Source organism: Aromatoleum toluvorans (genome assembly GCF_012910905.1).
GTDB classification, from domain to species: Bacteria; Pseudomonadota; Gammaproteobacteria; order Burkholderiales; family Rhodocyclaceae; genus Aromatoleum; species Aromatoleum toluvorans.
The window spans coordinates 344,230-387,972 of sequence record NZ_WTVN01000001.1; the positions used below are offsets into that span (position 1 = coordinate 344,230).

Genomic DNA, 43,743 nt, shown 5'->3' on the forward strand with positions numbered 1-43,743 from the left:
CATCCATCCCGCGCCACCCGGGCCTGTATGCGGTGGAAGGATTCGGCGCGCGCGGACTCGTCTGGGCCGCGCTCGCGGCCGAACTGCTGGCGAGCGAGCTTGCCGGCGACGCCCTGCCACTCGAACGCGCCCTCGTCGACGCCCTCGACCCCGCCCGTTATCTCCTCCGCCCCCCGCGCCGCGCCGTCGCGGAGGAATGAGGTGCGGCCGGCGGTGGAAACATCGCGTTACAGGCGGATTTCGGCTTCGTGGTATCTGTGGAGACACTTCTCCCGGTATGATCTTCTGCGTCGAGAACGGCCATCCACGCCAGTCTTACCCATGACGAAGAGGTGGATATCGATGCTTTGCGAATAAACCCGGGAACGCGTCGGGAGCATGGGCCTCACGGCTCGGGAAAACGCCTCGGCGGGCGAAATCGACGGGGACGTCCCTGCTCTGCTATCTAAAATGGAACAAAGAAGCTTGGACTCCACTCTCCCTTTCGACCTTGACGCACCTGCATCGTCGCCTGCCGGCTCGGCAGGCACGAGAAGAAGGTGTGTGCCCGCCACGTCATCCGTTCCGCAGTGAGGTCTTATGCCCCGGGAGCTGGTGGATTATCGAGACAGTGAAGAAGCCCTGCGTGCCAGCGAAGCGCGGCTGCACGAGGCGCAGGCTGTCGGCCGCATGGGCGACTGGGAGCTGGATCGCGATACCGGTTCGATGAGTTGGTCCCCGCAGCTTTTCCGCCTGTTCGAGCGTTCGAGCGCCCTGGGGACGCCTGACCTGAACGAGGCGCTCGGCTATTACTCGCTCGAATCCGTGGAGCTCACGCGGGCGGCATTCTGGGCAGCCATCGATACCGGGAACCGCCGCGAGCTGGAGCAGACGGTGCTGCTGCCGTCGGGAGCGGAACGCTACCATGCCACGACCATCGTTCCCGTGAAGGACGGCAGCGGCAGGGTGTGCAAGCTGTACGGGACGACGCAGGACATCACCGAACGCAAGCTCGCGGAACAGGAACTGCGCCGCAAGACGTACGAGATCGAGGATCTGTATCAGAACGCGCCCTGCGGTTACTACTCGCTCGACGCGAACGGGCTGATCATCCGGATCAACGACACGCAGCTGCGCTGGCAGGGGTACGAGCGGGAGGAGGTCGTCGGCCGCATGCACGCCGCCGAGCTCTTCAGTCCCGCCAGTCGCGCCTTGTTCGGGCAGGTTTTCCGCACGTTCAAGAGAATGGGCGTCCTGCACAACATGGACATGGAACTGCTGCGCAAGGATGGCTCGATTCTGAATGTGCTCATGAGCTCGACGGCGATTTTCGATGCGCAGGGGAATTTCGTCGCCAGCCGCACGGTGCTGTCGGACAATACCGACCGCAAGCAGCTCGAACTCGAACGCACGGCCCACGCGACCCGCCTCGCGGATCTTTCGCGGCACATGGTCGACGTGCAGGAGAACGAACGCCGCAAGTTCGCCTCGGCGCTGCACGACCATACCAGCCCCAACCTGGCGGCCCTGCAGCTGACGCTGACCAACCTGGCGCGGGCACTGCCGCCTGCTGCGCTCCCGGGACTCCAGCCCCTGCTCGACGATGCGCAGGCACTGCTCCTCGACACGACCAGCGGCATCCGCGACATCTGCACCAATCTGCGCCCGGCGACGCTCGATTACGCCGGGTTGATCCCTGCCGTGCAGGACTATGCACAGCAGTTCAGGCTCCGCACCGGTATCGAAGTGCACCTCGATACCGCCGACTTCACCATGCAGTTGCCCTCGAACGTCCAGTCGCTGCTCTTCCGCATCGCGCAGGAAGCCCTGACGAATTGCGCGAAGCACGCGCGCGCGCGGAACATCCGCATCCATCTGTCGAACCGCGACACCCGCCTGGTGATGCGGATCGCCGACGACGGCGTCGGCTTCGATCCGCATCACCTGGGCGAGGCGGGCACGACGTCGCCGGGAATCGGTCTGATCACGATGAGGGAGCGGGCGGAATTTGCGGGCGGACGGTTCTCGCTGCGCTCGCACCCGCAATCGGGAACCGAAATCAAGGTGACGTTCGACGTCGGCAGGAGCGGGGTTCTGAGGCCGGCCCGCCGGGCCAGCGATTTCGCGAACGGCACCACGCTACCCACGGGAACGCAATGACTAACGCCAAGGTACATATCGCCCTCGCCGACGATCACCGGATGTTCCTCCATGCCCTGCGCGCGCTGCTGGAGAAGGAGCCCGGCATCGACGTCGTCGGTGTCGCGGGCACCGGCGAGGAGTTGCTGGCGATCGCCGCACACAAGCCGGTCGACATCGCCTGCATGGACATCGGAATGCCGGCGATGAACGGCATCGAGACGACGCGGCGCCTGCTCGCGCTGCGGCCGAACATCAAGGTGATCGGCGTGTCGGCATTCTCCGACCGCCAGTTCGTGCTCGACCTGCTCAACGCCGGCGCGCGCGGCTACGTGACCAAGGCCGAAGCGGGCGAAGAGCTGTTGCGCGCAATCCATACGGTGCAGCTCGGCAAGACCTACCTGTGCCCCGACGTCGCCGCGACGGTGACGAATGCGCTGCTGGACAATGTGCCGCGCGACATCGCCACGCCGCGCATCACCGCGCGCGAACGCCAGGTGCTGCAGCTGATTGCGGAAGGGCACACCTCGGTACGCATCGCCGAGCGCCTGCACCTCGCCGCCTCGACGGTCGAGGTGCACCGCCGCAACATCATGCGCAAGCTCGATCTGCACAGCGTCGCGGAGTTGACGAAATATGCGATCCGCAACGGCATCACGACGATTTCCGGATGAGCCGGGGCCCCGCGCCAGAATACCGGTAAACACGTACGTAAAACACGCAGAACGATGTATGTCAGACGCAATGTTTGCAACGTAGCATTCGAGTTCCCCCACGCACCCTGCGCCCAGACGACAGAGATCCGACCGCGCGTGACCACACATAGCTGAGGAGAGCTCGACATGAACAACTACGTATCCGCACAAAAGCTGGCAAAGGCCACGAACGGCAACATCGAGGCCTTCCAGTCCTTCGCCGAAATCATCTTCAGTGCGACCGAACGCCTGGTCGCCCTCAACATCAACGCAGCCCGCACGGCCTGCACCTGCGCCTCCCAGAGTGCCGCCCCGGTGGTCGAAGGGGATCTGCGCGGACAGTTCGCTTCCCGCATGAACGCCCAGGGCAAATCGCTCGAGCAAGCCGCGGAATACTTCCGCTGCGTCAACGAACTGTTCCTCGAGACGCAGGGCGATATCGCAGCCTTCGGTACCCGGCAACTCAACGAGCTCACGAGCGGTTTCGGCGAGTTCATGGAGCAGGTCGCCCAGTCCGCGCCCGCCGGCAGCAGCGATTTCGTCGATGCGCTCAAGACGGCGATGACCAACGCCAGCACGGCGTATGAAAACTTCGTCAAGACCAGCCGCGACGTTGCCGAAACCAACCTCGCAGCCGCGAGCAGCGCACTTCAGCCGATGCTGGCTGCGAAGAGCCGCAAGGCGGCCTGACCATAGGGGCGCCTCAGCGCCATCGAGCTGTCGCAAGGGGGCGGAAACGCCCCCTTTTCTTTTCTTCCGCCCTGGAACCGCAGTCAGCCCGGCCATAGCCCCTGCTGCTCGAGCTTCAGCGACTCGATGCGCATGCAGGCTCGTGCGGCGGGACATTGCATTCGACGACCTCGGGCGAGCCGGGATATCCGGACGCGCGTTCGCCGCCCGCTTTGCTTGACTTCAAATCGTTTTACTTCCATTCTTGCGGCATTCCGCGGTCACTTCGGCAGAATGCCCATGAAGACTCTCGACAGCCGGACTGCGCTGGCGCTTCTGGCGGGTTGCCTCGCTTCTGCCCAGGTCGGCAAGGTGCCGCCCGCCCTCGCAGCGATTCGCGAACAGCTCGGGGTGGGCCTCATCCACGCAGGCTGGATCGCAACGGCCATCAACGCCGCAGCTGCAATGCTCGGCGTGATCGTCGGCCTCGCGCTCGCGCGCCTGGGAGCCGAGCGCGGGCTGCTGGCGGGGTTGCTGCTGATGGGTACCGGTTCCGCGCTGGGAGCCGCCGCTCCGGACGGCATGACGCTGATCGCATCACGCGCGTGCGAGGGCGCGGGCTTCGTGCTGGTCGTCGTCGCGGCGCCTTCCCTCCTCGCCGCCGCCGCGGCCGATGACCCCGCGCGCAGGCGGCGTCTGCTGACCCTGTGGAGCTGCTACATGCCGACCGGCATGGGGCTGATGATGGCCGTGGCGCCGCTGCTCCTGCAGCGCTACGGGTGGCGCGGGCTGTGGACGGCGAATGCCGTGGCAGTCGCGGCCTGCCTCCTCGCGGCCGTGCTGCTGCACCGACGCCTCGCCGAACGCGCCGGCCCGCGCCCGCCGCCGCTGCAGATGTTCACACGTGCGCGTCTCACCCAGCCGGCCTTCTGGCTGATGGGCGTGTGCTTCGGGAGCTATGCCGCAACATGGTTCATGATCGCAACCTGGCTGCCCTCGTTTGCGGTCGAGCACATGGGTTACACGGCCGAACACGCGACCTGGCTCACCGCCGTGGCGGTCGGCGGCAACATTCTCGGCAACCTGACCACCGGGCCCTTGCTCGCAAGAGGCGTTCCGCGCTGGACGCTGCTCGTGGGCGTCATGGTGATGATGGGCGGGCTGGGCTGGTTCGTGTTCACGGCGGGCTACGATCCGGTGCTGCGGTCGGTCGCGGCGGTCGTCGCCTGCAGCGCCGGCGGCCTTCTGCCCGCAGCCGTCATGGGCGGCATTCCCCTGCATGCGCACTCGCCGGCGGACATCGCGATCGGCAACGGCATCCTGATGCAGTGTTCGAACCTCGGGACTTTCGTCGGCGTACCGGCAATTGCCGCGCTCGCGACCGCCCTCGGGGGATGGGATGGCGGCCGCTGGCTGATTCCCCTGCTCGCGGGCGTCGGCGTGGCCGCGGCCTGGACATTCCGCGGAATCGAACGCCGGCACGATGCGAATTCGCTCACCGGGTCGCCTGCGGCGACACTGGTCGAGCAGACTTAGAACCGTACCCTACGCCGGGGCGCTGCAGTCGACCGCTTCGCGGTGCCCGAATCCGGCCGAGTTGTCGATGAAATACAGGCGCTCGGGCTCGAAGCGGTACCAGCGCACCTTTGCGAACGCCTTCACGATGGCCGCGGGGGCCTGCGCGAGCTTGCCGACGACCGGGAATTTCGCGCCGTAGAGTTCGCGCGCCCGCCTTTCCTCCTCGCCGGCGATCTCGACGGCCCGCCCTTCGGCCTGGATGCCCTTGATCTGCGGCCAGTCTGCGCAATCCTCCTGGATCGTGACGGCGATCCGGGCGTCGTGCGCAATGTTGCGGCTGTGGCGCGTGGTCGGCGCGGAGAGGAAGTACAGCCGCAAGCCGTCGTTCACGTAGAAGACCGCGGCGGCCCACACCCCGTCCTCGCCAAGCGACGCGATGGTCATCGCATGCTGCGCCTGCAGGTAGGCGAGCACTTTCGCCCGCGCTTCGCTCATGCCGACCCCAGGCCGCGCGTTTCCCGCTGCGTTTCGCCGGCGGCGCCGTCGCGCGGGGCGGGCTCCTCGTGCAGGCGCTTCAGGCGATAGGCGAGCTGCGGGCGCGTGATGCCGAGCATGCGTGCCGCCCACGAGAGGTTGCCGCGAGCCTTGTCCATCGCGGCTTCGAGCAGCATCGCCTCGACCTCGTCGAGGGTCATCGCGCCGTCGCACACGGCCTCGCACAGCGCGCGGCCGGCGTTGGGGCCGTTGATGTCGAGCTTGCCGTCGGAGTCGAGGCCCAGTTCCTGCACCTCGTCGTCGCTGCGCGACAGGAAGAGGTGCTCGATCTCGATGCGGCCGCCGTTGGGCGCGAGGATCACGCCGCGTTCGATGGTGTTCTGCAGTTCACGGATGTTGCCCGGCCACGCGTAGCCCACGAGCGCCTTCTTCGCCTTGTCGGTGAAGCCGAGCAGCTTCTTGCCGTTGATCGCGGCGTACTTCTCGAGGAAGTGCTTGGCGAGCGGCGAGATGTCGTCGCGGCGTTCGCGCAGCGCGGGGATGTCGATCTGGAAGGCGTTGAGGCGGTAGTAGAGGTCGGCGCGGAAGCGCCCTTCCTTCACGAGCTGCGCGAGACCGGCGTTGGTCGCGGCAACGAGGCGGACGTTGATCTTGCGCACCTTGTCGTCGCCGAGCCGTTCGACTTCCCCTTCCTGCAACACGCGCAGCAACTTGCTCTGCGCCGTGAGCGGCAGGTCGCCGATCTCGTCGAGGAAGAGCGTACCGCCGTCGGCGCGCTCGAAGCGACCCGGGCGCGAGACCTGCGCGCCGGTGTAGGCCCCCTTCTCGACGCCGAAAAGTTCCGACTCGACGAGATCGTGCGGGATCGCCGCGCAGTTGATCGAGACCAGCGGCTTGTCGCGGCGGTTGCTCATCTCGTGCAGCGCACGCGCGAAGAGTTCCTTGCCGACCCCGGTCTCGCCCAGCAGCAGCACGGTGATCTGGCCGGCGGCGGCCTGCTTCAGGAGCTCCAGCGCGCGACGGAAGTCGTGCGAATTGCCGATCATGTCGGCCGGCAGATTCTCCTTCTCGGCGATCGTCGAGCGCAGCTGCACGACCTGGGTCTGCAGGTCGATGAGCTGGTCGGCGATGGGATCGGGCGCGAAGTAGCGCATGTGCTCGTCGGCGTCCTCCCATTCCTCGATCGGCTTGCCGACGATGCGACAGCTCTCGTTGCCCATGCCGGCGCATTCGACTTCCTTGTACAGGATCTGGCGCCCCATGAAGGCCGAGGAGTAGCCGCAGGCGTAACCGATCTGCGTCCAGCACACGGGCTCGTTGTGGATGCCGAACTGTCGCCGGTGCGACTGCCCCTCCCAGGAGTTGATCCAGCGGAATTCACAATGGAAAGTCCCTGCCTCGCGATCGACTTCGACACGGATCGGGATCACGCCGACGATGCCTTCAAGCGAGTGCAGTTGCGGGCCGGTCATGAAGGCGTCGACCTCGCTGAGTTCGGGCATGCGCGTGCGCACGAGTTCGGCGTCGCGCACCCCGGAGGCGTAGCCCATGCGCAGCAGCAGGCCGCGCGCCCGGGTCATCCCGAGCGTGTCGATCAGTTCCTTGCGCAGCGAGGCCTGGGCCTCGGCGTGCACGAGCAGCATGCGGTGCTCGTGCAGCCAGATCTGGCCGGTTTCGGCGCAGAAATGGACTCGCGAGCGCAGGTCGTCCGCCGCGACGCGCGCCTTGGAATGGGCCCTGGTCATTGCCTGGTCCTCATGCTGTCTCCTCCTAGACCGCTCGTTCTACGCGCCGTCCCTGACCGCCGTATTGACCCAAATCAAACGATTTGAAGTCGCGCTTTTTGCTTGCAATTTCCCGCACTCGGGAGCCGGTTCACCAAATGATCAAACGGCCCGTCGACGCCCCCAAAAGCTTCATCAAATGATCAAGCGCGGGCATTGCACGTGACCGCGCATCCCGTGCGTGGCAAGCGTTTTCGCCGGTCTCTGAAAGATTTTTTCCGCAGCTGCGTCATGCGCTCGACGGCCTTGTGCCGCGGTCTCCGCCGCGCCGCACAGCACCCTCCTGGCATGCAACGTTGCTGCATTGCGTCAGCGTCTGCTGGCACAGCGGTTGCGATGGATGTTCCGCAACCGGTCGCAAAACGAGTCCGGCCAAATCCAAAAAACGACACAGCACGAGGGGACACAAACATGAAGTTTCCTGTTCCACACGACGTGAAGGGCAAGACGATCCCGGGGACCGAAGGCTGGGAGCGGATGTATCCGTACCAGTACCAGTTCGTGACCGACGACGCCGAACGCAATCAGTACGAAAAGGAGACGTTCTGGTTCTACGACGGGCTGCATTACCCGGAACCGCTCTACCCCTTCGACACGATCTGGGATGAGGCCTGGTACCTCGCGCTGTCGCAGTTCAACAACCGCATCTTCCAGGTGCCGCCGGTGCGCGGCGTCGACCACCGCATCATCAACGGCTACGTCTATATCTCGCCGGTGCCGGTGAAGAACCCGGACGAGATCGGCCAGCGCGTGCCCAACTTCATGGAGCGCGCCGGTTACTACTACAAGAACTGGGACGAACTCGAGGCGAAGTGGAAGACCAAGATGGAGGGCACGATCGCCGAGCTGGAGGCGCTGCAGATCCCGCGCCTGCCGGAGGTCGAGGACCTGAAGGTGGTGACCGACGGCGTCGGCGAGTCGACGGCCTACCACCTGCTGAAAAACTACGACGACCTCATCAACCTCGGCATCCGCTGCTGGCAGTACCACTTCGAGTTCCTGAACCTGGGCTACGCCGCCTACGTGTTCTTCATGGACTTCACGCAGAAGCTGTTCCCGAGCATCCCGCTGCAGCGCGTGACGCAGATGATCTCGGGCATCGACGTGATCATGTACAAGTCCGACGACGAGCTGAAGGCGCTGGCGAAGAAGGCCGTTGCGCTGGAAGTCGATGACGTCGTGACGGCGCACCGCGAATGGGCCGACGTGAAGGCGGCGCTCGCCGGCCGGCGTCATGGCGACGAGTGGCTCGCGGCCTTCGAGAAGGCGCGCTATCCGTGGTTCAACATCTCGTCCGGCACGGGCTGGTTCCACACCGACCGCAGCTGGAACGACAACCTGAACCTGCCGCTCGACGGCATCCAGACCTACATCAACAAGCTGCGTGATGGCCAGGAGATCGACCGTCCGATGGAGGCCGTGCGCGCCGAGCGCGACCGCGTCACCGCTGAGTACCGCGACCTGATCGACAACGACGAGGACCGCAAGCAGTTCGACGAGCTGCTGGGCTGCGCCCGGACGGTTTTCCCCTATGTCGAGAACCACCTGTTCTACGTCGAGCATTGGTTCCACTCGGTGTTCTGGAACAAGATGCGCGAAGTCGCAGCGATCATGCAGGAACACGGCCTCATCGCCGAGATCGAGGACATCTGGCTGCTGCGCCGCGACGAGATCAAGCAGGCGCTGTGGGACATCGTTACCGCCTGGGCAACGGGCGTGACGCCGCGCGGCACGAAGACCTGGCCGGCCGAAATCGAGTGGCGCAAGGGCGTGATGCAGAAGTTCCGCGAGTTCGCGCCGCCGCCGGCAATCGGCATCGCGCCGGAAGTGATCCAGGAGCCCTTCACGATCGTGCTGTGGGGCGTGACGAACAGCTCGCTGTCGGCGTGGGCCTCGGTGCAGGAAGTCGCCGACCCCGACAGCATCACCGAGCTGAAGGGCTTCCCGGCGAGCCCTGGCATGGTCGAAGGCACGGCGCGCGTGTGCCGCAGCGCGGAGGAGATCCGCGACCTGAAGGAAGGCGAAATCCTTGTCGCGCCGACGACCTCGCCGTCGTGGGCGCCCGCGTTCGCGAAGATCAGGGCCTGCATCACCGACGTCGGCGGCGTGATGAGCCACGCGGCGATCGTGTGCCGCGAATACGGCATGCCGGCGGTCGTCGGCACGGGCCATTCCACACGGGTGATCAAGACCGGCATGACGCTGCGCGTCGATGGCTCGTCCGGCTTGGTGACCATTGTCCAGTGAAGAGGGAAACAGCATGGGAAGCGCTCTGATGGCTGAAGAAGTGCGCCTCGCCTCCGGCATCGACAGCCGGGGGCCCAAGGTGTGCATGTTCGAGGAATGCAACAAGGACTCCGTCGCACTCGTCGGCGGCAAGTGTTCGTCGCTCGGCGAGCTGATCAATGCCGGCGTGCGGGTGCCGCCGGGCTTCGCGGTAACGACAGCGGGCTACGCGCAGTTCATGCGCGAGGCGGGCATCCAGGACGAGGTCGATGCCCTGCTGCAGGTGCTGGACCACGACGACATGGACCGCCTCGAAGAGGCATCGCGCCAGATCCGCGAGATGATCGAGTCGCGGCCGATCTCGATCGAGCTGGAGGACCTGATCGCCGAGGCCTACCGCAAGCTGTCCGTGCGCTGCTACCTGCCGGCCGTGCCGGTCGCGGTGCGCTCCAGCGCGACGGCCGAGGACCTGCCGGGCGCGAGCTTCGCCGGCCAGCAGGACACCTACCTGTGGATCCGCGGCATCGACGAGGTCATCCACCACATCCGCCGCTGCTTCTCCAGCCTGTACACGGCGCGCGCCATCGCCTACCGCATCCGCATGGGCTTCCCGCACGAGCAGGTGGCAATCAGCGTGGGCGTGCAGAAGATGGCGAACGCCTACACGGCGGGGGTGATGTTCACGCTGCATCCCTCGACCGGCGACCGCTCGGTGATCGTGATCGACTCGAACTTCGGCTTCGGCGAGTCGGTGGTGTCGGGCGAGGTGACGCCGGACAACTTCGTGGTGAACAAGGTCACGCTGGACATCATCGAGCGGACGATTTCCACGAAGGAGATCTGCTACACGGCCGACCTCAAGCTGCAGCGCTCGGTCGCGATGGAGGTGCCGGCCGAGCGCCAGAACATCCAGTCGCTGATCGACGACGAGATCACCGAACTCGCGTGGATGGCCAAGAAGATCGAGAAGCACTACGGCCGTCCGATGGACATCGAGTGGGCGATCGACAAGAACCTGCCGGTCGGCGGCAACGTGTTCGTGCTGCAGGCCCGCCCCGAGACGATCTGGAGCAACAAGCAGAAGGCGCCGGCGACGACCGGGGCAACGTCGGCGATGGACTACATCGTCTCGAACCTGCTCGTGGGGAAACGGCTGACGTAGGGCGGATGAGCCGAAGGCCGAATCTGCCAAATGAGCCGCCGAATGTGGGCCTCAATGGCTCGACCAGCATACGGCGGGAGGCGCTTCGCTTTTCCGCCCTACGAAATGCCAAGGAGATTTCTGATGATCGTACGCAACTGGATGCAAGCCAACCCCGCCGTGCTCGGCAGCGACACGCTGCTGTCGGAAGCAAAGCGGATCCTGTCCGAAACCAACCTGCATGCGCTGCCCGTCGTCGATGACGGTCGGCTGCGCGGGCTCGTCACGCGGGCCGGCTGCCTGCGCGCGGCGCACGCGGCGATCCGCAGCCAGAGCCCGGACGAGCTGAACTACTTCTCGAACCACGTGAAGGTGAAGGACGTGATGGTGCGCAACCCCGCCACCATCGACGCCAACGACACGATGGAGCGCTGCCTGCAGGTCGGCCAGCAGGCGGGCGTCGGACAGCTGCCGGTGATGGACGACGGCCATGTCGTCGGGATGATCTCGGCGATCGAGATGTTCTCGCTCGCTGCGCACTTCCTCGGCGCGTGGGAGCGTCGCAGCGGCGTGACGCTCGCGCCGACGCGCATCGGCCCGGGGACGATCGGCCGCATCGCCGACATCGTCGAGGGCACCGGCGCCGAGGTGCATGCGATCTACCCGATCAGCCTGGGCCCCAAGGGCGTCGCGAGCGGCGACCAGGAGCGCAAGGTCATCGTCCGCTTCCATCACGCCGACACCGTCGAGGTCACCCGCGCGCTCGCGGCCGCGGGCTACGAAGTCATCGAATCGGTACAGGCAATGCACTGATTCCCATCACACAACAACCCCAACTTTCCCGCCAAGGAGACATCCGAATGGACCTGAGGTACTTCATCAACCAGTGCGCCGAAGCCCACGAACTGAAGCGCGTCACGACCGAGGTCGACTGGAATCTGGAGCTTTCGCACGTCTCGAAGCTCACCGAGGAGAAGAAAGGCCCGGCGCTGCTGTTCGAGAGCGTGAAGGGCTACGACACACCCGTCTTCACCGGCGCCTTCGCGACCACTAAGCGGCTCGCGATCATGCTCGGCCTGCCGCACGACCTGACGCTGTGCCAGTCGGCGCAGCAGTGGATGAAGAAGACGATCACGTCCGAAGGCCTGATCAAGGCCAAGGAAGTGAAGGACGGACCGGTGCTGGAAAACGTACTCACCGGCGATAAGGTCGATCTCAACATGTTCCCGGTGCCGAAGTTCTTCCCGCTCGACGGCGGACGCTACATCGGCACGATGGTGTCGGTGGTGCTGAAGGACCCGGAAACGGGCGAGGTGAACCTCGGCACCTACCGCATGCAGATGCTCGACGACAAGCGCTGCGGCGTGCAGATCCTGCCGGGCAAGCGCGGCGAGCGGATCATGAAGAAGTACGCCAAGATGGGCAAGAAGATGCCCGCGGCGGCAATCATCGGCTGCGATCCGCTGATCTTCATGGCCGGCACGCTGATGCACAAGGGCGCGTCCGACTACGACATCACCGGCACGGTGCGCGGCCAGCAAGCGGAATTCCTGATGGCGCCGCTGACGGGACTGCCGGTGCCGGCGGGCGCAGAGATCGTGCTCGAAGGCGAGATCGACCCGAACAACTTCCTGCCCGAAGGCCCGTTCGCGGAATACACCGGCTATTACACCGACGAGCTGCACAAGCCGATCCCGAAGCCGGTGCTCGAAGTGCAGCAGATCCTGCACCGCAACAACCCGATCCTGTGGGCAACCGGCCAGGGCCGTCCGGTGACCGACGTGCATATGCTGCTCGCCTTCACGCGCACGGCGACCCTATGGACCGAGCTCGAGCAGATGCGCATCCCGGGCGTGCAGTCGGTGTGCGTGCTGCCGGAGTCGGCGGGCCGCTTCTGGACCGTGGTGTCGGTGAAGCAAGCCTACCCGGGGCATTCGCGCCAGGTGGCCGATGCGGTGATCGGCAGCAACACCGGCAACTACGGCATGAAGGGCGTCATCACGGTCGACGAGGACATCCAGGCCGACGACCTGCAGCGCGTGTTCTGGGCACTGTCCTGCCGCTACGACCCGATGCGCGGCACGGAACTGATCAAGCGCGGCCGCTCGACGCCGCTCGATCCTGCGCTCGACCCCGACTCCGACAAGCTCATGACGTCACGCATCCTGATGGACGCCTGCATTCCGTACGAATGGAAGCAGAAGCCGGTGGAGGCGCGCATGGACGAGGAGACGCTGGCGAAGATCAAGGCGCGCTGGCACGAGTACGGAATCGGGATCTAAGGAGGAGTCGGAGACATGGAAAAGGCCAAGAACATCAAGCTGGTGATCCTCGACGTCGACGGCGTCATGACCGACGGGCGCATCGTGATCAACGACGAGGGCGTCGAGTCGCGCAACTTCGACATCAAGGACGGCATGGGCGTCGTGGTGCTGCAGCTGTGCGGGGTCGAGGTCGCGATCATCACGTCGAAGAAGTCCGGCGCGGTGCGCCATCGCGCCGAGGAGCTGAAGATCAAGCGCTTCCACGAGGGCATCAAGAAGAAGACCGAGCCCTACGCGCAGATGCTGGAGGAGATGAACATCTCCGACGCCGAGGTCTGCTACGTCGGCGACGACCTGGTGGACCTGTCGATGATGAAGCGCGTCGGTTTGCCGGTCGCGGTGGGCGATGCGGTGCCGGACGTCAAGGAAGCGGCGGCCTACGTGACGACGGCGCGCGGCGGGCACGGCGCGGTACGCGAGGTCGCGGAGCTGATCCTGAAAGCGCAGGGCAAGTGGGACGCGATGCTCTCGAAGATCCACTGATTCACACCGCAGCGAACGGCATATCCAATACCGAGGAGACAGACGTGGGAAAGATTTCGGCACCCCGCAACAACCGTGAATTCGTCGAGGCGTGCGTCAAGTCCGGCGACGCGGTGCGCATCAAGCAGGAAGTGGATTGGGACAACGAAGCCGGTGCGATCGTGCGCCGCTGCTGCGAACTCGGCGAAGCCGCGCCCTTCATGGAAAGCATCAAGGACTACCCCGGCTTCAGCTACTTCGGCGCGCCCTTGTCGACGTACCGGCGCATGGCGATCGCGCTGGGCATGGACCCGGCGTCGACCCTGCCGCAGATCGGCGCGGAATACCTCAAGCGCACCAACAGCGAGCCGATCGCGCCGGTCATCGTCGACAGGCGCGACGCGCCGTGCAAGGAGAACATCCTGCTCGGCGACGACGTCGACCTGTGCAAGCTGCCGGTGCCGCTGGTGCATGACGGCGACGGCGGGCGCTACGTCGGCACGTGGCACGGTGTCATCACCAAGCATCCGGTGCGCGGCGATGTGAACTGGGGCATGTACCGCCAGATGATGTGGGACGGCCGCACGATGAGCGGCGCGGTGTTCCCGTTTTCGGACCTCGGCAAGACGCTGACCGACTACTACCTGCCGCGCGGCGAAGGCTGCCCGTTCGCGACCGCGATCGGCCTGTCGCCGCTCGCCGCGATGGCCGCGTGCGCGCCCTCGCCGATCCCCGAGCCCGAGTTGTGCGGCATGTTGTCGGGGGAAGCGGTGCGCCTCGTGAAGTGCGAGACGAACGACCTCGAAGTGCCGGCCGATGCCGAAATCATCATCGAGGGCATGATCCTGCCCGACTACAAGGTCGAGGAAGGCCCGTTCGGCGAATACACCGGCTACCGCACCAGCCCGCGCGACTTCCGCGTGACTTTCCGCGTCGACGCGATCACCTATCGCAACAACGCGACGATGACGATCTCGAACATGGGCGTGCCGCAGGACGAAGGCCAGCTGCTGCGCTCGTTCTCGCTGGGGCTGGAGCTGGAGAAGCTCTTGAAGAGCCAGGGCATCCCGGTGACCGGCGTGTACATGCACCCGCGCTCGACGCACCACATGATGATCGTCGGCGTGAAGCCGACCTACGCCGGCATCGCGATGCAGATCGCGCAGCTCGCCTTCGGCTCCAAGCTCGGGCCGTGGTTCCACATGGTGATGGTGGTCGACGACCAGACCGACATCTTCAACTGGGACGAGGTCTATCACGCGTTCTGCACGCGCTGCAATCCGGAGCGCGGCATCCACGTCTTCAAGAACACGACCGGCACGGCGCTCTACCCGCACGCCACGCCGCACGACCGCAAGTACTCGATCGGCTCGCAGGTGCTGTTCGACTGCCTGTGGCCGGTCGATTGGGACAAGACCAACGACGTGCCGACGCTCGTCAGCTTCAAGAACGTCTATCCCAAGAACATCCAGGAGAAGGTCCTCAACAGCTGGGCCGATTACGGCTTCCGCGGCGCGAAGAAATAAGGAGCGGTCATGGCAAACAAGTGGGAAGTGTTCGTGATGGACCTCGCGGAACTGGCCGAGGGCAAGGAGCTGGAGCTGACGATCCGCACGCTCAACGACGGACTGCACAAGTACACCTACCAGCGCGCCAAGGTGGAAGTGTCGAGCAAGCTCGACCAGTTCGCCGACAGCCTGCAGGTGCGGCTGGGACGCGGGCAACTGAGTGACCGGAAGTTCTCGATCCGCGTGATCGAGCGAGTGGAGCGCCTGCCGGAGCGGTATCGGTAAGCGGTGCGAACCGGGCAGGCCACGTGCCCGCCCGGCCCGATTCCCTCATTGAACGGAACAGCGAAACAATGGCCTACCCCGACCTGCGCAGCTTCCTCGGCGACCTCGGTGACGATCTGCTGCATGTGCGCGACGAGTTCGACCCGAAGTTCGAGATCGCCGCCGTGCTGCGCAGCCTCCCTGCGGACGCACCGGCGACGCTGTTCGAGAACGTGCGCGGCTACCCCGGTGCGCGCGTGGCCGGCAACCTGTTCGGTGCCCGCCGCCGTGTAGCACGCGCGTTCGGCACGACCGAGGAACGCCTCGCGCAGACCTGGCTGGACAACAAGCAGCGGGCAATTGCCCCGGTGTTTGCGAAGAACGCGCCGGCTCAGGAAGTCGTGCATGAATCCCCGGACGAGCTGCTCTCGCTGCTGCCCGTCCTGACGCACCACGAGAAGGACGGCGGCCCCTTCATCACAACCGGCGTGCTTCTCTGCACCGACCCCGCGACCGGGCGGCGCGGCATGGGCATCCACCGCATGATGGTGAAGGGCGGCAAACGGCTCGGCGTGCTGCTCGCGAATCCGCCGCTGTCGCAGTTCCATGCGAATGCGGAAGCGGCGGGACGTCCGCTGGAAGTCGCGATCGCGCTCGGACTGGAGCCCGCGACGCTGCTCGCGTCCGTCGTGCGCAGCGGCCCGCAGGGGCCGGACAAGATGTCCGTCGCCGGCGGGCTGCGCGGCGAACCGGTCGAGCTGGTGCGCGCACGCAGCGTGGACGTCGAAGTCCCGGCGCGCGCCGAGATCGTCATCGAAGGCCGCATCCTGCCAGGCGTGCGCGAGGAGGAAGGCCCGTTCGGCGAGAACACCGGCTACTACTTCACCAACGTCAGCCCGGTGATCGAAGTCACCGCGGTCACGCACCGCGACAACTTCATCTACCCCGGCCTGTGCCCGTGGTCGGGCGACGTCGACACCCTGCTCTCGCTCGCCGCCGGCACCGAGCTGCTCGGCCAGCTGCAGACGATGGTCGCGGGCGTCGTCGACCTGGACCTCGTCGGCGGAACGGCTGGCTTCTCCGCCGCGATCGCCGTCCGGAACTGCCCGCGCCACGAGGTGCGGCGGCTGATCATGCTCGCGCTGAATCTCGACAAGCGCCTCAAGACCGTCACCGTCGTGGATGACGACGTGAATATCCGCGATCCGCGCGAAGTCGCGTGGGCGATGGCGACGCGCTACCTGCCCGAACGCGACACCGTGCTCATCGGCGGCGCCGAAGGCTACGTCATCGACCCCTCTTCCGCCGGCAGCATTGCCGGCTCCAAGGCCGGCTTCGTCGCGACGCGCGGCGCCGGCCTCGAATTCGACCGCATCACCCTGCCCGCCGCAGCCCTGGCGAAGGCGCAGGCCCTGCTCGCAACGCTGCACAAATAACGGAGACAGCACCATGAGAATCGTCGTCGGCATTTCCGGAGCAAGCGGTGCGATCTACGGCATCCGCATCCTCGAAGCGCTCAAGCACGCGGGGGTCGAGACCGACCTCGTGATGTCGGATTCGGCCAAGCGCACGATCGTCTACGAGACCGACTACTCGATCAACGACGTCAAGCGGCTCGCCTCCTGCGTGCATGACAACAACGACGTCGGCGCGTCGATCGCGAGCGGCTCCTTCAAGCACGCCGGCATGATCATCGCGCCCTGCTCGATCAAGACGCTTTCCGCTGTCGCGAACTGCTTCAACACCAACCTGCTGATCCGCGCCGCCGACGTGACGCTCAAGGAGCGACGCAAGCTCGTGCTGATGCTGCGCGAGACGCCGCTGCACCTCGGCCACCTGCGCCTGATGACCCAGGCCACCGAGACCGGCGCCGTGCTGGTGCCGCCGCTGCCCGCGTTCTACCACCGGCCCAAGACCATCGACGACATCATCAACCAGTCGGTGACGAAGGTTCTCGACCAGTTCGACCTCGACGTCGACCTCTTCGGCCGCTGGACCGGCAACGAGGAACGCGAGCACGCGAAATCGCGGCCGGAGCAGCCGGCATGATGACCAGCACCACCAGCCTCGAACTCGAAGGCGAAGTCGCGCCCGGCCGTGGCGAAGGCTCACGCTTCACCGCGATCGACTGGGTGATCCACGAATTCCGCAACAAACTCGGCTTCATCCCCTGGCCAGGCACCTTCAACCTGCGCATGGGTGGAACGGCGTGGGACTGGGCGCGCGAGCGTCTGCGGGCCGCGGCCGGCATCGTGATCACACCGCGCGACGGCTTCTGCGCGGCCAAATGCTTCGGCGTGAGTATCGCCGGCCACCTCACCGGCGCCGTCGTGTTCCCGGAGATGCCCGATTACCCCGACGACAAGTTCGAGATCGTGTCGCCGCTGCCGATCCGCGAGACGCTCGGCCTGCAGGACGGCGACCTCGTGAACCTGCGCCTCGACCTCTTCCCTTCCGTCCGCGGCGACGCGGCGGCCGCTTGAGCCTTCAAGGAGAACCATCATGGCCCACAAGTTCTGCCCGCAATGCAGCACGCCGCTGGTCCTGGCGAAGATCCACGGCCGCGAGCGCGAGACCTGTCCGGCCTGCGGCGAGACCGTCTTCCACAAGCCTTCGCCGGTCGTGCTGGCGGTGATCGAACACGCCGAGCAGCTGGTGCTGATCCGCCGCAACCTCGACCCGCTCGCCGGCTACTGGGCACCGCCGGGAGGCTATGTCGAACTGGGCGAGTCGCTCGAGGACGCCGTCGTGCGCGAGGCGCGCGAGGAGACCGGGCTGGAGGTCGCCGTCGATGGCCTGATCGGCGTGTATTCGCAGACCGGCGCGCGCGCCGTGATCCTCGCTTTCCGCGCGCACTCGGTCGCGGGCGAGCCGGTCGCGGGCGACGACGCAGGGGAGATCGCGCTCATCGCGCCGGGACAACTGCCGATGCAGCCCGCGCCCGAGGGCGCGCCGCTGCTCGACCGCTGGTTCTACGACGTAATCCACGAAGTCACTGCGCCCTGGAAATGGGGACGCCAGACCTTGCTGAGGAAATGAGCATGATCGCCGCGCTGCAACTGCACCTGCCCCGCGCGACGGCGATGCGCTTCCATGTGAATCGCGTTGCTGCATGAAGCTGCGCTGGGCAGCCTGCCGCCCGCCGGAGGGCGAGCGTGCGCCGTCCGCGTGCACGCCGCCGGGGACCGTCGTGTATGCGATCGGCGACATCCACGGCCGTCTCGACCTGCTCGACGCGCTGCTGCAGGGCATCGCGCTGGATGCGCGCTTGCGGCCGGCGCAGCGTCGCGTGCTGGTGTATCTCGGCGATTATGTCAGCCGCGGCCCGGATTCGCGCGGCGTCGTCGATCGCGTCATCGACTGGCGCCCGGAGGGCTTCGAGGTGATCGCGCTGAAAGGCAACCACGAAGAGGTGATGCTGCGCTTTCTCGACGGCGAGCTCTTCGTCGGCGGGCACTGGATGGACTACGGCGGGGCCGACACCCTCGCCCATTACGGCGTGGCGGTTGATGATCCGTCATGTCGCGACCCGGAAACGCTGGCGCACCTGTGTGCGCGCCTGCGCGGCAGCATCCCGCCGGCGCATCTCGCGCTTTTGCGCGGCCTCGCGCCCAGCCACCGCGAGGGTGGCTATCTCTTCGTGCACGCGGGGGTCCTCCCCGGAGTCCCGCTCGGCGAGCAGTCCGAGCGCGACTTCGTCTGGATCCGCAAGCGCTTCCTCGTTTCCGATCGCGACCACGGCGCGGTGGTCGTGCACGGCCATTGCATTTCCGAGCAACCCGACGTGCGCCACAACCGCATCGGCATCGACACCGGTGCGTATCGCAGCGGCGTGCTCACCTGCCTGGTCCTCGACGGCACCGAGCGCAGCTTTCTGCAGACCACGACTGACTTCCGAAATGGCCCGGCCGAGGCCAGGGGCGAGGTTTGCCCTGATTCGTGCCAATGAAGGCATTGCATCAGCACATCAAAACACCAAGGAGGAGGAAGCATGAAACTGAAGCAGATCTGCGTGGCGATGGCCCTGTCCGGGCTGGTCGCGGGCGGTGCATTTGCGAAGGAAGGCGGCGATCAGTACCCCAACGGCGGCGAGAACTTCTACGCCGGCGCCCTGCCCCCGCCGGGCAACTACTTCCTCAACTACTTCGGTTATTACAACGCCAAGCTGCGCGACGGCGACGGCGACAAGGTGCAGGGCGCGTCGGTGCGCGCGTGGTTCGACGCATTGCGCTACGTGAAGGTCACCGATACGCAGATTCTCGGCGGAAGCTGGGCGATGCACGCGATTGTCCCGATCGTGCACCAGACCGTGAAGCTCGGCGGCACCAGCAAGACCGTGACCGGCATCGGCGACCTCGTGTTCTCGCCGCTGGTCGTCGCCTGGCACGCGGGCAGCCTGCACTGGGTGGCGGCACTGGACATCTATGCCCCCACCGGCGAATACAAGTCCGGCGACCCGCGCAAGAGCATCGGCGCCAACTACTGGAGCGTGGAGCCGGTGTTCGCGGCGACCTGGCTGGGCGAGGCCGGCTGGGAGGTGTCGGCCAAATTCATGTACAACTTCAAGGCGAAGAACAAGGATTTCCGACCTGCACCCGACGCGCCGAAGATGGATTACGAGTCGGGCGACGAATTCCACGTCGACTACTCCGCGTGCAAGCGCTTCGGGCCGTGGGCCGTCGGCCTCGCGGGCTACTACGTCAAGCAGACGACCAACGACAAGCTGGAAGGCGAGACGCTGTCGTCGGCCTTGGGCCCGTGGTCGTCGGGACGCAAGGGGGAGGCCTTCGCGATCGGCCCGAGCGTCAGCTACACGACGAAGACCGGCACCGCGCTGATGGCGGTGTGGCAGCACGAAACCCAAGCCGAAAACCGCTTCCGCGGTGACAAGGCGTGGATCAAGCTGGTGATGCCGTTCTGACCAGCCCGCGCGCCGCTGCCTGCATCACGGGCGGCGGCGTGCCTCAGAACGGCAGCCGGCGCTTCGGAGGCGGGGCCGGCTTCTTCTCCGCGGCCGGTGCTGCGGCCTTCACGGGTTTGCGCGGGCGATTCATCTCTTCGCGCGCAAAGCGCACCTTGCCCTCCAGCACGCAACCACGCATGCCCGGTTCGCACACCGCGCCCTGCACGCGCTGGCACACGCCGTCGAGATCGTGCGGACAACTCCACGCACCGCTGCTCATCCCGAAACCCTCCGCTTGCTTCCGAAACTCTGACCATAGCCCGGAACGGGGTCACCGGAAATGATCGATATCAAACTGCGCGAGCCACGCGGTTGCGCAGGGACGGCGCGCCCCGCATCATGCCCCTACCCTTCACCACGTTCGCCCGCACCGCCATGTTCACTCCCGGATACCGTTCGCCCGCCCCGCCCGCCGCAGACGACCTGTGCTTCGTGTTCCGCAACAACAGCGTGCTGGTCTTCGCCACGGAGGGCGAGACGCGGGTTCCCGCACGCAACGAGCTGCGCGGGCTCGAACCTGCCGGGATGCACTACGTGGGCCTGCTCGCGGATCGGCACTGCTACGCGCTGACCGTCGGGACGGAGACGCCGGCCCCGGAAGGCATGGAGTGGCGCGACCTGCGCAGCCTGTTCGGACGCATCGACGAGACGGTCTTCGGCGTCGCCGGGCGTGCGATCCAGATCGTGCAGTGGGACCTCACGCACCGTTACTGCGGCCGCTGCGGCACAGCGACGGAGCCGCACGCGAGCGAGCGTTCGCGCGTGTGCCCCGGCTGTGGCATGGTCCATTACCCGCGCCTCGCCCCGGCAGTGATGGCGCTGGTGCGGCGCGGCGAGGAGTTGCTGCTCGCGCGCTCGCCGCACTTCCCCGAGGGCATGTTCAGCGCGCTGGCCGGTTTCGTCGAACCGGGCGAATCGCTGGAGCAGACGCTGGCGCGCGAGGTGCGCGAGGAAGTCGGCGTCGAGGTCGCCAATGTCCGCTACTTCGGCAGCCAGTCCTGGCCCTTCCCGCATTCGCTGATGATCGCCTTCGTCGCCGACTACGCGGGCGGCGAAATCGTCCTGCAGCCGGACGAGATCGAGGCAGCCGCCTGGTTCACGATCGACCGCCTGCCGCGCCTGCCGCACCGCTTCAGCATCGCGCGGCGGCTGATCGACGCGACCGTGAACGAGATCGCAGCGATGCGCGGCTGAAACATTCGATCGCAATCACCTATCGAGTTTATTTTTTAATTCAATTGGAGCTATCGCACCCCGGTCGGTAAAGTGGCATCCATCGAGCAAGACATACCGCTCGGTCCTCTTACCCCACTACGACAAAGGAGTGCGACATGTCCCAAATCAACCAGCAAATCAAGTCCTTCAAGGCCACCGCTTTCCACAACGGAAAATTCGTTCCGGTTAGCGACGAGTCGCTCAAGGGCAAGTGGTCGGTCGTGTTCTTCTACCCGGCCGACTTCACCTTCGTGTGCCCGACCGAGCTCGGCGACCTCGCCGACAACTACGCCGAGTTCCAGAAGCTGGGCGTCGAGATCTACAGCGTTTCGACCGACACCCACTTCACCCACAAGGCGTGGCACGACAGCTCGGAGACGATCGGCAAGATCCGCTACCCGATGGTCGGCGACCCGACCGGCACGATCTCCCGCAACTTCGACGTGATGATCGAGGAAGAAGGCCTGGCCGACCGCGGCACCTTCGTGATCGACCCGCAGGGCCGCATCCAGATCGTCGAGATCACCGCCGGCGGCATCGGCCGCGACGCGTCCGAATTGCTGCGCAAGGTCAAGGCCGCGCAATACGTCGCCAACCACCCGGGCGAAGTGTGCCCGGCGAAGTGGAAGGAAGGCGACGCGACGCTCGCTCCGTCGCTGGACCTCGTCGGCAAGATCTGAGCTCCGACGCTTCATCCCCGGGCCCGGCCCGGGGCACGGCGGTGCGCCACGAGCGCACCGCCCCCGATTTCCCCTGCATTTCACGGACGATCCCGCCATGCTCGACGCGAACATCAAGAACCAGTTGAAGACCTACCTCGAACGAGTCACCCAGCCGATCGAAATCGTCGCCTCGCTGGACGACAGCGACAAGTCGCGCGAGATGCAGGCCCTGCTCGGCGACATCGTCGAACAGTCGAACCGCATCACCGTCATCGAGCGCCGCGACGACGCCGAGCGCAAGCCCTCTTTCGCGATCAACCGCGCCGGCGAAGACACCGGCGTGCGCTTCGCCGGCCTGCCGATGGGCCACGAATTCACGTCGCTGATCCTCGCGCTGCTGCAGGTCGGCGGCCATCCGCCCAAGGTCGAACAGGACGTCATCGAGCAGATCCGCGCGATCGAAGGCAGCTACGAGTTCGAGACCTTCATCTCGCTCTCGTGCCACAACTGCCCGGACGTCGTGCAGGCGCTCAACCTGATGGCGGTGATCAACCCGAACATTCGCCACACGATGATCGACGGCGCGCTGTTCCAGGACGAGGTCGATGAACGCCAGATCATGGCCGTGCCGACCGTGTTCCTGAATGGCAAGCACTTCGGCCAGGGCCGCATGGAGTTGGCCGAGATCGTCGCGAAGATCGATACCGGCGCCCAGGCGCGCGCGGCGGAGAAGATTTCGGCGAAGGGCGAGTTCGATGTGCTCGTCGTCGGCGGCGGACCGGCCGGCGCAGCGGCGGCGATCTACGCGGCACGCAAGGGCATCCGTACCGGCGTCGTCGCCGAGCGCTTCGGCGGCCAGGTCATGGACACGCTCGCGATCGAGAACTTCATCTCCGTGACGGCGACCGAAGGGCCGAAGCTCGCGATGGCGCTCGAGGAGCACGTCAGGGAATACGACGTCGACGTGATGAACCTGCAGCGCGCCGCGGCGGTGATCCCGCAGGAGCGCGGCTTCGAGGTGAAGCTCGAGAACGGCGCATCATTGAAGGCGCGCGCGGTGATCCTCGCGACCGGCGCGCGCTGGCGCGAGATGAACGTGCCGGGCGAACGCGAATTCCGCGGCAAGGGCGTGGCCTACTGCCCGCACTGCGACGGCCCGCTCTTCAAGGGCAAGCGCGTCGCGGTGATCGGCGGCGGCAACTCGGGCGTCGAGGCGGCGATCGACCTCGCGGGAATCGTCTCGCACGTCACGCTGCTCGAATTCGCCGACGCGCTGCGCGCCGACGCGGTGCTGCAGAAGAAGCTTGCGAGCCTCGCGAACGTCACGGTGATCACGAATGCGCAGACCACCGAGGTGACCGGCGACGCGAAGGTGAACGGCCTGGTCTACAAGGACCGCGTGTCGGGCGAAGCGCAGCGCATCGAACTTGAAGGCATCTTCGTGCAGATCGGCCTGCTGCCGAACACGGACTTCGTGAAGGACAGGGTCGAGCGTACGCGCTTCGGCGAGATCGTCGTCGATGCGCGCGGCCAGACCTCGGTGCCGGGCCTCTTCGCGGCCGGCGACTGCACGACGGTGCCGTTCAAGCAGATCGTGATCGCGATGGGCGAAGGCGCGAAAGCGTCCCTCGCGGCCTTCGATCACCTGATCCGCGAGTCCGTCCCTGCATAACGAAACGGGCGTGGTGCAGCCACTGCACCACGCCCGGGGACTTGCCGGCGATCAGGCCGCGGCGCGGCGATCCGGGAAGTCGATGACGGTTTCGCGCTGGCGGCGCTCGGCGTACAGCGAATCCTCGAGTCCGCTGCTGCGCCCGGCCGCAACGTAACCGGCCGGCACCTTGCCGGCGACCGCCGCGAGGCTGCCCTGCGACCCGGCCAGCAGTTCGTAGCACGACGCGGCAAGCGCCTCGATCCGGCGGGCGTTCTGGGCATGCAGCGGCGAGAAGGCGTCTTCGGTCGATGCGGCGGGATTCGACTGCTGCCGCAGCGCCAGTTCGGCTATCGCGATGTTCGCCGCCTCATTCTGGATCTGGTAAAGCCGCTCGCGCAGCGCGACGAGCACCGTGTTCATGCGTGCGATGGTGCGCATCGTCGGCAGGCGCCGCATCGCGCCCTCCTCGGCCCGATCCGTCCATTGCGCAAGGCCGTCATCGACGGTCGCACGCGCCAGCTGCCACGCCACCTCGGCATTCAGGCGCTGTTCCCAGGCCACGTCGCGTGCCTCGGTTTCGCCGATCGGGGGGATGAACTCGTTCTCGAGTTCGATTACGGAAAGTAGTTCGGTCGTTACTGTGGTCATTGCTGTCTCCTCTACTGAAACCGGTCCGGACGCGGTCTTGCGCCGCTTCACCGATCGATACTAAAAGCCCCTCTTTGCAAAATTATTATCCAGATCAAAGACTTTTCAGATACCGCAACCCCGGTAGCGGTCCTACCCACATTCTGATCAGCCGCAGGATTCCAATCGAAATTCGAGTACGCCACATCGCAAAAGTTCGCGACGGATGCCGACACCCGACCCTGCGGCGAGGCTGCTAGCGCAGTGCCCGCGCGATGAAGTTGCGCGGCACGCGGGTGCGCGGGACGCGGTCGGCGAACCAGCTGCGCACGTCCTGCTCCAGGCCGATGCCGTGCATGTAGTTGTACAGCGCCTTGTTGAGGGCGACGCCGAGCGTGTCGTGATCGACGCCGGTCGGGTCGATGAAGCGCACGTCGTTCTTTGCGAAGGTGATGGGCGGCAGGGGCACGAGCTTCACGCCGAACGCGTCCGGGTCCTGGCCGACCGGCGAATGCACCGTGCACGCGAAACGGTGGAAGAAGCCGGACTGGATGCAGCCGGATTCGAACAGCTGGCGCACGTATTCGAGCGCGTCGACGGTGTCCTGCACGGTCTGGGTGGGGAAGCCGTACATCAGGTAGGCATGCACGAGGATGCCGGCCTCGGTGAAGGCGTTGGTGACGCGCGCGACCTGGTCGACCGACACGCCCTTCTTCATCAGCTGCAGCAGGCGGTCGGACGCGACTTCCAGCCCGCCCGAGACCGCGATGCAGCCGCTCTCCGCGAGCAGGCGGCACAGCTCGGGGGTGAAGGACTTTTCGAAGCGGATGTTGCCCCACCACGAGATCGCCACGCCGCGGTCGAGGAGTTCCTGCGCGAGCGCCTTCAGCGCCTTCGGCGGCGCGGCCTCATCGACGAAGTGGAAGCCGGTCTGCCCCGTCTCGGCGATGATCGCCTCGATGCGGTCGACCAGCGTCTTGGCGCTGGCGCCGTCGTAGCGCGAGATGTAGTCGAGGCTCACATCGCAGAAGCTGCACTTCTTCCAGTAGCAGCCGTGCGCGACGGTGAGCTTGTTCCAGCGCCCGTCCGACCACAGGCGGTGCATCGGGTTGAGCATGTCGAGCACCGACAGGTAGCGGTCGAGCGGCAGGCCGTCCCAGGTGGGGGTGCCGACTTCGGCGAAGGCGATGTCGGCCTCGCCGAGGTTCACGTAGCGCACTTCGCCGTTTTTGCCCTTGTCACCCTCGGCGTCACGAAAGAAGGTGCGCACCAGGCGCGAACGGCCGCGCCCGCCCTGCAGGTGGTCGAGCAGCGCGAGGATCGGGCGCTCGCCGTCGTCGAGCGTCACGTAGTCGAAGTAGTCGAAGACGCGCGGCTCCTTCAGTTCGCGCAGTTCCGTGTTCACGAAGCCGCCGCCCAGCACCGTGACGATCCTCGGGTCCCGGGCCTTGATCGCCTGCGCGATGCGGAAGGCGCCGTACACCGCGCCGGGGAACGGGATCGAGAGCAGCACGACCTGCGGCGCATGGCGGGCGATCGCCGCGAGCGTGAGTGCACGCAGCGTTTCGTCGACGAGATTCAGGGGCTCGGCGAGCGCGGCGGCCAGCGGCTCGAAGCTCGCCTGGCTCTGCGCCAGCGATTCGGCGTAGCGCACGAATTCGAAGCGCGGATCGACCGCTTCGCGCAGCACGTCGGCGACGTCATTGAGGTACAGCGTCGCGAGGTGGCGCGCGCGGTCCTCCAGGCCCAGCGCGCCGAAGGCCCACGCGAGCGGATCGCCGCCTTCCGGGTCGATATACACGTCCAGCGATTCGAAGCGCGAGCCTTCGGGCAGGAAGCTGCGGCTGCAGATGCGGTGCGCGAGCGTCGGGTCGCGCCCTTGCAGGAAGGCGACGGCGGGCGCGATCGTCGTGCGATAGCGCTCGAACTGCGCGAGGAAGGCCTGCACGCGGGGGCTGCGCTGACGCTCGGGCGTCGCCTCGATGCGGCTGCGAATCTCGACGAGCCCGTCGCGCGAGAAGAGGCGCAGCACGAGCGCCAGCGCGAGGTCCTCCTGCACCGCGTCGACACCGCGCGAGCGCAGGAAGCCGGTGAGATCGGCGGTGGACGGGTACGGCGTGTTGAGTTGCGTCATCGGCGGGATCACCGACAGGACGCGCAGGGGAGTCTCTGGCATGGCGGGCGGCAGCCGCGGAGGGCAGCCGCCTCGTGCAGGGGGCGGCGCTCCGCGGATACCGGATCGTTCCGGTAATGGAACGGCGAAGCATACGGCCTAATCCTCCGATCGCCAACGCCGGCGGGGCCCCGCAGGGCCCGGTCGCCGAAGACAAGTCACCAGAAGAAGAAGCGCAGGAGTTCTCCGAAAAGTCCGAAGAAAAACAGCGCAGTCAGTGAAGTGTTGAGCGGCATGACGACCTCCATACAGGATGGCAGGTTGGGGAAAATGCACCGGTCCGGGCGGGGCCGCACGCAGGCCGGAGGGTCGTTCGCTTGCGGCCGGGTGAGTCCGCCGCCCTGGATCGGTGCGGCCATCGCGGGGTTGCCAAGGCGCAGGAAACCTCCGCGGTGTTGGCATGCCCAAGACACTATCGAAAACTTCCTGCCTCCACCCGGTACAGTTGTCAGCCAGTTGACCGAATTGTCCGGTCGCAGCGTTGAGACAATTCCGCACCGGGAGCAGGACACGGCGGTTTGCCATGCTGCAGCTCGTGCTCGATCCCACTTCAGCCCTGCCACTTTCCGAGCAGATCGTGATCGGCATCCGCGCGCGCATCGACGATCGGGTGCTGCGCGCCGGCATGCGTCTGCCGACCATCCGCGACTTTGCCGAACGCCACGGCGTCAGCCGCTACACCGTGGTCGAGGCGTATGACCGGCTGGTGGCGCTGGGTTACGCGCGTTCCCGGCGCGGCTCGGGCTTCTATGTCGAGGGCCGCCCGGCGCCCGCGGCGGGAACACCGGCGCGGGGGGAGCTCGCGCGCATTTTCGCCAGCGCCGGACTGCTGCACCGCAGCATGGACGAAGCCCCCAACCGCTTGAAGGTCGGCCTCGGCTGGCTGCCGGCGGAGTGGTACGACGAGGCGGGCGTGCGCCGCCATCTGCGCGCCCTGTCGCGGCAGCCGCGCGTCAAGCTCACCAGCTACGGCAGCCCGCAGGGCTACGCGCCGCTGCGCGAGCAGCTGTGCGTCAAGCTCGCGGAAGCCGCGATTCCCGCGTCGCCGGAACAGATCGTGCTGACCGGCGGCGCCACCCACGCGCTCGACATCATCGTCCGCCACCTGCTCAAACCCGGCGACTGCGTGTTCGTGGACGACCCCGGGCCGTGGAACCTGTTTGCCAACCTGCGCCTGTTCGGCGTCAACCTGATCGGCGTGCCGCGCCTGCAGCAGGGCCCCGATCCGGCGGTGCTCGAAGCCCTGCTCGGCGAACACCAGCCGAAGATGTTCTTCACCCAGTCCGTGCTGCAGAACCCCACCGCCTGCGACCTGTCGCCCGCGAGCGCCTTCCGCCTGCTGCAGCTCGCCGAGAAGCACGACTTCCTGGTCGTCGAGGACGACGTCTACGGCGACTTCCACCCGCGCCCGCCGACCCGCCTCGCCAGCCTCGACCAGCTGCGGCGCGTGATCTACGTCGGCAGCTTCTCGCACACCCTGTCGGGCAACCTGCGCGTCGGCTTCGTCGCCTGCGAGCCCGAACTTGCCGCCAGGCTGACCGACGTGAAGATCGTCACCTGCCTGTGCAGTTCGGAGTTTGCCGAACAGCTGGTGTACCGGATGCTCACCGAGGGGCACTACCGCAACTACGTGCAGCGGCTGCGCGAACGCCTGCTCAAGGCCGGCGCGCGGACACTGCAGATGCTCGAACGCAGCGGCTTCACGGAGTTCGCCGAGCCCGCGGGCGGCATGTTCGTCTGGGCGCGGGCAAAGGGGCGCGAGGACGTCGCCCAACTCGCCAGCCAGGCCGCCGCCGAGGACATCATGCTCGCCCCCGGCCACGTCTTCCGGCCGCAGCTGCAACCCACCCCCTATCTGCGCTTCAACGTCGCCTACGCGCAGGATCCGCGGCTGGAGCGCTTTCTCAGTCGGGCAGGCGGGGCAACGCCGGTCGACGGCCGGCAGGATCGCTGAGTCCGGTCCGGCGCACCCGGCTCAGTGCAGCCGGCTCGTCGCCGGCAGGGGGATGTGCCCACCGTCCCGCACCAGGCTCGCGAAGGCGGCGGCCGGGATGGGCCGGCTGCAGAGGTAGCCCTGCATCTGGTCGCAATGGTAGCGCCGCAGGAAATCCAGCTGCGCGGCCGTTTCCACGCCCTCGGCGACGACGGTCTGGTTGAGGCTGTGGGCGAGCGAGATGACCATGCGCGCGATCGCGGCATCCTCGGACGAGGTCGTGAGGTCGGCGACGAAGGACTGGTCGATCTTGACGCTGTCGATGAGGAAGCGCTTGAGGTAGTTGAGGCTGGAATAGCCGGTGCCGAAATCGTCGAGCGACACGAGGACGCCGATTTCCTTCAGCGTGCGCAGCATCACGATGGTCCGCTCCGGATTGCTCATGACGCCGCTTTCGGTGACTTCGAGGTGCAGTTGCCTGGCGGGCACTTCGGTCGAACGCAGGGCCTCGTCCAGCACGCCGACGAGGTCGGCCTGCTGGAACTGCCGCGCCGACACATTGACCGCGACGCTGACGTCCGGCAGCCCCTCCTCGCGCCATGCCTGCAACTGCCGGCACGCGGTGTTGATGACCCACTCGCCGATCGGCACGATGAGTCCGGTTTCCTCGGCGACCGGGATGAAATCGGCCGGCGAGACCATGCCCAGCACCGGATGGCGCCAGCGGATCAGCGCCTCGGCGCCGACGACGCGCCCGTGGGCGAGCTCGACCTTGGGCTGGTAGTGCAGCTCGAGCTCGTCCTGCTCGAGCGCGCGGCGCAGGCCGTTTTCGAGTTCGAGCCGTTCGAGCATGCGCGCGTTCATCTCGGGCGCATAGAAGCGGAAGTCGTTGCGCCCCTGCTCCTTCGCGCGGTACATCGCGACGTCGGCATTCCTCACCAGCACGTCCGGCGACTCGCCGTCGCGCGGGTACAGGGCGACGCCGAGGCTGCCGGTGACGACCATCTCGTGGCATGCGAGCCTGATCGGCGCGGACACGGCCTGCAGCACCTTGGACGCGAGCGAGACGGCGTCGCGCTCGGTCGCGAGATGCGACATCACGATCATGAACTCGTCGCCGCCGAGCCGCGCCACCGTGTCGCCCTGGCGCACGCAGGCGGCCAGCCGCCGCCCCACCTCGCAGATCAGCTCGTCGCCGGCGTCATGGCCGAGGCTGTCGTTGATCAGCTTGAAGCGATCGAGGTCGAGCAGCATCACCGCCACCGCGCCGGTGTTGCGCTGCGCGTGGATCATCGCCTGCTGCAGGCGGTCGTTGAGCAGGTTGCGGTTGGCGAGCCCCGTCAGCGCGTCGTGGTTGGCCTGCTGTTCGAGCTCCGCCTCGTAGCGCTTGCGGTCGGTGAGGTCGTTGAAGATCGAGATGAAGTGCGACACGCGCCCGCTCGGGTCGTGCATCGAGGCGAGCGAGACCTCGTTCCAGAACAGCGAACCATCCTTGCGATAGCAGCGCAGCGTGACCCGGGCATCCCGCCCGCGGCGCACCGCCTCGCGCAGGCGTTCGATGTCGGGCTGGTCCCAGTCGGCGCCGATCAGCAGCCGCGTGTTGCGGCCGAGGATCTCCTCGGGGGCGTAGCCGGTCATCAGCGTGAAGGCGGGGTTCACGTAGATCACCGGATTGTCGGCCTCGCGGTCGGCGGAGCTGATCACGATCGCATTGATGCTCTCGTCGATCGCACGGTTGCGCAGGCGCAGCGTTTCCTCGGTGCGCTGCTGCACGATGCGCGCGCGCAGCGTGTGGATGCCGTAGGCGACGTCGTCCGCCAGTTCGCCGAGCAGATCCAGTTCGTCCGCGTCGAAGGCTTCCTTCTCGCGCGTGACGATGCACAGCACGCCGAAGACGTCGTCCTTGTACACGAGCGGCAGCACCGCGGCCGCCTGGAAGCCGCGCCCGAGCGCCGCCTCGCGCCAGCGCCCGACGCGCGGGTCGGTGGCGACATCGTGCACGACCTGAGGCTGGTGCGTGCGCACCGCCTCGCCCACCGGGCCGTCGCCGCAGGCGTTGTCGCCCCACGAGAAGCGGAAGGATTTCAGCATCGCGGCGCCCTCGCCCGCCGCCGCGACCGTCTCCACGGTGCGATCCGCATCGTGCCACGCCAGGCTCACCCACGCGATGCCGTAGTTCCCAAGCTCGACGAGGAAGCGGCACATGTCCGCGAGCAGCCGGCGCTCGTCGGTGGCGCGCACCAGCGTGCGGTTGCACTCGGCCATCACCTTGCGCGCGCGCAGCACGCGCCGCAACTGCGCCTCGGCGAGCTTGCGGGTCTCGATCTCGCTCGCAAGGTCCGCCGCGCGGCGTTCGAGCTCGCCCGCCTTCGCCGCGAGCTTGTCGGTCAGCACGCGCAGGTGTTCGCGCTCGAATTCGCTGTCGCTCGCGAGCGCGCTCTCCTTCGCCGCCTGTCCGAGCACTTCCTCGATGGCCTTGACGATGTCATCGGGATTGCAGGGCTTCACGAGGATGCGCGAGACACCGAGGATGGAGGCGAGGTTGCGCACCTCGCGCTCGTTGTAGTTGGCGGTATAGAAGATGACGCGGGTGTCGGAGACCTCGGGATCGGCACGCAGGCGCCGCACGAACTCGTAGCCGTCCATGTTGGGCATGAGGATGTCGCAGATAACCAGATGCGGGCGCTGCGCCCGCACGATGTCGAGGCCCTCGACACCGTCGCCGGCCTCGAACGCCTCGTGCCCCTCGTAGCCCGCGAGGGCAACGATCAGCTCGCGGTTCATGGCATCGTCGTCTATGACAAGGATCTTCGCCATCGGCACGCACCCTCACTCGTCAGCGACCGGACCGGCCTTGCGCCGCCCGGCGCGCAGATAGGCTTCGACCTCGCTGACGAAGGTCTCCGGGTCGATCGGCTTGGAAATGTAGCCGTCGAAACCCGCGAGCATGACCCGCGTCTGGTCGCCCGACATGGAAAACGCCGTGACCGCGATGATAGGAATATCCCTCAGGGTTTCGTGCGCGCGGATGTGACGAAGCATTTCGAAGCCATCCATCACCGGCATGCGCAGGTCGCTGACGATCAGGTCCGGGAACGGCGCCCGGCTGGCGAGCTCCAGCGCCTGCTGCCCGTCCTCGGCGATCAGCACGGCGTGCCCTGCCGCTTCGAGCAGGTAGCTGACCAGCTCGAGGTTTGCCGGGTTGTCCTCGACGAGGAGAATGCGTGCCGCCACGGTCATCCCTCCGGCAGGACGAGCGAAAACGTGCTGCCCGAACCGGGCGCGCTATCGACGACGATCTGCCCGCCCATGCGTTCGGCCAGCTTCTGGCTCAGGTGCAGGCCGAGGCCGGTGCCTTCGGCGAACTTCCCGCTGCGCGGCATGATGCGCGAGAACGGTGCGAACAGACGCTGGCAATCCTCCTCTCCGATCCCGATGCCCGTATCCCGGACGCTCACCACCACCAGCGGCCGGCCGTTTTCCTCGCGACGCGCGAACCCGATCGTCACGCCGCCGCGCTCGGTGAACTTGATCGCGTTCTGCACGAGGTTGATGACGATCTGGCTGAGCGCCCGCCGGTCGGTAGACAGCCGCACCGGCTCGTCGGCCGCCTCGATCGCGAACGCCAAGCCCTTGCCTTCGGCCTGCGGCCGCAGGGTTGCAACGATCTCTTCTATGACTGCGCGGCAATCCACGGGTTCGACGTTCAATTCGATCTTGCCCGCCTCGATCTTCGCGATGTCGAGGAGATCGTTGATCAGCTCCAGCAGGTGCTGACCGCTCGACTTGACCCGGCGCAACTGCTTTTCCTGCACCTCGTTCAGGGGCCCGGGCAGCTGCATCAGCAAGGTGCCGGTGAAGCCGATGATCGCGTTGAGCGGCGTGCGCAGTTCGTGGCTCATGCTCGCGAGGAAGCGGTCCTTCGCGGCGTTCGCCTTCGCGAGCTCCACGTTCTTCTCGTGCAGCGCGCGCTCGAAGCGCTTGCGTTCGGTGATGTCGCGGATCGCGCTGGTCACCAGCGTGCCCTCCTCCGTTCCAAGCGGGCTGAGGCCGATCTCCACCGGGAATTCGGTCCCGTCCTGCCGCAGCCCGTAGAGCTCCAGCCCCATGCCCATCGCCCGCGTGCGCATCTGGCCGAAGTAGCCCGAGCGATGCGCCACATGGACGCCGCGCAGGCGTTCCGGCAGCAGCGCTTCGACCGGCCGCCCCAGCAGTCGGCCGCTCTCGTAGCCGAACATGGCCTCGGCCTGGCTGTTCGCAAACACGATACGCCCCGACGCGTTGACCAGCACGATGCCGTCGGGCATCGATTCCAGCAGCTTGCCGTAGCGCGCCTCGACGAGCTTCGCGTCGCGCATCACCTTGAGCTGGGTGACATCCTTCGCGCAGAGGATCACATACTGCGGCCGCCCCTGCCCGTCTCGCACCAGCTTCGCCGAGATCGACACATACACGAGCGAGTGGTCCTTGCGCCGGCGCAGCGATTCGATCGCCGCCGCCCCGGTTTCCAGCACGTCGCGACGCAGGCCGCGCTCCTCGTCCGCGCGATCGGCCGGCACGATCAGTTCGAGCAGGTCCCGTCCGACGACCTCGCCGGCCGGGTAGCCGAAAATGGCTTCGGCGCTCCTGCTCCAGTGCCCGACGATCCCCTCGGGCGACTGCACCACGAACGCATCGGGCAACTCCTCCAGCAGGAGACCGTAAACGTCCATCGTCATAGGCACTCCCCCGATCGCGGCGAGCCGTCGGGGAGATGGGTTCGGGCTACGGAAAAATATCCCCGTCGATGGCGTATCTATAGCAAATCGGCGCCTTATATCCAACCAATTCCGTCGGATAATAACCATTGATTTGCAATGGTTTTCTGCGCCGGATGCCTCGCGGCGGGCGTGTTCCGCGCATGCGCACCGGCACGGCGTGGGGGACTCACAGCATGGCGTCGTCGAAGGCCGTCAGCGGCGCGCCGGCCGACTGCACGGTGCGCAGGTGCGCCGCGGCCTGCGGCGCGAAACTCGCCATCCAGAACCCGGCCAGCTCGACCAGACTCGCGTGGTAGGCGGCATCACCCTCGCCCGCCGCCAGGCGTCGGCGGGCGGCGAGCGCGAGCCGCGCCATCTGCCAGCTGCCGCAGACGGTGCCGAGGAGGTGCAGGAAAGGCACGGCCGCCGCGAGCGCCTCGGCATAGCGCTCCTTGCCGGCGACGAGCAGCCAGTGCGCCGCTTCGCTCAACGCCGCGACGTTCTCGGCAAGGCCATCGGCGATCGGGCCGAAACCGGGCTCGACACGCAGCGTCGAAACCATCGCACGCAGTTCGGCAATCAGCTCGCGCAGGGTCTCGCCGCCTTCGCGCAGGATCTTCCGCCCGACCAGGTCGTTCGCCTGGATGCCGGTCGTGCCCTCGTAGATCGTGATGATGCGCGAATCGCGCGCGAACTGCGCGATGCCGGTCTCCTCGACGAAGCCCATGCCGCCGAAGACCTGGATCGCATCCCAGCAGGCCTGCTGCCCGACCTCGGTGCACCAGCCCTTCGCGACCGGCATCAGCAGGTCGACATAGCGCTGCGCCCTGGCCGCGACCGCCGCGTCGGGGTGATGGTGGGCCGTGTCGAACCACGCCGCCGCCGTGTACAGCAGCGCCCGCATCGCCATCACGCGCGCGCGCATCGACAGCAGCATGCGCTTGACGTCCGGATGGCACAGGATGGGCTTGCCCGCCTCGCCGGTGATCGCATCGCGCCCCTGCACGCGTTCGCGCGCATAGGCGAGCGCCATCTGGTAGGCGCGTTCGGCCAGCCCCGCCCCCTGCACGCCGACGCCGAAGCGCGCCTCGTTCATCATGATGAACATCGTCTCGAGCCCGCGGTTCGGCTCGCCGACCAGCCAGCCGACCGCCCCGCCCGCATCGCCGTAGCTCATCGTGCAGGTCGGGCTGCCGTGGATGCCCATCTTGTGTTCGATCGAAATGCAGCGCACGTCGTTCTTCGCGCCCGGCCGGCCGTCCGCGTCGGGCAGGTACTTCGGCACGAGGAAGAGCGACAGCCCCTTCACGCCCGCCGGCGCGTCAGGCAGGCGCGCGAGGACGAGATGCACGATATTTTCGGTGAGCTCGTGCTCGCCCCAGGAGATGAAGATCTTCTGGCCGAACACGCGGTACGTGCCATCCGCCGCCGGCTCGGCGCGCGCGCGCGTGGCTGCGAGATCCGAGCCCGCCTGCGGCTCGGTGAGGTTCATCGTGCTGCCCCACTCGCCGCTCACCACCTTGTGCAGCCAGGCCTGCTTCAGGGAATCGCTCGCCGCGATGCGCAGCGCCTCGGCCTGGCTCACGTTCAACTGCGGCAGCATCGTGAAGGCCATGTTGGTCGAGAACCACATCTCCCACACCGGCGTCGACACCAGCTTCGGCAGCCCTTGGCCCCCGAACTCGACCGGCAGCGACAGCCCGATCCAGCCCGCCTCGACGTACTGCTGCCACGCCTCCTTCCAGCCCTCCGGAGCGGACACGCGCCCGTCCGCCTCCAGGCGGCAGCCCTGCAGGTCGCCCGCGCGGTTGATCGGCGCGAGCACCCCGGCGGCGAACTTGCCCGCCTCGCCGAGGATCGCCTCGACGACATCGGGCGTCGCCTCCTCGCAGCCCGGCAGCGCCGCGACGGCGTCGAGCCCCGCGAGCTCGCGCAGGATGAAATTCATGTCGCGCAGCGGCGCGGTGTATTCGGTCATGGCGGACTCCGTTTACCGCGGCGCGAGCCGGATCGCTCCGTCGAGGCGAATCGTCTCGCCGTTGAGCATCGCGTTCTCGACGATCGCACGCGCCAGCTGCGCGTACTCGGCCGGTTCGCCGAGGCGCGGCGGGAAGGGCACTGACTCGCCGAGCGACTTCTGCACGTCCTCCGGCAGGCCCTTCATCATCGGCGTCAGGAACAGGCCCGGCGCGATCGTCACGACGCGGATGCCGAAGCGGGCGAGCTCACGCGCGATCGGCAGCGTCATCGACACGATGCCGCCCTTCGACGCCGCATACCCCGCCTGCCCGATCTGGCCGTCGTAGGCCGCGACCGACGCGGTGTTGACGATCACGCCGCGCTCGCCCCCGGCATTCGCCTCGCCCTGCGCCATCGCCTCGGACGCGATGCGGATCATGTTGAAGGTGCCGACGAGGTTCACGTTCACGATGCGCGCGAAGACGTCGAGCGGATGCGGACCGTCCTTGCCGAGCACCTTCGCCGCCGTGCCGATGCCGGCGCAGTTCACGAGACCCTGCAGGCCGCCGAAGCGCTCCCGGGCGAGCCCGACGCAGCCGCGCGCGTCGGGCTCCGAAGCGACGTCGGTGCGATGGAAGGCCGCGCGCGGACCGAGCTCGTCGGCGAGCTTCTCGCCGGCGGCGACATTCAGGTCGGCGATGACGACATTCGCGCCGGCCGCATGGAAGGCCCGTACGGTCGCTTCGCCGAGGCCCGAGGCGCCGCCGGTGACGATGAAGGTGCTGTGTTCGAGTTGCATGGCGGTCTCCTCAGTTCGCGTTCTCGACGACGATCGCCACACCCTGCCCGCCGCCGCAGCACGCCGACGACACGCCGAACTGCAGCCCCGCCTCGCGCAGCTCGCGCGCCACGGTGGTCGTCAGCCGCACCCCCGACGCCCCCAGCGGATGCCCGATCGCAATCGCCCCGCCATGCACGTTGCAGCGCTCGCGGTCGAGTTCCAGCTCCTTCTCGCACGCGAGGTACTGCGCGCCGAAGGCCTCGTTGATCTCGACACGGCCCAGGTCGCCCACCTTCAACCCCGCCTTCGCCGCCGCCACGCGGATCGACGGCGCCGGCCCGATACCCATGATCTCCGGCGGCACCGCGACCGAAGCGCCGGCGACGATGCGCGCCAGCGGCTTCACTCCGTGCGCGCGCACCCAGTCGCCGTGCGCGACAATCACCGCCGCCGCGCCGTCGACGATCGCCGAACTGTTGCCGCCCGTCTGCACCCCATCGAACGCCGGTTTCAGTTTCTGCAGCGTTTCAAGCGAGGTCGGGCGCACATGGCCGTCGCGCTCCACACACTCGACGCGATCGGCGAGCTTCAAGCCGCGCGGGTTGTAACCCGGCAGATCCCACTTCGCATTGACGACCGGCACCACCTCGTCGGCGAAATACCCCGACTCCCAGGCCGCGCAGGCACGCGCGAAGCTCTGCGCGGCGAAACGGTCGACCTCCTCGCGCGCGATGCCGTAGCGCTTGGCGAGGTTCTCGGCCGTGTCACCCATGCTGTCGCCGGGCGCCGTGTCCTTGGTCGCTTCCCACAGGAAGTCGCGGAAATCCAGCTGCCCCATGCGGAAGCCCGCGCGGTGCGTGTAGGCGGCGATCGGGTTGCGCGACATCGACTCGGTGCCGACGCACAACGCCACCTTCGCCTTGCCCAGCGAGATCTGGTCGGCCGCGGCGATGATCGTCTCGAAGCCGGTGCCGCACAGGCGCTGCACCAGCAGCGCCGGCACGGCCGGGTTCACGCCCGCGTACAGGCCGATGTGGCGCGGCAGGAAGTAGGCGTCGAAGCTCGCCTGCGCCATGTTGCCGGCGACGATCGCATCGACCTCGCGTGCCGGGATGCCGCTTCGCTCGAACAGCGCGCGCGCGGCGAAGATGCCCAGATCGGTCGGCGACACATCGCGCAGCGGGCCGTTGTAGTCGGCAAACGGCGTGCGCTGCCCCGCCACCAGCCAGATGTCGTTGTAGGCGGCCGCATGCGCGGCGGCCTCGGATGCTGCGTAAGGATTCGTCATCGCTGCGGTCCCTGTCCCTTGCGTTGCAGGAAGTGCCCGATGCGCTCGGCCACTTCCGGGCTGGTCTGTGTCAGTGCGGCGGTCAGCGATTCGACGAAGAATCCGTCGTCGCTCGCCAGGTTGTCGATGCGCGCGACGGCCGTGACCATCGCCCAGTTCGCCATCGGCGCGTTCTCGGCGATGCGGCGCGCGAGCTGCTGCGCCTTCGCCAGCGCCTCGCCGGGGCCGACGAGGTAGTGCGACAGCCCCAGTCGCTGCCCCTCGTCGGATTCGAGGATGCGGCCGGTGAGCATCATTTCGCACATCCGCCCCGCGCCGATGATCTTCGCGACACGCACCGACGCGCCGCCGCCGACGAAGATGCCGTGGCGCCCTTCGGGCAGTTGGTAGATCGTGTTCGGCTCCGCGACGCGCACGTGGGTCGAGGTCGCCAGTTCCAGCCCGCCGCCGATCACCGCGCCATGCAGCGCCGCGACCACCGGCACGCCGCCGTTCTGGATGCGGTCGAACACGCGGTGCCAGCTCCTCGAGTGCTGCATCACCCCGAAGGGGTCGCGGTGCTGGTGCTCGGTGAGGTCCAGCCCGGCACAGAAGTGCTCGCCTTCGCCGCCCAGCACGATCACGCGCGTGCCTTCGGGCACCGCCGCGAAGGCCGCGTCGATGGCGGCCAGCAGACGGTCGCTGATCGCGTTGCGCTTCGCGGGCCGCGACAGCATCACCGTGTAGATTCCGTTATCGAATGAGGTTTTGACCAGTTCTTCGCTCATGGGGCGATCCTTCTCGTTTGTGGTGGCCGCCATCGCCAGGCGGCTCGTGTCACGCGGTGATGACGGTCTTGTCCGGCATCTCGGCATACAGCGCCGCGACCAGATCCATGCGCCGCGCCAGCACCGCGCGCTGGTTGATGTAACCCTTGTCGGTGATCTCGCCGGCCTCCACCGACGGCGGCTCCGCCATCAGCATCGCCCGCGCCGGTATCGTCGAGGACCCGCCGCCGCCCTGCGCCAGCGCGCTCATGCCCAGGCGCACGCGCGCCAGCACCGCCGGATTCGCCAGCACCTGCTCGACCGGCGCATCGGCCGGCAGGCCGGGGCACAGCGAGCGGCACTCGGAGACGTTCGGGAACACCAGGAAGCCGATCTCGTCGCGGTCATGGCCGGTGACGACGATGTCCTGGGCGACGGGCTTCAGCGCATCGATGCCCTTCACGCGCAGCGCGCCGACATGCACCCAGGTCCCCGTCAGCAGCTTGAAGTCCTCGCCGACACGGCCGTCGAACAGCAGTCCCTGCTCGGGCCGCGCCGGATCGACGAACTCGACCGCGTCGCCGATCAGGTAGAAGCCTTCGTCGTCGAAGGACTTCGCCGTCAGTTCCGGCTGCTTCCAGTAGCCGGGGAACACGTTCGGCCCCCGCACCCGCACTTCCAGCTTGTCCGCCGACGGCACCAGCTTCAGCTCGACGCCCGGCACCGGCACGCCGATCACGCCCGAGCGCACCGCCTGGAAGTGGCAGTCGGTCGCGAGCGGCGCGGTCTCGGTCGAACCCCACGACGACACCATCGCGACGCGATAGCCCTTGGCCTCCTCCGAGAGGTTCTCGAGATCCGCCCACAGGTGCTGCGGCAGCGCCGCGCCGGCGTAGAAGATCAGCTTCAGGCGCCCGAAGAACGCTTCGCGCAATTCCCGATCCCGGCGCAGTTCCGGCACCAGCATGTCGTAGGCGCGCGGCACGCTGAAGTAGATCGTCGGCGACACCTCCTTGATGTTGCGCAGGGTCTTGCCGAGCAGCGCCGGCACCGGCTTGCCGTCGTCGATGTAGAGGCTGCCGCCCCAGCGCAGCACCATATTCAGGTTGTGGTTGCTGCCGAAGGTGTGGCTCCACGGCAGCCAGTCCACCAGCACCGGTGGCTCCTCCTTCAGGAAGGGCCACACCAGTTCCTTCGCCAGCTGGCTGGAACACAGCATGCGCTGGGTGTTGATGACGGCCTTCGGCGTGCCAACCGAACCCGACGTGAACAGGAACTTGCCGATCGTGTCCGGCATGATGCGGTCGAAGGCGCGCATCACCGCTCCCTCGTCGCTCCTGGCCTCGATGTCCGCGAAGGCGACGCATCCCGCTGCCTCCCCGGAGCGCCGGCCCGCCACCACGACACCGTCGTGCAACGGCGCGATCGCGGCGATCGCCGGCGCAAAACGCTCGATCGTGTCGGCATAGATCACACCCGGCCGCAACAGCTCGATGTTGCCCTTCAGCTTCGCGAAGTCCTTCGACATCAGCGAGTTGCCCGCCGAGATCGCGCACGACGGCACGCCGACGTGCATCGCCGCGTACATCAGCAGCGCATGCTCGATCGAATTGTCGGAAAGGATCGCCACCGGCCGCTCCGCGGACAGGTTCTGCCCGAGCAGCCAGGTCGCGATCGCGACAACCCGACGCCGCGCCTCGCCGTACGTCACCGTTTCCCATTCGCCCGCCGCGTTGCGCTCGCCGAGGAACACGCGCTCCGGCGCTTCCCGCGCCCAGTGCTCCAGCCACTCGCCCACGCAGCGCGCGTAGGTCTGCGGCAGCGGGATGCCCGACCGCAGGATGCGGCTGCCGTCGGGCCGGCTCTCGATATCGACGACCGGTTGCGCGAACATCGCGCCGGTCTCCTTGATCGCAGTGCTCATCAATCGTCCCCGCCGACAGTGCTTACTTGACCAGCTTGTAGTTGCCGCTATCGATCTTCACGAGCACATGCGAGCGCTCGTCCAGGCCGAAATGGTCGTTCGCGTTCATGTTGTAGACACCGTGGCTCGCGACGACCTCCTTGTTCCCCTCGAGCGCGTCGCGCAAGGCCGCGCGGAATTCCGGGGTGCCCGCCTTGGCCTTCTTCAGCGCGACCGGCACCGCCTGCTCGATCAGCCGCCAGGCGTCGAAGGCATGGCCGGCGAAGGACGAGAACGAGCCGGCGCCATATTTCTCCTCATACTTCGTGACGAGCCCCTTGCCCATGGCCTTCGACGGATGCGAATCGGGAATCTGGTCCGCGACCACGACCGGCCCGACCGGAATGATCACGCCGTCGGCCGCCTTGCCCGCGACCTTGAGGAAGGCCTGGTTCGCAACCGCATGGGTCTGGTAGACCTGCCCCTTGTAGCCGCGTTCGACCAGCGTGGTCTGCGGCAGGGCGGCGGGGCTGCCGGAACCTGCGACCAGGATCGCGTCCGGCCGCGCCGCCACCAGCTTCAGCACCTGCCCGCTCACCGAGGTGTCCGCACGCGCGTAGCGCTCGGTCGCGACCAGCTTGATGCCGGCCTCTGCGGCCTTGGCCGTCACCGAGGCCAGCCAGTCCTCGCCGTACGCGTCCGAAAAGCCGATGAAGCCGAGCGTCTTCACCCCGTTCTGCTTCATGTGCCCGACCACCGCGGCGGCCATCACGCTGTTCTGCTGCGGGGTGCGGAACACCCACTTGTTGCGCTCGGCCGGCAGCGACACGGGGCTGATCGTGACCTGCGGCGTCGCGCTCTCGTTCGCCACCTCGGCGATCGCGGCGGTCGCCGGCGTCGTCGAGGAGCCCACCAGCACATCCACCTTGTCCTCGCTCACCAGCTTGCGCGCGTTCTTCGTCGCCAGCGTCGGGTCGGTCGCATCGTCGAGCACGATGAAATTGACCTTCTCGCCGCCGATCTGCGTCGGCAGCAGCGCGAACACGTTCTTCTCCGGAATCCCGAGCGAAGCACCCGGCCCGGTCGCCGACAGCGAAATGCCGATCGTGATGTCGGCCAGCGCCGGCGAACCGTACGAGGCGGCGGCGATCGTGCACAGCACTGCGAGTTTCTTCACCTGCATGTCTCACTCCTTCGTGTCTTGACGCCCGACTGTGTCGGGTCGAATGGTTGGCGGCTCGAGCCGCTCTGTCGCCGGTAGTCACTTCACTCCGGCATGAGGTGAAAGTTAGCAGCGCTACTCTCACTTGTCAAACACTTGTTCAACTAGTTTGCGATGCTTTTGTGCGCGCTCCGCACGGGTGCTCCTGCGGGCAGGAATTCGCCGCCGGAACACCCGCTCAAAACCTCAAAAGCTGTGTCGCATGCCGACACCGAACAGCGTCGTCGCACCGCCTCGCTCGGCCAGACCGTTGTAGACGCTGCGCGCCACCGCGTCGTCGTTGTCGGCGCGGATCACGCGTCCATACAGTGCCGTGCGCTTCGACAGATCATGGCTGTAGCCGAGCGCCCAGGACCGCGAATCCGACTGGTGCGCCTCGGACTTCAACGCAACGTAGGCGACCTGCACGTTGCCCGCCGCCCCCACGGGAATGCGCGCGCCGATGTTCCACAGCCGCGCCTCCGCCGCGACATCTCCGTCCAGCGTCTGGTAGCTTCCAATCACCTTCACGACCTTGAAGTCGTACGCCGCGCCGAGCATGTGCTCGCGCTGCCGCCGGTCCACGATGGGCGCGACGACGGTGCTGGTGTCGAGGCGGTGAAACACGTATCCGACCGACAACGGGCCGTTCGCGTAATTGAGACTCGCGCCCGCGAACTCGCCCGCGTTGCGGTTCACCGTGCTTTCCTGCCCCACGCCGTACATCGCGCTGGCAGTGAATCCGCCCCAGTTCGGCGAGTTCCAGTTGATCGAGTTGTTCACCCGCCCCGGCCCGGTGGAAACGATGCTCATCCCTCCCTGCGCGGCGAGCGCCGTGACCGGCGAAAACGGCCCACCCATCATTGCGTCATAGCGCAACAGCGACATCCAGTACCCCGGCGAATGCTGACGCCCGGCAGTCACGGTTCCGAAGCCGCCTTGCAGGCCGACGAAGGACTGCCGACTGAACAGCACGCCCGGCGGCACGGTCCCCCCCGTATCGACGGCGATGCCGCTTTCCAACCGAAACAGCGCCTTCAGCCCGTTGCCGAGATCCTCGGTGCCGTGAAAGCCGATGCGGCTTGGCTCCAGCCCGCCGCTGTCGGCCACCGAGATGCTCTTGTGCTCTCCGCGGGCATGCCCGAGGAACATGTCCATCGCACCGTAGATCGTCACGTTCGACTGCGCCAGCACCGGGCCGCCAAATCCTCCCAGCACGGCCAACCCTGCAGCGATTCGAATCCCCTTCATGCCTCCTCCTTTCCTCTATGGATTTTTTGTAGGCGGACGACGAATACAGCACAGCCGCCCGCGTCGTCCGGCGCAGGCGGTCGAGAGCACTCACTGGTCACATAAAGGGGATCAGCCCGCCAGCTTGTCCTGGTGCTTGCCGCCCAGCCCCAGATACGACTCGATCACCCGCGGATCGTCGGCGAGCTGCTTGGCCGGCCCTTCCATCGAGATCTCGCCCGTCTCCAGCACATAGGCGTAGTCGGCGACCTGCAGCGCCGCGCGCGCGTTCTGCTCGACCAGCAGGATCGACACGCCGCGCCGGCGCAGCTCGCTGATGATGCGGAAGATTTCCCGCACGATCAGCGGTGCCAGGCCCAGGCTCGGCTCATCCAGCATCAGCAACTTCGGCTTCGCCATCAGCGCGCGCCCCACCGCCAGCATCTGGCGCTCGCCGCCCGAGAGCGTGCCGGCCATCTGCGCCTTGCGTTCCCTGAGGCGCGGGAAGAGGCCATACACCTCCTCCATCGTCTCGCCGTGGTCGCGCTTGCCCATGCGGTAGCGCTGGAAGGCGCCCAGCAGCAGGTTGTCCTCGACGCTCATCTCGGCGAAGAGTTCGCGCTTTTCCGGCACGAGGTTCATGCCGCGCGCGACCATGCGCTCGACGCGCGGCACGTACTCGGCCTCGCCGTCGAAGCTGACCTGGCCACGCGACTCCAGCAGGCCCATGATCGCGGAGAGCATCGTCGTCTTGCCCGCGCCGTTGGGACCGATCACGGTGACGATCTGGCCTTCGCCGACGCGCAGGTTGGCGTTCGACAGCGCCTCGACCTTGCCGTAGGCGACGCACAGGTCGCGCACTTCGAGCACCGCGCGGGGCAGGCCAGGCGCGGATTCGACCACCGGGGCGATTGCGCTCATCTCGACGCTCATGCCGTTCATTCCACACCTCCCAGATAGGCTTCGAGCACGGCCGGGTTCTGCTGCACTTCCTCGGGCAGGCCTTCGGCGATCTTCTGGCCGAACTCCATCACGACGATGCGATCGACGAGCCCCATGACGAAGTCCATGTCGTGCTCGACGAGCAGGATGCCCATGCCTTCGCTCCGGAGCTTCTTCAGCAGTTCGCCGAGCGCCTGCTTCTCCTTGAAGCGCAGGCCCGCGGCCGGCTCGTCGAGGAGCAGCAGGCAGGGATCGGCGGCGAGCGCGCGCGCGATCTCGAGGATGCGCTGCTGGCCGAGCGCGAGGCTGCCGGCGGCGTCGAACATGTGCTCGGCGAGCCCCACGCGCTCGATCTGGCGCGCCGCTTCGTTCAAGAGCCGCGCTTCCTCGCCGCGGTCGAGGCGCCACGCGGCCGGGAACACGCCCTTGCCACCCCGCAGATGCGCGCCGATGGCGACGTTCTCGAGCACGCTCATCGTCGGCAGCAGCTTCACGTGCTGGAAGGTGCGGCTCATGCCCATGC

At 67.0% G+C, this 43,743-nt stretch carries 40 protein-coding genes (1 of these 40 only partly in view); 22 read left to right on the forward strand and 18 right to left on the reverse strand.

Annotation, left to right across the window (positions count from 1 at the left end; genetic code table 11):
* From mnmC to GPA22_RS01535, 5 genes are all read left to right on the forward strand, one after another.
* Positions 1-200 carry the 3' portion of a bifunctional tRNA (5-methylaminomethyl-2-thiouridine)(34)-methyltransferase MnmC2/FAD-dependent 5-carboxymethylaminomethyl-2-thiouridine(34) oxidoreductase MnmC1 gene (gene mnmC, locus GPA22_RS01515; protein WP_169254315.1) on the forward strand. Its footprint begins 1,708 nt before the window's first position, so the window shows 200 of its 1,908 coding nt (coding positions 1,709-1,908); its start codon lies beyond the left edge, outside the window; the stop codon is at positions 198-200.
* A gap of 394 nt (positions 201-594) precedes the next feature.
* Positions 595-2,139 (forward strand): PAS domain-containing sensor histidine kinase, encoded by a 1,545-nt coding sequence (locus tag GPA22_RS01520; RefSeq protein WP_343035923.1) that lies wholly within the window; start codon positions 595-597, stop codon positions 2,137-2,139.
* Entirely contained in the window at positions 2,136-2,792 is a 657-nt protein-coding gene (locus GPA22_RS01525) for a response regulator (protein WP_169254317.1), read from the forward strand. The genes GPA22_RS01520 and GPA22_RS01525 overlap by 4 nt, the downstream gene beginning before the upstream one ends.
* A 168-nt stretch (positions 2,793-2,960) precedes the next feature.
* The gene (locus GPA22_RS01530; protein WP_169254318.1) at positions 2,961-3,503 is read left to right on the forward strand and encodes a phasin family protein; all 543 of its coding nucleotides are present in this window, start codon (positions 2,961-2,963) and stop codon (positions 3,501-3,503) included.
* Between the two features lie 279 nt (positions 3,504-3,782).
* Entirely contained in the window at positions 3,783-5,018 is a 1,236-nt protein-coding gene (locus tag GPA22_RS01535; RefSeq protein WP_169254319.1) for an MFS transporter, read from the forward strand.
* 9 nt (positions 5,019-5,027) lie between these two features.
* On the opposite strand, the gene GPA22_RS01540 is transcribed toward GPA22_RS01535, so the two are convergent.
* Positions 5,028-5,495, reverse strand: coding sequence for a pyridoxamine 5'-phosphate oxidase family protein (locus GPA22_RS01540; protein WP_169254320.1), 468 nt, complete (start codon positions 5,493-5,495; stop codon positions 5,028-5,030).
* Positions 5,492-7,240 (reverse strand): sigma-54-dependent Fis family transcriptional regulator, encoded by a 1,749-nt coding sequence (locus GPA22_RS01545; protein ID WP_246263980.1) that lies wholly within the window; start codon positions 7,238-7,240, stop codon positions 5,492-5,494. Before GPA22_RS01545 ends, GPA22_RS01540 begins: the two co-directional genes overlap by 4 nt.
* 450 nt (positions 7,241-7,690) lie before the next feature.
* On the opposite strand from GPA22_RS01545, the gene GPA22_RS01550 reads away from it, so the two are divergent.
* From GPA22_RS01550 to GPA22_RS01610, 13 genes are all read left to right on the forward strand, one after another.
* Positions 7,691-9,526, forward strand: a complete 1,836-nt coding sequence (locus GPA22_RS01550; RefSeq protein WP_169254321.1) for a PEP-utilizing enzyme — start codon at positions 7,691-7,693, stop codon at positions 9,524-9,526.
* Between the two features lie 28 nt (positions 9,527-9,554).
* Positions 9,555-10,667 carry a PEP/pyruvate-binding domain-containing protein gene (locus GPA22_RS01555; RefSeq protein ID WP_246263981.1) on the forward strand — a complete coding sequence of 371 codons (1,113 nt, stop codon included), beginning with the start codon at positions 9,555-9,557 and terminating at the stop codon, positions 10,665-10,667.
* Positions 10,668-10,790: 123 nt separating this feature from the next.
* Positions 10,791-11,459 carry a CBS domain-containing protein gene (locus tag GPA22_RS01560; RefSeq protein WP_169254323.1) on the forward strand — a complete coding sequence of 223 codons (669 nt, stop codon included), beginning with the start codon at positions 10,791-10,793 and terminating at the stop codon, positions 11,457-11,459.
* 47 nt (positions 11,460-11,506) lie between these two features.
* Positions 11,507-12,928 (forward strand): phenylphosphate carboxylase subunit beta, encoded by a 1,422-nt coding sequence (ppcB, locus tag GPA22_RS01565; protein WP_169254324.1) that lies wholly within the window; start codon positions 11,507-11,509, stop codon positions 12,926-12,928.
* A gap of 15 nt (positions 12,929-12,943) precedes the next feature.
* Entirely contained in the window at positions 12,944-13,453 is a 510-nt protein-coding gene (gene ppcD / locus GPA22_RS01570; protein WP_169254325.1) for a phenylphosphate carboxylase subunit delta, read from the forward strand.
* A gap of 44 nt (positions 13,454-13,497) precedes the next feature.
* On the forward strand, positions 13,498-14,958 hold the full coding sequence (ppcA, locus tag GPA22_RS01575; protein WP_169254326.1) for a phenylphosphate carboxylase subunit alpha: 1,461 nt from the start codon (positions 13,498-13,500) through the stop codon (positions 14,956-14,958).
* Positions 14,959-14,967: 9 nt separating this feature from the next.
* Positions 14,968-15,225 carry a phenylphosphate carboxylase subunit gamma gene (gene ppcG / locus GPA22_RS01580; protein WP_169254327.1) on the forward strand — a complete coding sequence of 86 codons (258 nt, stop codon included), beginning with the start codon at positions 14,968-14,970 and terminating at the stop codon, positions 15,223-15,225.
* A gap of 68 nt (positions 15,226-15,293) precedes the next feature.
* A complete protein-coding gene (locus GPA22_RS01585; protein WP_169254328.1) occupies positions 15,294-16,640 on the forward strand; it encodes a UbiD family decarboxylase in 1,347 nt (448 codons plus the stop codon).
* 13 nt (positions 16,641-16,653) lie between these two features.
* Positions 16,654-17,253, forward strand: coding sequence for a UbiX family flavin prenyltransferase (locus GPA22_RS01590; protein WP_169254329.1), 600 nt, complete (start codon positions 16,654-16,656; stop codon positions 17,251-17,253).
* A complete protein-coding gene (locus tag GPA22_RS01595) occupies positions 17,250-17,687 on the forward strand; it encodes a DUF120 domain-containing protein (RefSeq protein ID WP_169254330.1) in 438 nt (145 codons plus the stop codon). The genes GPA22_RS01590 and GPA22_RS01595 overlap by 4 nt, the downstream gene beginning before the upstream one ends.
* Positions 17,688-17,706: 19 nt before the next feature.
* Positions 17,707-18,243, forward strand: a complete 537-nt coding sequence (locus tag GPA22_RS01600) for an NUDIX hydrolase (protein WP_169254331.1) — start codon at positions 17,707-17,709, stop codon at positions 18,241-18,243.
* A gap of 73 nt (positions 18,244-18,316) precedes the next feature.
* Positions 18,317-19,153: a metallophosphoesterase family protein gene (locus GPA22_RS01605; protein ID WP_169254332.1), complete on the forward strand. Its 837-nt coding sequence runs from the start codon at positions 18,317-18,319 to the stop codon at positions 19,151-19,153.
* 42 nt (positions 19,154-19,195) lie between these two features.
* Positions 19,196-20,125 carry a SphA family protein gene (locus GPA22_RS01610; protein WP_169254333.1) on the forward strand — a complete coding sequence of 310 codons (930 nt, stop codon included), beginning with the start codon at positions 19,196-19,198 and terminating at the stop codon, positions 20,123-20,125.
* Positions 20,126-20,168: 43 nt separating this feature from the next.
* On the opposite strand, the gene GPA22_RS01615 is transcribed toward GPA22_RS01610, so the two are convergent.
* Entirely contained in the window at positions 20,169-20,387 is a 219-nt protein-coding gene (locus tag GPA22_RS01615) for a hypothetical protein (RefSeq protein ID WP_169254334.1), read from the reverse strand.
* A gap of 155 nt (positions 20,388-20,542) precedes the next feature.
* On the opposite strand from GPA22_RS01615, the gene nudC reads away from it, so the two are divergent.
* From nudC to ahpF, 3 genes are all read left to right on the forward strand, one after another.
* Positions 20,543-21,361: an NAD(+) diphosphatase gene (gene nudC / locus GPA22_RS01620; protein WP_169254335.1), complete on the forward strand. Its 819-nt coding sequence runs from the start codon at positions 20,543-20,545 to the stop codon at positions 21,359-21,361.
* A 137-nt stretch (positions 21,362-21,498) separates the two neighbouring features.
* Positions 21,499-22,062 (forward strand): alkyl hydroperoxide reductase subunit C, encoded by a 564-nt coding sequence (gene ahpC / locus GPA22_RS01625; protein ID WP_169254336.1) that lies wholly within the window; start codon positions 21,499-21,501, stop codon positions 22,060-22,062.
* 97 nt (positions 22,063-22,159) lie between these two features.
* Positions 22,160-23,716, forward strand: coding sequence for an alkyl hydroperoxide reductase subunit F (ahpF, locus tag GPA22_RS01630; RefSeq protein ID WP_169254337.1), 1,557 nt, complete (start codon positions 22,160-22,162; stop codon positions 23,714-23,716).
* Between the two features lie 51 nt (positions 23,717-23,767).
* Here ahpF and GPA22_RS01635 read toward each other — a convergent pair whose 3' ends face one another.
* The 3 genes from GPA22_RS01635 to GPA22_RS01645 all read right to left on the reverse strand — a co-directional run bounded on the left by GPA22_RS01635 (position 23,768) and on the right by GPA22_RS01645 (position 26,857).
* Positions 23,768-24,346 (reverse strand): hypothetical protein, encoded by a 579-nt coding sequence (locus tag GPA22_RS01635; RefSeq protein ID WP_169254338.1) that lies wholly within the window; start codon positions 24,344-24,346, stop codon positions 23,768-23,770.
* 235 nt (positions 24,347-24,581) lie between these two features.
* Positions 24,582-26,501 carry a B12-binding domain-containing radical SAM protein gene (locus GPA22_RS01640; protein WP_169254339.1) on the reverse strand — a complete coding sequence of 640 codons (1,920 nt, stop codon included), beginning with the start codon at positions 26,499-26,501 and terminating at the stop codon, positions 24,582-24,584.
* A 155-nt stretch (positions 26,502-26,656) separates the two neighbouring features.
* Entirely contained in the window at positions 26,657-26,857 is a 201-nt protein-coding gene (locus GPA22_RS01645; protein ID WP_169254340.1) for a hypothetical protein, read from the reverse strand.
* A 164-nt stretch (positions 26,858-27,021) separates the two neighbouring features.
* On the opposite strand from GPA22_RS01645, the gene GPA22_RS01650 reads away from it, so the two are divergent.
* The gene (locus tag GPA22_RS01650) at positions 27,022-28,452 is read left to right on the forward strand and encodes an aminotransferase-like domain-containing protein (protein ID WP_169254341.1); all 1,431 of its coding nucleotides are present in this window, start codon (positions 27,022-27,024) and stop codon (positions 28,450-28,452) included.
* Between the two features lie 21 nt (positions 28,453-28,473).
* On the opposite strand, the gene GPA22_RS01655 is transcribed toward GPA22_RS01650, so the two are convergent.
* The 12 genes from GPA22_RS01655 to GPA22_RS01710 form a co-directional block, all read right to left on the reverse strand.
* Positions 28,474-31,248, reverse strand: coding sequence for a two-component system response regulator (locus GPA22_RS01655; RefSeq protein ID WP_169254342.1), 2,775 nt, complete (start codon positions 31,246-31,248; stop codon positions 28,474-28,476).
* A gap of 12 nt (positions 31,249-31,260) precedes the next feature.
* Positions 31,261-31,671, reverse strand: coding sequence for a response regulator (locus GPA22_RS01660; RefSeq protein ID WP_211168868.1), 411 nt, complete (start codon positions 31,669-31,671; stop codon positions 31,261-31,263).
* Positions 31,668-33,149, reverse strand: a complete 1,482-nt coding sequence (locus GPA22_RS01665; RefSeq protein WP_169254344.1) for a PAS domain S-box protein — start codon at positions 33,147-33,149, stop codon at positions 31,668-31,670. The genes GPA22_RS01660 and GPA22_RS01665 overlap by 4 nt, the downstream gene beginning before the upstream one ends.
* A gap of 208 nt (positions 33,150-33,357) precedes the next feature.
* Positions 33,358-35,148, reverse strand: a complete 1,791-nt coding sequence (locus tag GPA22_RS01670; protein ID WP_169254345.1) for an acyl-CoA dehydrogenase — start codon at positions 35,146-35,148, stop codon at positions 33,358-33,360.
* A 12-nt stretch (positions 35,149-35,160) separates the two neighbouring features.
* Positions 35,161-35,928 carry a 3-hydroxyacyl-CoA dehydrogenase gene (locus tag GPA22_RS01675; protein ID WP_169254346.1) on the reverse strand — a complete coding sequence of 256 codons (768 nt, stop codon included), beginning with the start codon at positions 35,926-35,928 and terminating at the stop codon, positions 35,161-35,163.
* Between the two features lie 10 nt (positions 35,929-35,938).
* Complete coding sequence (locus GPA22_RS01680) at positions 35,939-37,198, reverse strand: thiolase family protein (protein WP_169254347.1); 1,260 nt, start codon at positions 37,196-37,198, stop codon at positions 35,939-35,941.
* On the reverse strand, positions 37,195-37,965 hold the full coding sequence (locus GPA22_RS01685) for a crotonase/enoyl-CoA hydratase family protein (protein ID WP_169254348.1): 771 nt from the start codon (positions 37,963-37,965) through the stop codon (positions 37,195-37,197). The genes GPA22_RS01680 and GPA22_RS01685 overlap by 4 nt, the downstream gene beginning before the upstream one ends.
* A gap of 49 nt (positions 37,966-38,014) precedes the next feature.
* On the reverse strand, positions 38,015-39,868 hold the full coding sequence (locus GPA22_RS01690; protein ID WP_169254349.1) for a feruloyl-CoA synthase: 1,854 nt from the start codon (positions 39,866-39,868) through the stop codon (positions 38,015-38,017).
* Positions 39,869-39,890: 22 nt separating this feature from the next.
* A complete protein-coding gene (locus tag GPA22_RS01695; protein WP_169254350.1) occupies positions 39,891-41,030 on the reverse strand; it encodes an ABC transporter substrate-binding protein in 1,140 nt (379 codons plus the stop codon).
* 225 nt (positions 41,031-41,255) lie between these two features.
* The gene (locus GPA22_RS01700; protein ID WP_281374078.1) at positions 41,256-42,299 is read right to left on the reverse strand and encodes a porin; all 1,044 of its coding nucleotides are present in this window, start codon (positions 42,297-42,299) and stop codon (positions 41,256-41,258) included.
* Positions 42,300-42,410: 111 nt separating this feature from the next.
* Positions 42,411-43,211, reverse strand: coding sequence for an ABC transporter ATP-binding protein (locus tag GPA22_RS01705; protein ID WP_425483936.1), 801 nt, complete (start codon positions 43,209-43,211; stop codon positions 42,411-42,413).
* Positions 43,212-43,216: 5 nt separating this feature from the next.
* Positions 43,217-43,743 (reverse strand): ABC transporter ATP-binding protein (locus GPA22_RS01710; RefSeq protein ID WP_169254352.1); only part of this gene is annotated, 527 nt, incomplete at its 5' end.

Bases quoted from the DNA above. Each gene is read 5' to 3' on its own strand.
- GPA22_RS01525 (WP_169254317.1), top strand. From the start codon at position 2,136: ATGACTAACGCCAAGGTACATATCGCCCTCGCCGACGATCACCGGATG.
- GPA22_RS01530 (WP_169254318.1), top strand. From the start codon at position 2,961: ATGAACAACTACGTATCCGCACAAAAGCTGGCAAAGGCCACGAACGGC.
- GPA22_RS01535 (WP_169254319.1), top strand. From the start codon at position 3,783: ATGAAGACTCTCGACAGCCGGACTGCGCTGGCGCTTCTGGCGGGTTGC.
- GPA22_RS01540 (WP_169254320.1), bottom strand. From the start codon at position 5,495: ATGAGCGAAGCGCGGGCGAAAGTGCTCGCCTACCTGCAGGCGCAGCAT.
- GPA22_RS01545 (WP_246263980.1), bottom strand. From the start codon at position 7,240: ATGACCAGGGCCCATTCCAAGGCGCGCGTCGCGGCGGACGACCTGCGC.
- GPA22_RS01550 (WP_169254321.1), top strand. From the start codon at position 7,691: ATGAAGTTTCCTGTTCCACACGACGTGAAGGGCAAGACGATCCCGGGG.
- GPA22_RS01555 (WP_246263981.1), top strand. From the start codon at position 9,555: ATGGCTGAAGAAGTGCGCCTCGCCTCCGGCATCGACAGCCGGGGGCCC.
- GPA22_RS01560 (WP_169254323.1), top strand. From the start codon at position 10,791: ATGATCGTACGCAACTGGATGCAAGCCAACCCCGCCGTGCTCGGCAGC.
- ppcB (WP_169254324.1), top strand. From the start codon at position 11,507: ATGGACCTGAGGTACTTCATCAACCAGTGCGCCGAAGCCCACGAACTG.
- ppcD (WP_169254325.1), top strand. From the start codon at position 12,944: ATGGAAAAGGCCAAGAACATCAAGCTGGTGATCCTCGACGTCGACGGC.
- ppcG (WP_169254327.1), top strand. From the start codon at position 14,968: ATGGCAAACAAGTGGGAAGTGTTCGTGATGGACCTCGCGGAACTGGCC.
- GPA22_RS01585 (WP_169254328.1), top strand. From the start codon at position 15,294: ATGGCCTACCCCGACCTGCGCAGCTTCCTCGGCGACCTCGGTGACGAT.
- GPA22_RS01590 (WP_169254329.1), top strand. From the start codon at position 16,654: ATGAGAATCGTCGTCGGCATTTCCGGAGCAAGCGGTGCGATCTACGGC.
- GPA22_RS01595 (WP_169254330.1), top strand. From the start codon at position 17,250: ATGATGACCAGCACCACCAGCCTCGAACTCGAAGGCGAAGTCGCGCCC.
- GPA22_RS01600 (WP_169254331.1), top strand. From the start codon at position 17,707: ATGGCCCACAAGTTCTGCCCGCAATGCAGCACGCCGCTGGTCCTGGCG.
- GPA22_RS01605 (WP_169254332.1), top strand. From the start codon at position 18,317: ATGAAGCTGCGCTGGGCAGCCTGCCGCCCGCCGGAGGGCGAGCGTGCG.
- GPA22_RS01610 (WP_169254333.1), top strand. From the start codon at position 19,196: ATGAAACTGAAGCAGATCTGCGTGGCGATGGCCCTGTCCGGGCTGGTC.
- GPA22_RS01615 (WP_169254334.1), bottom strand. From the start codon at position 20,387: ATGAGCAGCGGTGCGTGGAGTTGTCCGCACGATCTCGACGGCGTGTGC.
- nudC (WP_169254335.1), top strand. From the start codon at position 20,543: ATGTTCACTCCCGGATACCGTTCGCCCGCCCCGCCCGCCGCAGACGAC.
- ahpC (WP_169254336.1), top strand. From the start codon at position 21,499: ATGTCCCAAATCAACCAGCAAATCAAGTCCTTCAAGGCCACCGCTTTC.
- ahpF (WP_169254337.1), top strand. From the start codon at position 22,160: ATGCTCGACGCGAACATCAAGAACCAGTTGAAGACCTACCTCGAACGA.
- GPA22_RS01635 (WP_169254338.1), bottom strand. From the start codon at position 24,346: ATGACCACAGTAACGACCGAACTACTTTCCGTAATCGAACTCGAGAAC.
- GPA22_RS01640 (WP_169254339.1), bottom strand. From the start codon at position 26,501: ATGCCAGAGACTCCCCTGCGCGTCCTGTCGGTGATCCCGCCGATGACG.
- GPA22_RS01645 (WP_169254340.1), bottom strand. From the start codon at position 26,857: ATGGCCGCACCGATCCAGGGCGGCGGACTCACCCGGCCGCAAGCGAAC.
- GPA22_RS01650 (WP_169254341.1), top strand. From the start codon at position 27,022: ATGCTGCAGCTCGTGCTCGATCCCACTTCAGCCCTGCCACTTTCCGAG.
- GPA22_RS01655 (WP_169254342.1), bottom strand. From the start codon at position 31,248: ATGGCGAAGATCCTTGTCATAGACGACGATGCCATGAACCGCGAGCTG.
- GPA22_RS01660 (WP_211168868.1), bottom strand. From the start codon at position 31,671: ATGACCGTGGCGGCACGCATTCTCCTCGTCGAGGACAACCCGGCAAAC.
- GPA22_RS01665 (WP_169254344.1), bottom strand. From the start codon at position 33,149: ATGACGATGGACGTTTACGGTCTCCTGCTGGAGGAGTTGCCCGATGCG.
- GPA22_RS01670 (WP_169254345.1), bottom strand. From the start codon at position 35,148: ATGACCGAATACACCGCGCCGCTGCGCGACATGAATTTCATCCTGCGC.
- GPA22_RS01675 (WP_169254346.1), bottom strand. From the start codon at position 35,928: ATGCAACTCGAACACAGCACCTTCATCGTCACCGGCGGCGCCTCGGGC.
- GPA22_RS01680 (WP_169254347.1), bottom strand. From the start codon at position 37,198: ATGACGAATCCTTACGCAGCATCCGAGGCCGCCGCGCATGCGGCCGCC.
- GPA22_RS01685 (WP_169254348.1), bottom strand. From the start codon at position 37,965: ATGAGCGAAGAACTGGTCAAAACCTCATTCGATAACGGAATCTACACG.
- GPA22_RS01690 (WP_169254349.1), bottom strand. From the start codon at position 39,868: ATGAGCACTGCGATCAAGGAGACCGGCGCGATGTTCGCGCAACCGGTC.
- GPA22_RS01695 (WP_169254350.1), bottom strand. From the start codon at position 41,030: ATGCAGGTGAAGAAACTCGCAGTGCTGTGCACGATCGCCGCCGCCTCG.
- GPA22_RS01700 (WP_281374078.1), bottom strand. From the start codon at position 42,299: ATGAAGGGGATTCGAATCGCTGCAGGGTTGGCCGTGCTGGGAGGATTT.
- GPA22_RS01705 (WP_425483936.1), bottom strand. From the start codon at position 43,211: ATGAGCGTCGAGATGAGCGCAATCGCCCCGGTGGTCGAATCCGCGCCT.